Annotated in this window: 54 protein-coding genes (1 of these 54 running past the window's edge); 21 read left to right on the top strand and 33 right to left on the bottom strand. The window is 71.5% G+C overall.

Features of this window, described 5'->3' with window-relative positions; genetic code table 11:
* From AB0F29_RS37135 to hemL, 7 genes are all read right to left on the bottom strand, one after another.
* Positions 1-1,650 carry the 5' portion of a cytochrome c biogenesis protein ResB gene (locus AB0F29_RS37135; RefSeq protein WP_361882076.1) on the bottom strand. Its footprint begins 171 nt before the window's first position, so the window shows 1,650 of its 1,821 coding nt (coding positions 1-1,650); it begins with the start codon at positions 1,648-1,650; its stop codon lies beyond the left edge, outside the window.
* Positions 1,651-1,654: 4 nt separating this feature from the next.
* Positions 1,655-2,437, bottom strand: coding sequence for a cytochrome c biogenesis protein CcdA (locus AB0F29_RS37130; protein WP_361882073.1), 783 nt, complete (start codon positions 2,435-2,437; stop codon positions 1,655-1,657).
* 4 nt (positions 2,438-2,441) lie between these two features.
* Positions 2,442-3,044, bottom strand: coding sequence for a TlpA disulfide reductase family protein (locus AB0F29_RS37125; RefSeq protein WP_361882070.1), 603 nt, complete (start codon positions 3,042-3,044; stop codon positions 2,442-2,444).
* Positions 3,045-3,111: 67 nt separating this feature from the next.
* Positions 3,112-4,374 (bottom strand): hypothetical protein, encoded by a 1,263-nt coding sequence (locus AB0F29_RS37120; RefSeq protein WP_361882068.1) that lies wholly within the window; start codon positions 4,372-4,374, stop codon positions 3,112-3,114.
* A 354-nt stretch (positions 4,375-4,728) separates the two neighbouring features.
* On the bottom strand, positions 4,729-6,147 hold the full coding sequence (locus AB0F29_RS37115; RefSeq protein WP_361882065.1) for an alpha/beta hydrolase-fold protein: 1,419 nt from the start codon (positions 6,145-6,147) through the stop codon (positions 4,729-4,731).
* 320 nt (positions 6,148-6,467) lie between these two features.
* The gene (locus AB0F29_RS37110; RefSeq protein WP_361882062.1) at positions 6,468-7,196 is read right to left on the bottom strand and encodes a histidine phosphatase family protein; all 729 of its coding nucleotides are present in this window, start codon (positions 7,194-7,196) and stop codon (positions 6,468-6,470) included.
* Positions 7,193-8,464 carry a glutamate-1-semialdehyde 2,1-aminomutase gene (gene hemL / locus AB0F29_RS37105; RefSeq protein ID WP_361882110.1) on the bottom strand — a complete coding sequence of 424 codons (1,272 nt, stop codon included), beginning with the start codon at positions 8,462-8,464 and terminating at the stop codon, positions 7,193-7,195. The genes AB0F29_RS37110 and hemL overlap by 4 nt, the downstream gene beginning before the upstream one ends.
* A 332-nt stretch (positions 8,465-8,796) precedes the next feature.
* Between hemL and AB0F29_RS37100 the strand changes: the two genes are divergently transcribed.
* Both AB0F29_RS37100 and AB0F29_RS37095 read left to right on the top strand, forming a co-directional pair.
* Positions 8,797-9,381, top strand: coding sequence for a hypothetical protein (locus AB0F29_RS37100; protein ID WP_073746161.1), 585 nt, complete (start codon positions 8,797-8,799; stop codon positions 9,379-9,381).
* A 273-nt stretch (positions 9,382-9,654) separates the two neighbouring features.
* On the top strand, positions 9,655-9,984 hold the full coding sequence (locus tag AB0F29_RS37095; RefSeq protein WP_361882059.1) for a hypothetical protein: 330 nt from the start codon (positions 9,655-9,657) through the stop codon (positions 9,982-9,984).
* Here AB0F29_RS37095 and AB0F29_RS37090 read toward each other — a convergent pair.
* The gene (locus AB0F29_RS37090) at positions 9,899-10,492 is read right to left on the bottom strand and encodes a TIGR03086 family metal-binding protein (RefSeq protein WP_361882056.1); all 594 of its coding nucleotides are present in this window, start codon (positions 10,490-10,492) and stop codon (positions 9,899-9,901) included. The genes AB0F29_RS37095 and AB0F29_RS37090 overlap by 86 nt on opposite strands.
* Before the next feature lie 161 nt (positions 10,493-10,653).
* Between AB0F29_RS37090 and AB0F29_RS37085 the strand changes: the two genes are divergently transcribed.
* From AB0F29_RS37085 to AB0F29_RS37070, 4 genes are all read left to right on the top strand, one after another.
* Complete coding sequence (locus tag AB0F29_RS37085; protein WP_361882053.1) at positions 10,654-11,475, top strand: helix-turn-helix domain-containing protein; 822 nt, start codon at positions 10,654-10,656, stop codon at positions 11,473-11,475.
* Positions 11,476-11,706: 231 nt separating this feature from the next.
* Positions 11,707-12,441 carry a Mut7-C RNAse domain-containing protein gene (locus AB0F29_RS37080; protein ID WP_361882050.1) on the top strand — a complete coding sequence of 245 codons (735 nt, stop codon included), beginning with the start codon at positions 11,707-11,709 and terminating at the stop codon, positions 12,439-12,441.
* Positions 12,442-12,677: 236 nt separating this feature from the next.
* A complete protein-coding gene (locus tag AB0F29_RS37075; RefSeq protein ID WP_361882047.1) occupies positions 12,678-13,436 on the top strand; it encodes an SDR family oxidoreductase in 759 nt (252 codons plus the stop codon).
* Between the two features lie 253 nt (positions 13,437-13,689).
* Entirely contained in the window at positions 13,690-14,583 is an 894-nt protein-coding gene (locus tag AB0F29_RS37070; protein ID WP_361882044.1) for an LAGLIDADG family homing endonuclease, read from the top strand.
* A gap of 54 nt (positions 14,584-14,637) precedes the next feature.
* Here the strand turns inward: AB0F29_RS37070 and AB0F29_RS37065 are convergent, their stop codons facing one another.
* Complete coding sequence (locus AB0F29_RS37065) at positions 14,638-15,831, bottom strand: RtcB family protein (protein ID WP_361882041.1); 1,194 nt, start codon at positions 15,829-15,831, stop codon at positions 14,638-14,640.
* 172 nt (positions 15,832-16,003) lie between these two features.
* Here AB0F29_RS37065 and AB0F29_RS37060 point away from each other — a divergent pair, with 172 nt between their 5' ends.
* From AB0F29_RS37060 to AB0F29_RS37050, 3 genes are all read left to right on the top strand, one after another.
* Positions 16,004-16,933, top strand: coding sequence for a DUF3558 domain-containing protein (locus tag AB0F29_RS37060; RefSeq protein ID WP_361882038.1), 930 nt, complete (start codon positions 16,004-16,006; stop codon positions 16,931-16,933).
* A gap of 192 nt (positions 16,934-17,125) precedes the next feature.
* Positions 17,126-17,983: a DUF3558 domain-containing protein gene (locus AB0F29_RS37055; RefSeq protein WP_361882035.1), complete on the top strand. Its 858-nt coding sequence runs from the start codon at positions 17,126-17,128 to the stop codon at positions 17,981-17,983.
* Positions 17,984-18,316: 333 nt separating this feature from the next.
* On the top strand, positions 18,317-19,843 hold the full coding sequence (locus tag AB0F29_RS37050) for a DUF2637 domain-containing protein (RefSeq protein ID WP_361882032.1): 1,527 nt from the start codon (positions 18,317-18,319) through the stop codon (positions 19,841-19,843).
* Between the two features lie 87 nt (positions 19,844-19,930).
* On the opposite strand, the gene lysS is transcribed toward AB0F29_RS37050, so the two are convergent.
* Entirely contained in the window at positions 19,931-21,703 is a 1,773-nt protein-coding gene (gene lysS / locus AB0F29_RS37045) for a lysine--tRNA ligase (RefSeq protein ID WP_361882029.1), read from the bottom strand.
* 157 nt (positions 21,704-21,860) lie between these two features.
* Here lysS and argS point away from each other — a divergent pair, with 157 nt between their 5' ends.
* The gene (gene argS / locus AB0F29_RS37040) at positions 21,861-23,633 is read left to right on the top strand and encodes an arginine--tRNA ligase (protein WP_361882026.1); all 1,773 of its coding nucleotides are present in this window, start codon (positions 21,861-21,863) and stop codon (positions 23,631-23,633) included.
* 132 nt (positions 23,634-23,765) lie between these two features.
* Here the strand turns inward: argS and AB0F29_RS37035 are convergent, their stop codons facing one another.
* The 6 genes from AB0F29_RS37035 to AB0F29_RS37010 form a co-directional block, all read right to left on the bottom strand.
* Positions 23,766-24,122: an antibiotic biosynthesis monooxygenase family protein gene (locus AB0F29_RS37035; RefSeq protein ID WP_361882023.1), complete on the bottom strand. Its 357-nt coding sequence runs from the start codon at positions 24,120-24,122 to the stop codon at positions 23,766-23,768.
* A gap of 28 nt (positions 24,123-24,150) precedes the next feature.
* Positions 24,151-24,591 (bottom strand): hypothetical protein, encoded by a 441-nt coding sequence (locus AB0F29_RS37030; protein ID WP_361882020.1) that lies wholly within the window; start codon positions 24,589-24,591, stop codon positions 24,151-24,153.
* Between the two features lie 128 nt (positions 24,592-24,719).
* Positions 24,720-25,928 (bottom strand): phospholipase D-like domain-containing protein, encoded by a 1,209-nt coding sequence (locus AB0F29_RS37025; RefSeq protein ID WP_361882017.1) that lies wholly within the window; start codon positions 25,926-25,928, stop codon positions 24,720-24,722.
* Positions 25,929-26,088: 160 nt separating this feature from the next.
* Positions 26,089-26,322, bottom strand: a complete 234-nt coding sequence (locus AB0F29_RS37020; RefSeq protein ID WP_361882014.1) for a hypothetical protein — start codon at positions 26,320-26,322, stop codon at positions 26,089-26,091.
* Positions 26,323-26,372: 50 nt separating this feature from the next.
* On the bottom strand, positions 26,373-26,918 hold the full coding sequence (locus AB0F29_RS37015) for a hypothetical protein (RefSeq protein WP_361882011.1): 546 nt from the start codon (positions 26,916-26,918) through the stop codon (positions 26,373-26,375).
* Entirely contained in the window at positions 26,911-27,552 is a 642-nt protein-coding gene (locus tag AB0F29_RS37010; protein WP_361882009.1) for a hypothetical protein, read from the bottom strand. The genes AB0F29_RS37015 and AB0F29_RS37010 overlap by 8 nt, the downstream gene beginning before the upstream one ends.
* Before the next feature lie 181 nt (positions 27,553-27,733).
* Between AB0F29_RS37010 and AB0F29_RS37005 the strand changes: the two genes are divergently transcribed.
* Both AB0F29_RS37005 and AB0F29_RS37000 read left to right on the top strand, forming a co-directional pair.
* A complete protein-coding gene (locus AB0F29_RS37005; protein WP_361882006.1) occupies positions 27,734-28,846 on the top strand; it encodes a histidine kinase in 1,113 nt (370 codons plus the stop codon).
* Positions 28,843-29,523: a response regulator transcription factor gene (locus tag AB0F29_RS37000; RefSeq protein ID WP_361882003.1), complete on the top strand. Its 681-nt coding sequence runs from the start codon at positions 28,843-28,845 to the stop codon at positions 29,521-29,523. Before AB0F29_RS37005 ends, AB0F29_RS37000 begins: the two co-directional genes overlap by 4 nt.
* A 184-nt stretch (positions 29,524-29,707) precedes the next feature.
* Here AB0F29_RS37000 and AB0F29_RS36995 read toward each other — a convergent pair whose 3' ends face one another.
* The gene (locus AB0F29_RS36995) at positions 29,708-31,102 is read right to left on the bottom strand and encodes a helix-turn-helix transcriptional regulator (RefSeq protein ID WP_361882000.1); all 1,395 of its coding nucleotides are present in this window, start codon (positions 31,100-31,102) and stop codon (positions 29,708-29,710) included.
* A 228-nt stretch (positions 31,103-31,330) separates the two neighbouring features.
* Between AB0F29_RS36995 and AB0F29_RS36990 the strand changes: the two genes are divergently transcribed.
* From AB0F29_RS36990 to AB0F29_RS36980, 3 genes are all read left to right on the top strand, one after another.
* Positions 31,331-32,056, top strand: coding sequence for a DUF4232 domain-containing protein (locus tag AB0F29_RS36990; protein WP_361881997.1), 726 nt, complete (start codon positions 31,331-31,333; stop codon positions 32,054-32,056).
* Between the two features lie 156 nt (positions 32,057-32,212).
* Positions 32,213-32,998 (top strand): helix-turn-helix transcriptional regulator, encoded by a 786-nt coding sequence (locus AB0F29_RS36985; RefSeq protein ID WP_361881994.1) that lies wholly within the window; start codon positions 32,213-32,215, stop codon positions 32,996-32,998.
* On the top strand, positions 32,995-33,237 hold the full coding sequence (locus AB0F29_RS36980) for a DUF397 domain-containing protein (RefSeq protein WP_361881991.1): 243 nt from the start codon (positions 32,995-32,997) through the stop codon (positions 33,235-33,237). The genes AB0F29_RS36985 and AB0F29_RS36980 overlap by 4 nt, the downstream gene beginning before the upstream one ends.
* 19 nt (positions 33,238-33,256) lie before the next feature.
* On the opposite strand, the gene AB0F29_RS36975 is transcribed toward AB0F29_RS36980, so the two are convergent.
* Entirely contained in the window at positions 33,257-33,823 is a 567-nt protein-coding gene (locus tag AB0F29_RS36975) for a dihydrofolate reductase family protein (protein WP_361881988.1), read from the bottom strand.
* 222 nt (positions 33,824-34,045) lie between these two features.
* Positions 34,046-34,972, bottom strand: coding sequence for an alpha/beta hydrolase (locus tag AB0F29_RS36970; protein ID WP_361881985.1), 927 nt, complete (start codon positions 34,970-34,972; stop codon positions 34,046-34,048).
* Positions 34,973-35,161: 189 nt separating this feature from the next.
* On the opposite strand from AB0F29_RS36970, the gene AB0F29_RS36965 reads away from it, so the two are divergent.
* The 3 genes from AB0F29_RS36965 to AB0F29_RS36955 all read left to right on the top strand — a co-directional run bounded on the left by AB0F29_RS36965 (position 35,162) and on the right by AB0F29_RS36955 (position 38,554).
* A complete protein-coding gene (locus AB0F29_RS36965) occupies positions 35,162-36,007 on the top strand; it encodes a DUF4253 domain-containing protein (protein WP_361881982.1) in 846 nt (281 codons plus the stop codon).
* A gap of 107 nt (positions 36,008-36,114) precedes the next feature.
* Positions 36,115-38,121: a hypothetical protein gene (locus AB0F29_RS36960; protein WP_361882107.1), complete on the top strand. Its 2,007-nt coding sequence runs from the start codon at positions 36,115-36,117 to the stop codon at positions 38,119-38,121.
* Positions 38,122-38,170: 49 nt separating this feature from the next.
* Positions 38,171-38,554 carry a hypothetical protein gene (locus AB0F29_RS36955; protein ID WP_361881979.1) on the top strand — a complete coding sequence of 128 codons (384 nt, stop codon included), beginning with the start codon at positions 38,171-38,173 and terminating at the stop codon, positions 38,552-38,554.
* A 217-nt stretch (positions 38,555-38,771) separates the two neighbouring features.
* On the opposite strand, the gene hemB is transcribed toward AB0F29_RS36955, so the two are convergent.
* From hemB to AB0F29_RS36925, 6 genes are all read right to left on the bottom strand, one after another.
* Complete coding sequence (hemB, locus tag AB0F29_RS36950; protein WP_361881976.1) at positions 38,772-39,779, bottom strand: porphobilinogen synthase; 1,008 nt, start codon at positions 39,777-39,779, stop codon at positions 38,772-38,774.
* Between the two features lie 290 nt (positions 39,780-40,069).
* Entirely contained in the window at positions 40,070-41,740 is a 1,671-nt protein-coding gene (locus AB0F29_RS36945; RefSeq protein WP_361881973.1) for a bifunctional uroporphyrinogen-III C-methyltransferase/uroporphyrinogen-III synthase, read from the bottom strand.
* A complete protein-coding gene (hemC, locus tag AB0F29_RS36940; protein WP_018961579.1) occupies positions 41,737-42,723 on the bottom strand; it encodes a hydroxymethylbilane synthase in 987 nt (328 codons plus the stop codon). Before hemC ends, AB0F29_RS36945 begins: the two co-directional genes overlap by 4 nt.
* The gene (locus AB0F29_RS36935) at positions 42,720-44,228 is read right to left on the bottom strand and encodes a glutamyl-tRNA reductase (RefSeq protein WP_361881968.1); all 1,509 of its coding nucleotides are present in this window, start codon (positions 44,226-44,228) and stop codon (positions 42,720-42,722) included. The genes hemC and AB0F29_RS36935 overlap by 4 nt, the downstream gene beginning before the upstream one ends.
* Complete coding sequence (locus AB0F29_RS36930; protein WP_003968336.1) at positions 44,225-44,986, bottom strand: redox-sensing transcriptional repressor Rex; 762 nt, start codon at positions 44,984-44,986, stop codon at positions 44,225-44,227. The genes AB0F29_RS36935 and AB0F29_RS36930 overlap by 4 nt, the downstream gene beginning before the upstream one ends.
* 257 nt (positions 44,987-45,243) lie before the next feature.
* On the bottom strand, positions 45,244-45,534 hold the full coding sequence (locus tag AB0F29_RS36925) for a glutaredoxin family protein (protein WP_018961576.1): 291 nt from the start codon (positions 45,532-45,534) through the stop codon (positions 45,244-45,246).
* A 190-nt stretch (positions 45,535-45,724) separates the two neighbouring features.
* Here AB0F29_RS36925 and AB0F29_RS36920 point away from each other — a divergent pair, with 190 nt between their 5' ends.
* From AB0F29_RS36920 to AB0F29_RS36910, 3 genes are all read left to right on the top strand, one after another.
* The gene (locus AB0F29_RS36920) at positions 45,725-46,684 is read left to right on the top strand and encodes an HAD-IB family hydrolase (protein ID WP_361881964.1); all 960 of its coding nucleotides are present in this window, start codon (positions 45,725-45,727) and stop codon (positions 46,682-46,684) included.
* 414 nt (positions 46,685-47,098) lie between these two features.
* Positions 47,099-47,875: an ECF subfamily RNA polymerase sigma factor, BldN family gene (locus AB0F29_RS36915; RefSeq protein WP_026291152.1), complete on the top strand. Its 777-nt coding sequence runs from the start codon at positions 47,099-47,101 to the stop codon at positions 47,873-47,875.
* Positions 47,876-48,086: 211 nt separating this feature from the next.
* A complete protein-coding gene (locus tag AB0F29_RS36910; protein ID WP_361881961.1) occupies positions 48,087-49,298 on the top strand; it encodes a DUF5667 domain-containing protein in 1,212 nt (403 codons plus the stop codon).
* Between the two features lie 107 nt (positions 49,299-49,405).
* Here the strand turns inward: AB0F29_RS36910 and AB0F29_RS36905 are convergent, their stop codons facing one another.
* From AB0F29_RS36905 to AB0F29_RS36870, 8 genes are all read right to left on the bottom strand, one after another.
* Complete coding sequence (locus tag AB0F29_RS36905; protein ID WP_361881958.1) at positions 49,406-50,482, bottom strand: lysophospholipid acyltransferase family protein; 1,077 nt, start codon at positions 50,480-50,482, stop codon at positions 49,406-49,408.
* 15 nt (positions 50,483-50,497) lie between these two features.
* A complete protein-coding gene (locus AB0F29_RS36900) occupies positions 50,498-51,586 on the bottom strand; it encodes an NAD-dependent epimerase/dehydratase family protein (protein WP_361881955.1) in 1,089 nt (362 codons plus the stop codon).
* 159 nt (positions 51,587-51,745) lie between these two features.
* A complete protein-coding gene (locus AB0F29_RS36895) occupies positions 51,746-51,844 on the bottom strand; it encodes an AURKAIP1/COX24 domain-containing protein (RefSeq protein WP_003948845.1) in 99 nt (32 codons plus the stop codon).
* 110 nt (positions 51,845-51,954) lie between these two features.
* Entirely contained in the window at positions 51,955-52,167 is a 213-nt protein-coding gene (locus AB0F29_RS36890; RefSeq protein WP_158072177.1) for a helix-turn-helix domain-containing protein, read from the bottom strand.
* 128 nt (positions 52,168-52,295) lie between these two features.
* Positions 52,296-53,111 carry a phosphatase gene (locus tag AB0F29_RS36885; protein WP_361881952.1) on the bottom strand — a complete coding sequence of 272 codons (816 nt, stop codon included), beginning with the start codon at positions 53,109-53,111 and terminating at the stop codon, positions 52,296-52,298.
* Between the two features lie 100 nt (positions 53,112-53,211).
* Positions 53,212-54,384: an acetoin utilization protein AcuC gene (locus AB0F29_RS36880; RefSeq protein ID WP_361881949.1), complete on the bottom strand. Its 1,173-nt coding sequence runs from the start codon at positions 54,382-54,384 to the stop codon at positions 53,212-53,214.
* Positions 54,353-55,561 (bottom strand): MFS transporter, encoded by a 1,209-nt coding sequence (locus AB0F29_RS36875; RefSeq protein WP_361881946.1) that lies wholly within the window; start codon positions 55,559-55,561, stop codon positions 54,353-54,355. Before AB0F29_RS36875 ends, AB0F29_RS36880 begins: the two co-directional genes overlap by 32 nt.
* A gap of 42 nt (positions 55,562-55,603) precedes the next feature.
* Positions 55,604-56,248, bottom strand: a complete 645-nt coding sequence (locus AB0F29_RS36870) for an HAD family hydrolase (protein ID WP_018961566.1) — start codon at positions 56,246-56,248, stop codon at positions 55,604-55,606.
* Positions 56,249-56,363 lie beyond the last annotated feature (115 nt).

Genomic DNA, 56,363 nt, shown 5'->3' with positions numbered 1-56,363 from the left:
CAGAGCGGCCGACAGGTCGCCCAGCTCCTCGGGGAGCCTCGCGGACTCGCTGCGGCCCAGGCCCGCCATCTCCACGACCGTGACGCCGTCGGCGCCCCGGACCGCCCGCACCCACACGCGGCGGCGCTGGATGAACAGCGAGCCGGCGAGTCCGGCGATGGCGGCGACGGATCCGCCGAGCGCCCAGCCGTTGCCCGGCTGCTGCGAGATCTGGAAGCTGGCCCACTCCTCGACGCCGTCGAAGGTGATGGATCCGGCACCGTCGGGCAGGTCCAGCTTCTCGCCCGGCATCATCATCTTCTTGAGGAGCTCGCCGTCCTCGCCCTTGAACTCCTTCATCTTGGACGTGTCGAGCTGGTAGACGTTCTGCGCCAGCCCGGAGTCGACGCCGAGGGAGCCCTGGTAGGCGCTGAGCGCCAGTACGGGGAAGTCCAGGGCGGGGAACTGCGAGAACATCTGGCCCTTGCCCTCGCCGGCGAAGGTCGGCACGAAGAAGGCCTTGAATCCCAGCTGGGTCTTCTTGCCGTTCTTGTCCTTGTAGCCGTCCATCACCTTGATGGCGCCGGACGAGGTGATGTTGTTGTCGATCGGCAGCAGCGGGACCGCGGACCGGGAGACGACCTTCCCCTTGCCGTCCCGGACGGTGACGACGGGGGCGTAGCCGTGGGCGATCAGATAGATCTTGGTGCCGTCCACGACGAGCGGCTCGTTGACCTTGATGACGTCCTTGCGCTCCGCGCCGTCGGCCCCCTCGGTGTACGTCACCCGGGCCTCGAAGGTCCGCGGGGTGCCGCGCTGCGGGCCGCTCTTCTCGTACGTACCGACGAACTCGTCGAGCACGAAGCTGAACGGGGCCAGCGAGTCGGAGTCGTAGAGCGAGCCCGACTTGAAGTCGTCGTACTGGGTGAGCGTGTTGGAGAAGCCGTCGCCCTCGACGATCAGCTTGCCGCCCTCCGACTTGAAGAGCTGCCCGGAGGCGAAGGCCACCAGCATCACGATCAGGGCGATGTGGAAGACCAGGTTCCCGGCCTCGCGGAGGTAGCCCTTCTCGGCGGCGACCGCGTCGCCCACCACGTGCGCCCGGAAGCGCCGCTTGCGCAGGAGGGCGAGGGCCGCCGCACGGGCCGCCTCGGGTTCGGCCTCCGTGCGCCAGGTGGTGTACGCGGGCAGCCGGGTCAGCCGCTTCGGGGCGCCCGGCGGGCGGCTGCGCAGCTGGCCCACGAACTGGCCGGTGCGCGGCACGATGCAGCCGATGAGCGAGACGAACAGCAGGATGTAGATCGCGGAGAACCACACCGAGCTGTAGACGTCGAAGAGCTGGAGCTTCTCGTAGATCGGGGTGAGGGTGGTGTGCTGGTCCTTGAAGGCCTGCACCTTCATGTCGTCGACGCTGGTCTGCGGGATCAGGGACCCCGGGATGGCCCCGAGAGAGAGCAGGAAGAGCAGGATCAGCGCCACCCGCATCGAGGTGAGCTGACGCCAGAACCAGCGCGCCCAGCCGGTCACGCTCATCGCGGGTACGCCGGCCCCGGTGTCGGGACGCTCCTCACGGGGCGCGGTGGAAAGCTGTTCGCCCGCCGCACCGTGGGCGGAGCCCTGATCGCGCTCGGCCTCGCGCTGCCGCGTCTCCGTGCCGTTCGACTTGCTCATGAACTCAGATCCCTACAACGAAGCCGCTGGACCAGCTCTGCATGTGCTGCATGAGCGTGGCCCACACACCGGTCAGCAGCAGGATTCCGGTCACGATCATCATGCCGCCGCCGATCCGCATCACCCATGCGTAGTGGCGCTTGACCCAGCCGAACGCGCCGAGCGCCTTGCGGAAGGCGACCGCGGCGAGGACGAACGGGACACCGAGACCGAGACAGTACGCGACGGTCAGTATCGCGCCGCGTCCGGCGGTGGCGCTGTCGGTCGACAGAGCGAGTACGGAGGCGAGGGTCGGGCCGATGCACGGCGTCCAGCCGATCCCGAAGAGCGCGCCGAGCAGCGGCGCGCCGGCCAGTCCGGCCACCGGCCGCTTGTGGATGCGGAACTCGCGCATTGTCACCCCCGGCAGGAGCCCCATGAAGAAGACGCCCATGAGGATCATCAGCACGCCGAGGACCTTGTTGAGCACCTCGGAGTGCGCCTGGAGCTCGTGGCCGAAGTAGCCGAAGAGCGCGCCGGTGGAGGCGAACACCACGGTGAAGCCGAGGACGAACAGCGAGGCGCCCGCCACCACCCGGCCTCGGCGGGCCTCGGCGAGGTCCGTGCCGCTGACCCCGGTGACGTAACTCAGATAGCCGGGTACGAGCGGCAGGACGCAGGGCGAGAAGAAGGAGACGAGACCGGCCAGCAGGGCGAGCGGCAGAGCGACCAGCAGCGCCCCGGTCAGGACGGTGTCGTTGTACGCGGCCAGCGTGACGGTCTCGTGGTGGGCGGCGAGCGGGATCACTGGATCACTTCTCCGCGATGATCGGGTCGATCATCTCGCGCAGCTCGTCCGCGTCGAGCGCCCGGAGCGTGCGGGCGGCGATCTTCCCGTCCCGGTCGAGGACCACGGTGGACGGGATGGCCTGCGGGTTCAGGGTGCCTTTGGGGAAGCGGAGGATGAGCTTGCCGATCGGGTCGTAGAAGCTCGGGTACTCGACCCCGTAGTCCTTCTCGAAGTTGATCGCCTTGTCCCGCTCGGGATCCCGGGTGTTGATGCCGACGAACTGGACGCCCTGGGCCTTCGTCTCCTCGGAGACCTGCGCGAAGTACTTCGCCTCCAGCCGGCAGGGGCCGCACCAGGAGCCCCAGACGTTGAGCACGACGACCTTGCCCTTGTAGTCGGCGATGTCGAGCGGCTTGCCGTCCAGACCCTCGCCGTCGAGCTTCGGCGCGGCCACCCGGTCCGCCTTCGCGACGGTGGAGATGCCCCCGCTGCCGGTGATGAAGTTGGTGTTGCCGCCGCCTCCGGCCTTGTTGCCGTCGCCGCACGCGGACAGCGTCAGGGCACCGGCCACAGCGGTGGCGGCGAGCAGGGTGAAGCGGCGTCGGGACGCGCGGCCAAAGCTCATGTGAAAAGTTTCGCATGGCGGATTCCGGGCTTCCCCGCGCCCCCCTCGGTGCCCGTAAAGCCCCTTGTCAAGCCTGTTTAAAGAAGGAGTTCCAGCCGCCGGCGGGCGCCTGTCCGACGTCCAGTGTCCGGAGCTTGGCGAGCACGGCGGGATCCTGAACGTCGAGCCAGTCGACGTACTGCCGGAACGAGACGAGACGCACGTCGTCCTTGTCCGCCACCTTCTTGATCACTTCTTCCACGGCGTCCATGTAGATGCCGCCGTTCCACTCCTCGAAGTGGTTGCCGATGTAGAACGGCGCGCGATTCGACTCGTACGCGCGCTGGAAACCGGCGAGATACGCCCCGGTCGCCTGGGTCCGCCAGCCCGGATAACGCGAGGGCATGCCCTTCGTCGAATTCTTCGACTGATTGGCGAGGATGTTGTAGTCCATCGAGAGCACCTCGAAGGAGTGCCCGGGGAACGGCATCGCCTGCAACGGCAGATCCCAGACGCCGCCGCGCTTCACGGGCCAGGTCTGGCGGCCTCCCGGTGAGCTGGCGTCGTAGCGCCACCCCAGTTTGCTCGCGGTCGGCAGGAGGTTGTCCTGGCCGAGCAGGCAGGGCGTGCGGCCGCCGATCAGTTCCTTGCGGTAGTCGAACGGAAGCGGATCCTCGTTCTCCCAGCCGGTGTTCGTCCGCCATTCCGTGACGAAGGACACAGCCTGATTGATCTCGCTGTGCCATTGGGCGGGCGTCCAGCGCTCGACGGATCCGGAACCACCGCAGAAATGCCCGTTGAAGTGGGTGCCGATCTCATGGCCGTCCAGCCACGCCTGGCGTACGTATTTCAGGGTGTCCCTGACGTGATCGTCGGTGAGATAGCCGATGTCGGAGGCGCCGCGGGGGTTGTTCGGCGGACGGTAGAGGGATTTCTTCGACTCGGGCAGCAGATAGATGCCGGAGAGGAAGAACGTCATGGCCGCGTCGTGCTCCTTGGCCAGTTCGAGAAAGCGCGGGAAGAGCCCGTTGCCGACCTCGCCCGCGCCGTCCCAGGAAAAGATCACGAACTGCGGCGGCTTCTGGCCGGGTTCGAGCGGGACGGGCGCCTGCGGCTGGTTGGGCTGTTTGCCGGTGTCGGCGGTCGAGCCGTCACCGATCAGCCGGACCTTGTTCTTCGGCACGCCGTTTCCGCTGCCGTTGCCGTTGCCGCTGGTGCCCGCGTCGCCTCCGCCGCCCCGGCCGGGACCTCCGTCGCCGGAGGAGCCCGAGGCGCCACAGCCGGCGAGGCCGATCGCGGCTGCGGCGCCGAGCCCCGCCCCGAGCAGGCCCCTTCGATTGATCTCGCGCATACCGTCCCCATCTGCGGTCGTTTTATCTCAATCTCATACAAACTGCTGAAGGGTTAGATGGGGCGCGTAACACGTCGGTTCCGTGCATTTGGGGACTTTCTTTACGCTTTACCTCACAGCTCGACCGACGGTCCGCCCGATCCGGGCGCGACACGTCCGTACGACGCTCGCACGCGCTTACGAGCATCCCTGATGGGGGACGCGGGAGTGGCCCTGCGCAGTTCTGCCGTCGGCCGACGGATCATCGACCGGTTTCGGGGCCACCGGTCGGCGCCGACGGATCGGCTTCCCTGGATCGTCGAACTCATGCGCGGGCGCGGAGACGGCCCGTCGGCCGTCCTAGGTCCTTTCTGCCTAGCGGAAGGTCTCCACCAGGGCGTCGGCCAGGAGCCCCTGCCAGCAGGCGTGGTCGCGGCCGCCGTTGTGAACGGTGCGGACGACCCGGTACCCCCGGGCGCGCAGCGCCGGGACGAGAGCCTCTCCGTGCTCGGCCCAAGCGGCCCCGTCGTGCAGGCCGAGGGCGAGGTGGACGACGGGGCCGAAAATCCGGTCCCCGCCGGCCGTGGCCTGGTCCCCGTCGGCCGTCCGGCCCTCGCCGGCCGTGGTCCGGTCCCCGCTGTCAAGGAGTCGGCTCCCGCCGTCGGGCATCCGGTCCGCCTCGCCCGGGGCCCTTTCCTCGCCATCGGGCCGCCCGTCCGGCGAGGGTGACTGGACGAGGACCCGGCCGAAGCGTTCGGGCCGGGTGAGGGCGGCGTACAGCGCCGTCGTCCCGCCGGGCCCCTGGCCGGAGACGACGGTCCGGTCCGCGTCGGCGGTCAACGGCCACCGGGCGCGCGCCCAGGGCAGCAGTTCGTCGGCGAGGAAGGCGGTGTAGGCCTCCCGCCCGCCCGGGTCGCGCCGCCGGGACCCGGCGGCCTCGCCGTCCTCGGCACCCTCGCCGCCCTCGCCGTCCGGGGAGAGCACGACGAGCGGCGGCAGGGCCCCGTCGGCGATCAGCGCGTCCAGCGTGTCCTGGAAGCCGAGTCGCCCGAACCACATGCCCCCGTCGCAGAGCACGAGCACCGGCAGCGGCCCCGGCACAGGCACAGGTACCGGCCGTCCGTCTCCGGGGCGGTCCGCCCCCTCCGGCGGAAGGTACGTCCAGACCTCGCGCTCCTCGCCGGGCGACCGGCCGGCGACGGTGTGCCGCTCGACGGCTCCGCGCCGAACGTCGGCCCGCCGGCCCGCCCAGGGTTGGGGCGGGGCCTCCGGCAGGGCGAACACCGAACTCTCCACCGCCCGCCGGCGGACCGGCAGCCGGCACGGGTTGAGGGGGTCCGCCCCGCCGTGCGCCGTCAGCGCAGCCAACCGCCGCTGGAGCAGGGCGGGATCGACGGGCGCGGGGCCCGGGGAGATGTCGGCGACCAGCCGGTAGGACCCTCGGTGGTCGGCGCGCAGCCGGTAGCCGAGGTACCAGACGTCGGTGCCCGGGAGGTGGCGGAGGAGCGTGCCGGCCCGCCGGTCGGGGTCGCCGATGCCGGTCGCCATCAGGAGGACCTGGCGGGTCGCGCGGTGGCCGCGCCAGAGGAAGGTGACGGCGCGATGGCCGGGGGCGTCGTCGAGCGCTTCGACGAGCGGGGTGCCAGTACGGGTCGCCTCCTCCCAGAACGCCTCGGTCAGGGCGTCCCGGGCGGCGGCGTCCCGGGCGGCTTCGAGCTGCCGGGCGAGCCGGGCCACCCGGGGGCCGGTGACCGGCCGGGGGGCGGCGTCCGCCGCACGGGCCGCGTCACTCATCGGCCGGCCTCACCGGGGTGGCCCGCTCGGCCGGTCTCCGGTCGGGCGTGGTCGTGGTCGTGGGGGCAGTGCGGATCATCGTTCCACCGTTCCGTCGCAGGCGTCCGTGACCACGACGAGCCCCACGGGAACCAGCAGGGCCCGACGGGCCTTCGACCCGCCCACCTGGAGTCAAGTTAGCTTAGCCTAAGCTAACTTTTTGTTGGTGCTGCGCAAAAACAGGAGGCGCGGAAAAAGGAGACGGGACCGCCCGCCGCGGTGCGCGGCAGCCGGTCCCGTACGTCCCATGGATCCCGTGGATCCCGTCCCGTGGCGTCGGACTACGCGCCGAACGCCTTGGACTGCCCCTTCGCGGCCTTCCCCTTCACCGGCTTGGCCCCGGCCAGCAGGTGCGCGGGCACCAGGTCGCGGGCCGGCTCCGAGTAGCCGACCGAGACGATCCGGTCACCCCGGTAGGTGAAGCTCGTCAGCGAGGCCAGCGTGCACTGCCGCTTGCGCGGGTCGTGCCACAGACGGCGGCGCTCGACGAAGGAGCGCAGGATCCAGATCGGCAGCTGGTGGCTGACGCAGACCGCCTCGTGGCCGCGCGCCGCGTCCCGGGCCGCGTCGAGCGCACCCATCATCCGGACGACCTGCTCGATGTACGGCTCGCCCCAGGACGGCTTGAACGGATTGGTGAGGTGCTTCCAGTTGTCCGGCTTGCGCAGCGCGCCGTCGCCGACGCCGAAGGTCTTGCCTTCGAAGACGTTGGCCGCCTCGATCAGCCGGGCGTCGGTGGCGAGGTCCAGGCCGTGCGCCTTGGCGACGGGGGCGGCGGTCTCCTGGGCGCGCTCCAGCGGGGAGGCCACGACATGGGTGATGTCGCGCTTCTCCAGGTGGTCGGCGACCCGGTCGGCCATCTTCCGGCCCAGGTCGGAGAGGTGGTAGCCGGGGCGGCGCCCGTAGAGCACGCCGTCCGGGTTGTGCACCTCGCCGTGCCGGACCACGTGCACCACGGTCAGCTGCTCGTCGCGGCCGACGCTCTCGTGGTCCGTGCTCTTCTCGCTCATGCGGTGGCCTCCGCCGCGGCACGGGCGGCGGCGGGCAGGGCGGCGGCGATGCGCTCGACCGCCCGCGCGTCGTGGGCCGTGGAGACGAACCAGGACTCGAACGCCGAGGGCGGCAGGTAGACGCCCTGCTCCAGCATCGCGTGGAAGAACGCGGTGAAGCGGAAGACGTCCTGCTTCTTGGCGTCGTCGTAGTTCCGGACGGGCTCGTCCGTGAAGAAGACGGAGAACATGTTGCTCGCGGCGGACACGGTGTGCGCGACGCCCTCCTTGGTGAGCGCGTCGCCCACCAGGGAGCGCAGCTCGGCGGAGACCGCGTCGATCTTCACGTACGCCGCGTCGTCCAGCAGCCGCAGCTGGGCGAGCCCGGCGGCGGTGGCGACCGGGTTCCCGGCGAGGGTGCCCGCCTGGTAGACCGGGCCGGCCGGGGCCAGGTGCGCCATCACTTCGCCGCGACCGCCGAAGGCCGCCGCGGGGAAGCCGCCGCCCATCACCTTGCCGAAGGTCAGCAGGTCGGGCCGGACACCGTCGACGCCGTACCAGCCGGCCATCGACGTACGGAAGCCCGTCATGACCTCGTCGGAGATGTACAGCGCGCCGTTGGCCGCGCACAGCTCCTTGAGCCCGGCGTTGAAGCCGTCCGCCGGCGGGACGACGCCCATGTTGCCGGGCGAGGCCTCGGTGATCACGCAGGCGATCTCACCCGGGTGCGCGGCGAAGGCGGCGCGCACCGCGTCCAGGTCGTTGTACGGCAGCACGACGGTGTCCCCCGCCGTGGCGCCCGTGACTCCCGGGGTGTCGGGCAGCCCGAAGGTGGCCACGCCCGACCCGGCGGCGGCCAGCAGTGCGTCCACATGCCCGTGGTAGCAGCCGGCGAACTTCACGACCTTGGCCCGGCCCGTGAAACCGCGGGCCAGCCGGATCGCCGACATGGTCGCCTCGGTGCCGGAGGAGACCAGGCGCACCTGCTCGACGGGCTCGATCCGCGCCACGATCTCCTCGGCGAGCGCGACCTCGCCCTCACCCGGCGTACCGAAGGAGGTGCCCCGGGAGACCGCCTCCTGGACGGCGGCGATGACCTCGGGGTGAGAGTGGCCGAGAATCATCGGCCCCCACGAGCACACGAGGTCGACGTACTCGCGGCCGTCGGCGTCGGTGAGGTACGGACCGGTGCCGGACACCATGAACCGGGGCGTACCGCCCACAGCCCGGAAGGCACGCACGGGAGAGTTCACGCCGCCGGGCGTCACGACGGACGCCCGGTCGAACAGCGACTGCGAAACTGGGGCTTCGTATGAATACGCCACTTTGGTCCTGATCTGCGATTCGGGTATCGGGAGGCCGGGCCGGGAAATCACTGACAATCTCGGCCACCGGTGAGCAGGGAGCGCACTCCCCTCGTATCACGAAAGAGCGTCAGTCCCCTCGCGTCTGCGAAACTGGGCCGACATAGGGAAAGCTCACACATGCCATGGTGTCAGAGGCGCGCACGGTCTTCGCGGACAGGTGTTTCACCGCACGCCCGCGGGGGAGGTCACTGACACGATGATCGGGTTGCGCGGCGGGGGCTGTGTCTCCTAAGAAGTAGTCGGGTGGATGAGATATGCATCGCGGTGGCGGAGTGGGCGAGGGGACCGACGACCTGGGGCCCGAGCCTGCCCGGCGAGGGCGGCACCGGCGCAGGGCCGAGCGCGCCCAGAGCAGGGGCGCGGACAGCACGCCGCCCCCCGGGACCAGGAGCGGGGGCGGGATGGGGGTGACGTACAAGTACTTCGGCGCCCCGGACGGGGCCACCGCCGCACGCGTGCCCATCTCGATGCGCCCGGAGGAGCTCGGCGGTGACGAGCTGGGCATGGGCGGCATGTTCACCAAGATCAAGCCGGAGACCGTGGCCGCCATGGTCCTGACCGGGATCCAGGGCATACCCCTGCACAAGGTCCCCCCGCTCGAACTGGTCGTCCTCCACCCCGACTACGCCGTGGTCAAGCTGCCGATGACCGTCGTCGACCCGCTGCGCGGCGTCGGCGAGGAGTCGGTCGGCGCGGCGGCCTTCATCTGGTCCACGGTCCCCGACCGCGGCGGCCCGCGCGACGCCTTCAACGTCTACCAGCTGCTCCACGAGTGGCAGGACTTCTCCCACCGCCTGCACGACGCGGGGCACCAGGCGTACTGCCTGGTCTGGCCCTGATCCGGGGACGGGCGAAGGCCGAGCGGAGTTCGAGCGGCTCCGTGCTCCGGAGCCCGCTCGCGCACGGCGTACCCGGAGCCGCTCGCACGCGGCGAGGCGGTGCGGCGACGACCGACGGCCGACACTCCTCGACGGCGGACGGCCGACACCCGACGGCCGACACTCGACGGCTGGTTCGAGCCAAATATCGTGAGAATTTGGCCGACAGCCGGTCTTCAGCCGACCCACCGGGCACGCCGATGCACAGGACACCCGACCATCTGGAGGTCCGCCGTGGGCGACGTTCTGCTGGCCCTGTCCATCCCCGTGCTCGTCTTCGGCGGCGGCATCTACGCGGCCTGCGACTGCTGGTGGCGCCGTAGGCACCCGGCGCCACCGTCCCCGTACACCCATCGGGCGGCCCGGCTCTCGGAACAGGAGATGCTGCTCCTGGCCGAGGAGATCGTCGACGCCGCGCACGCCGCGCTCGGCCCCCTCTACGACGCCCCGGGCCACGCCGGATCGCCCCTGGGCAGCCTCAGCCCCCGGCCGTCCCGGGCGCCCCGGGGAGACGCCACCCCGGATCGCGTCCCGTCACCGCCAGCAGCCGCTCGAAGGCGGTAGCCCCCTCCCCCACCGGGAACGGCTCACCGAACACCTTCATCTCCCGGGCCTGCGGAGCCATCGCCGCCAGCCCCGGCCCCAGTTCGTCGAGCACGCGCTCCTCCGGCACGAAGTCCGAGCCCGTCGCCCGCGCCAGGTCCCAGGCGTGCACGGTCAGATCGCCCAGCACCATGAGCCCCACCGTCCGGGCCGGCAGCCCCATCTGCCCGGTCGTGCCCTCCTCGACGCCGGGCACGCTCCACGCCTCCACCAGCCGGGCGGTCTCGGCACCGAACCTGCCCCGCCAGTCACCCGCCACGAACTCCGGCTCCCGGCCGAAATCCACCTCCTCGCGGGCCGCGAGGGCCTGGAAGTTCACGACCACCAGGAACAGGTGGTTCACCAGCGCCCGTACGTCGTACTCGGCACAGGGCGTACCACCGCCCAGCTGCCCGTCGTCGATCCCCCGCACGACGGGCAGGGCGCGGTCCGCGGCGGCTTCCAGCAGTTCACCGATCGTCTGTTTCATGCCTCCACCCTGCGCCCGCGCACCGCACGGCGTCTTGAAGAAACACGACAGGCGTGCGGCGGACGCGGGACCAGGGCCTTCCGTCCGGCTCGGACCGGACCGGACCGGACCGGACCCCGCGAGCCCGGCCCGATCCAGACGAAGGGCCCTAAAATCGGGTCATGGCCGCCGGACCTCGCCGCGACACCCGGGGCATCGTCGACGCCCCGGACCTGTTCGCGCACGTGCGCTTCCGCCGCCGCGAGCCCGCCGCCGGGCTGCGCCCGTATCTGGAGCACTACTGGCTGATCGACTGGGACCTCACCGAGCCGTACGCCGCCCATGTGGTCCCGCACCCGTCGGTGAACCTGGTCTTCCAGCGGTACGAGGCCGGGGACGGCCCCCGGGAGCGGTCCGGGTACGCCGAGGTCGCGGGTGTCGACCCCGGGCTCTTCGCCCGGAAACTGGCCGGGCGCGGCCGGGTCTGCGGGGTGCAGTTCCGGCCCGGCGGGTTCCGCCCGTTCGCACCCGGACGCCCGGTGTCCGCGTGGACCGGGCTGCGGTCCGACGCCGCCGGGGCGCTGCGGCTGCCGCCGCCCGTCCGGGGCGTCCTGGACCCGGACGACGAGGACGCGCGGGTCACGGCGCTGGACGCCTTCCTGCTGGCTCTGGAGCCCCGCCCCGACCCGCGGGCGGCGCTGGCGATGGCCGTCGTCGACCGGGTGCGCGCGGACCGCACGGTGCTCCGGGTCGACCGGCTCGCCCGGGACGCCGGGCTCTCCGCCCGCTCCCTGCAACGGCTCTTCTCCGCGTACGTCGGCGTCGGCCCCAAGTGGGTCATACTCCGCTACCGCGTCCACGAGGCCCTGGAGCGCGCCGGATCCGACCCGGCAGTCGACTGGGCGCGGCTCGCGGCGGAACTGGGCTACTGCGACCAGGCCCATCTGGTGCGGGACTTCACCGCGACGGTGGGCGTGCCCCCGACGGCGTTCGCTCCGCGTTGACGGGCGTGCCCCGACGGCGTTCGCCCCGCGTTGACGGGCGTGCCCCCGATGGCGTTCGCCCCGCGTTGACGGCGGCCGGGCGCGGCTCCGCACGCACATCCACCCGCACACCCGCACGCCCGTCCGTTCCCCGCACGCCCCGCCAACGTTCCCCGCACGCCCCGCCAACGTTCCCCGCACGCCCCGCCAAATCCCTGGCAGCCCGTCCCGTCCCGGTGGCATCCTGACCGGGTGAACGGACCCGAGATCACCCTCGAAGTAGCCCCTGAGCTGCGGCTCTTCGTCCCGCACGACCGTCGCGGCGGGCCCACGCCCCTCGTCACGGACGGCTCCTCGACCCTCGGCCATGTCATCGAGTCCCTCGGCGTGCCGCTCACCGAGGCCGGAACGCTGCTGGTGAACGGCTCCCCGGTGGCCCGCTCGCATGTGCCCGGCCCCGGCGAACACGTGGACGTACGCGCCGTAGAACGCCCCCAGCGGGTCCCCGGCGCTCCCCTGCGCTTCCTCCTCGACGTCCATCTCGGGACGCTGGCCCGCCGCTTGCGGCTCCTGGGCGTCGACGCGGCGTACGAGAGCGAGGACATCGGCGACCCCGCCCTGGCCACCCTCTCCGCACGGGAGCGGCGCGTCCTGCTCTCACGGGACCGCGGGCTGCTGCGCCGCCGCGAGATCTGGTCGGGGGCGTACGTCTACAGCGACCGCCCCCCGGAGCAGCTCCGCGACGTCCTCGGCCGGTTCGCCCCGGCCCTGGCTCCGTGGACCCGCTGCACCGCGTGCAACGGCACCCTGGCCGGGGCCGCGAAAGACGCCGTGAGCGGACTCCTCGAACACGGCACCCAGGAGGCGTACGACGTGTTCGCCCAGTGCACGGAGTGCTCCCGGGTGTACTGGCGCGGCGCCCACCACGGCCACCTGGAGACGATCGTGTCGGAGGCGATAGCCGAATTCGGGGGCGCGCCGGCCTAAGGGTCCCGGTTCGGGCCATGGCAGGGTCGGGCCGCCGGTCCGGCACGGCCCCCGGCACGTCGAGCCGCAGATCCGGCGCGGTCACCGGTAGGTTCGGGCCGCCGGTCCGGCGCGGCCCCGGTCGATCGAGCGCAGGTCCGGCGCGGTCCCCGGTCCTGGCCTCCCGCGGGCGGGGCGCCCCGCACCGCCTGCCTATTCTTCTCCCCGTACCCGATCAGCAGTCCGAGGAGATCGCCATGGCCGCCACCCCCATCGCCGTCATCACCGGCGCGAGCAGCGGCATCGGCGCCGCGACCGCCCGTACGCTGGCCGCCGCCGGCTTCCGGGTCGTGCTGACCGCCCGCCGCAAGGACCGCATCGAGGCGCTGGCCGCCGAGATCACCGAAGCCGGTCACCAGGCGACGGCCTACCCCCTGGACGTCACCGACCGCGCGGCCGTCGACGAGTTCGCCACCGCGTTCCGCTCCCTCGCCGTCCTCGTCAACAACGCGGGCGGGGCGCTCGGGGCCGACCCCGTCGCGACCGGCGATCCCGCCGACTGGCGGCAGATGTACGAGACCAACGTGATCGGCACCCTCAACGTCACCCAGGCCCTGCTGCCCGCCCTCACCGCGAGCGGCGACGGCACGATCGTGATCCTCTCCTCCACCGCGGCGCTCTCCGCGTACGAGGGCGGCGGCGGCTACGTGGCGGCCAAGCACGGCGAACACGTCCTGGCCGAGACCCTGCGGCTGGAGATCGTCGGCACCCCGGTCCGCGTCATCGAGGTGGCCCCCGGCATGGTCAGGACCGAGGAGTTCGCCACCACCCGTTTCCGCGGCGACACCGAGATGGCCGCCAAGGTCTACGCGGGCGTCGACGCCCCGCTGACCGCCGAGGACGTGGCCGACACGATCGGCTGGGCCGTCACCCGCCCCAGCCACGTCAACATCGACCTCCTGGTGGTCCGCCCCCGCGCCCAGGCCTCCAACACGAAGGTCCACCGCACCGGTTGAGCCGGATCACCCCTTGAGGCCGGGGCGACGGGACCACCGGACCACGCGACGTACGGGGCGGGGCGTAGCCGCCACCGCCGGACCGGCCCTCCGCACCCATTTCTCTCGATCACTCGTGCGGGTGACCCGGCCGGATCACCCACCCGGCCCTCGCAGTCGCTGCCTAAGCTCGGTCGCGCCAGAACACAGCGCGGCCCCCGGTCAGGATTGCCGTCCCGTCCGAGGGCCTCACCATCAGGAAGTTGGGCTTCCCATGGCTGAGCACGACACTAACGCGCCCCCACTGTTCGAGATCGGAGATCACCTGTCCGCCCCAGCGGCCGGTCCGGTCTTCATGGATCTCGAACACCCCGAATACGCTTACATGTTCGGTTTCCTCCAGGCCGACGGCCACCTCGCACAAGGCACCGGCCGCAAGGGCCGCCTGACGGTGGAGATCGGCGTCCGGGACATCGCCGTACTCCACGAGTTCCAGCGGCTGACCCCGTACAACAGCAGCATCACCGAGCGGGTGCGAGCCACGAACTTCCCCCAGGAGCACCACTCGGCCATCTGGACCCTCTGCGATCAGAGAGCCAGGGCCCGGATCAGCGAGCTGGGTCTTCCCTATGGCCGGAAGTCGAGGAAGATCACCCCGCCCCGTGTGGAGTTCTCCCGTCGCGACTATCTACGGGGCGTTATCGACGCCGACGGCTCGGTCGGCCACACCGGGCAGGGGCTCCCCTTCATCTCGCTGACCACCGCGAGCGCCGCTGTCGGCGCCTATCTCTGCAGGTACGTCAAGGCGGTGACCGGGGCCGCCCGGCAGATCAGACGCAACACCCGCGACGGAATCTTTAACGTCGTCTACACGAAGGAGGCGGCGGTTCAGCTGGCCGAGCACCTCTACTACCCGGGCTGCCTGTCCCTCGCGCGCAAACAGACGGCAGCCGCGTCTCTCGCTTCCTGGGAGCGCCCGGCGGACATGAGCGTCCGCCCTCCGGGGCGACGCTGGAAAGCCTGGGAGGACCGCGTTCTGCTGGCTCACGACGACACCGGTGCGGCGGCCGCCGAACTGGGCCGCAGTCAAGCCTCCTGCTCCGTACGCATGTGGCGGCTGAAGACCGGGAAGGTGCGGCACCCCAAGGACGCTCCGCCTGGCGCGTAACTCCCCGGAGGACGGATGAAGGGCGTGCCGCCGTCGGCGGCGACGCCCCTCATCTCAACCCTTGATGCAAATGACCTGCTTGAGCTTCGCGACGACCTCGACCAGATCCCGCTGCTGCTCCATGACCTGCTCGATGGGCTTGTACGCGGCCGGGATCTCGTCCAGAACGCCGGAGTCCTTGCGGCACTCCACACCGCGCGTCTGCTCCTCAAGGTCACGCACCGTGAAGCGACGCTTGGCCGCGTTCCGGCTCATCCGGCGACCGGCTCCGTGCGAGGCCGAGTTGAACGCCTTCTCGTTGCCGAGACCCTTCACGATGTACGAACTGGTGCCCATCGAGCCGGGAATGATCCCGTACTCCCCGGAGCCGGCGCGGATCGCTCCCTTGCGGGTGACCAGCAGGTCCGCTCCGTCGTACCGCTCCTCCGCCACGTAGTTGTGGTGGCAGGAAATCTCCTGCTCGAAGACCGGCTTCGCCTTCTTGAACTCCTTGCGGACCACGTCTTTGAAGAGCACCATCATGATCGCGCGGTTGTACTTGGCGTACTCCTGCGCCCAGTACAGATCGTTCCGGTAGGCGGCCATCTGCGGAGTCTCCGAGATGAAGACGGCCAGGTCCCGGTCGACAAGGCTCTGGTTGTGCGGAAGCTTCTGCGCGATGCCGATGTGGTGCTCGGCGAGTTCCTTGCCGATGTTGCGGGAGCCCGAGTGCAGCATCAGCCACACCGCACCCTCACTGTCGAGGCAGAACTCGATCATATGATTTCCCGAGCCAAGTGTTCCCATCTGCTTCGTGGCGCGTTCCTGGCGGAATTTGACCGCATCGGCGATCCCCCCGAACCGCCCCCAGAAGTCGTCCCATCCCGCCGTCGAGAACCCGTGCAGCTTCCCCGGGTCCACCGCGTCACCGTGCATCCCCCGGCCGACCGGGATGGCCTGCTCGATCTTGGAGCGCAGCCGTGACAGGTCGCCGGGAAGGTCGTTCGCGGTGAGGGACGTCTTGACGGCGGACATTCCGCAGCCGATGTCCACCCCGACCGCGGCCGGGCACACCGCGCCCTGCATCGCGATCACCGAGCCGACCGTCGCCCCCTTGCCGAAGTGGACGTCCGGCATGACGGCGAGACCTCTGATCCACGGCAGCGTGGAGACGTTGCGCAGCTGCTGCATCGCCACGTCCTCGACCGACGCGGGGTCCGCCCACATCCGGATCGGGACCTTCGCTCCCGGCACCTCTACGTACGACATAACTCCTCGATTCCCCCGAAAAGACTGAAAGCGCAAAACCGGTACCAAGATCGGCAAACCTGTCGGCCGACCGGCATTCACAGCGGCGCGTGCGATACACATTGTGTCCATCGGCCGCCTTCGAGCGGCAACCCGTTTTCCGTACCGAAGGGAGCCTGGGACGGTGCGAGACATGGCGTACGTACCCGGCGTCGCGCTTCTGGCAGCGCTCGTCGTCGGCTGCAGCGCCGGCTCCGACAGCAACGCGAACGGCGCCGACAGCAAGGCGGGCAGCCCGACGGTCACCCCCGCGCCCCCGGGCAAGTACGAGACCCTGCCCGCCCCCTGCCGTGCCGTGCCGCGCGGCATGCTCAAGGACCTGCTGCCCGGCGCCGCGGAACTGCCCGGGGACCAGCAGGAGAAGGTGTTCCGAGGCTCGGCGTCCGTCACCTACGACACCGACCGCAAGGTCGGCTGCGGCTGGAAGTCCGACGCGCCGAACGCCACCCGAAGCCTCTCCATCGACTTCGAGCGGGTCGTCTCCTACGACCCCGCGGTCAGCGACGACGACCGCGCCGACACGGTGTACGCGAAGAAGGAGAAGGCCGCCGGCCTGTCGTCGGCGGCGACCCCCGGGCCGGACGCGGAGAAGAACAGCGGGGCTCCGGGCGAGCAGGGGAAGGACAAGGGCAAGGGCGCCGACACGGACAAGCCGGAGGACGCGGCGACGGACGCCACGGCCTCGGCGGAAGGATCGGCGGACGCCACGGCCTCGGCGGACGGGCCGGCAGACCCCTCGTCCTCCTCCTCGCCCTCCGGAGGCGACGGCGGGGGCGACACCGGCGGCAGTGACGGCAGCACCGGCACCGGCACGGAGGAGGCCCTCCCCTCGCGCGTCCTCGACAATCTCGGCGATGCCGCATTTCTGCACGATCTGCCCACTCGGGCAGGTTCCACCGCACAGCACCGCACGGTGAGCGTGGTATTCCGCACATCGAACGTGGTCGTGACCGTCCGATACGCCGAGCAGCCGGCCCTCGTCACACAGGTGTCCGACAGCAGGGAACTCCAGGAGAAGGCCCAGGCACTGGCCCGGAAGCTGGCCGAGACGCTCAGCGAATAGACCCCCGCCCAACGGGCCCCCACCGGCCGGATTCCGCTCTCCGGGGGCCCTCGACGGCGGCACGGGCCGACCGCCGGCCGTCGTACCGTGGCTGTCCGGAAGACGTACCGCCCCGCTACCGAGCCCACCCGTACACCGCACGAACCGAGACCTCCAGCACCGAGAGCTCCGTGCCATCCGAGTGAAGGAACCATGCACCGATCAGCCCCGCGCCTGTCCCGCATCCTCGCCTGCGCCGCCGTTCCGGTGATGCTCGTAGCCGTCGGCTGCTCGTCGGACTCCGACTCCGACGGCAAGAAGAACGCGGGCTCCTCGTCGTCCGGCACCCCCAGCGCCAAGCCCACGGAGCCCACCGTCGAAGCGGCGAGGTTCGACGATCTGCCCGACCCGTGCACCTCGGTCACCAAGAAGACGATCAAGGACCTGGTGCCCGAGGCCAAGAAGAAGAACGGCACGGCCGGCCGGTCCAACGACCTGGCGGCCCGCAGCAGTTGCTCCTGGAACGGTCTGGACGACAAGGGCGTCGACGGCTCGCAGTACCGCTGGCTGGATGTCGGCTTCACCCGCTTCGACTCGGACCAGTCGCTGGGCAGCGGCGCCAAGCGCGCCACCGCCGAGTACACGAAGCAGGTCACCAAGGCGAAGGCCTCGGAGGGCGCGGAAAAGGTCGCCGCCGAGCCCACCACGGGCATCGGCGAGGAGGCCACGACCGTCACCTACGGTCTCAGCAAGACGGACGAGGACTTCGCGTACGCGACCGTCGTGGCGCGCACGGGCAATGTCGTCGTCACCCTGACGTACAACGGCGCGGGTTACGCGGGTGCGAAGACGCCCTCGTCCGCGAGCATCGTCAAGGGCGCCCAGAAGGCGGCGAAGGAAGCGGTCGCCGCCGTCGCCGACACCGCCGACGCCAAGGTCACTCCCCCGGTGAAGAGCGGCTCCGACGACAGCAAGAAGGACGTCAAGAAGGACACGGCCAAGGGCAGCGGCACCGACAGCGACAGCGACAGCCCCAAGTCGAAGACCAAGCCGAAGCCGAAGACGAACTGACGGCCCTCCCGCACGCTTTCCCGAGACCCGTCCCTCCCCGAGACCCGGCCCTCCCCGAGGGCCGGGTCTCGCCGTTCGGGCGAGCCCCGCCCGAAGCTCCGCCCGAAGCCCCGCCCGAAACCTCATCCGAAGTGCCCGCCGAGGCAGCGCCGAAGCCCGCACGGAAGCTTCCGCCGGGCCCGGGAACAGCCCCACAACTCCTCCCCCGCGTAACGAAACTCGCACACATGTGCCAGGCTGTCCCCTCGCCGGGCGTCTGGAGCCTGGCCGAAAACCAATGCCGGGCGCACAGGCCGGGTTCGGGTACAACAGAGGTCGGGGAGGGGATCGCGCGTGGCCGCGATGCAGCTGACACGCACGCACCGCATACTCATCGGGATCGTCGTCGCCGGTGCGGTGCTCATCGCCGCGATCGGTTTCGCGGGTTCCTACGCCGCCGTGCGCGAACTCGCGGAGGACAAGGGTTTCGGCGAGTTCGCGGTGGTCTTCCCCATCGGCATCGACGCGGGCATCTGCGTCCTGCTGGCCCTGGACCTCCTGCTGACCTGGATGCGGATCCCGTTCCCGCTGCTGCGCCAGACGGCGTGGCTGCTGACCGCCGCGACGATCGCGTTCAACGGCGCGGCCTCCTGGCCGGATCCGCTCGGCACCGCGATGCACGCGGTGATCCCGGTGCTGTTCGTCGTCTCCGTCGAGGCCGCCCGGCACGCGGTGGGCCGGATCGCGGACATCACGGCCGACAAGCACATGGAGGGTGTCCGGCTCACCCGCTGGCTGCTCTCGCCGATCCCGACGTTCAAGCTGTGGCGGCGGATGAAGCTGTGGGAGCTGCGCAGTTACGAGCAGGTCATCAAGCTCGAACAGGACCGGCTGATCTACCAGGCCCGGCTCCAGGCCCGCTTCGGCCGCAACTGGCGGCGCAAGGCCCCGGTCGAGTCGATGATGCCGCTGCGCCTCGCGAAGTACGGCGTGCCGCTCGCCGAGACCGCCCCGGCCGGGCTCGCCGCCGCCGGCATCGAACCGGCCCTGCTGCCACCGGTCGAGGGGCCCCGCCCGAAGGCGGAGCTGCCTGAGCTGCCGTACGAGCCCCAGCGCGAGCCGCGGCAGGAGCAGGCACAGCAGCACCCGCAACATCATCATCAGCAGCAGCAGCAGCAGCAAGAACAGCATCAGCATCAGCACTCGATGTCACTCGAGAAGCAGGCGCCCCAGCAGCACCAGCGGAGCCAACAGCAGACCCAGCCGGCCCCGCACCCCGAGCAACAGGATCGGCCCCAGCCCCAGGCCATGGAGCCCTCGCCGGTCCCGCCCACCCACGACAGCCCCTGGTTCGCCGCCCAGAAGCTTCCGGAGAGCACGCCGCACGCCAGCGCGTACGACCCGCAGCACGCCGAGGGCCTGGAGCCCACTCCGGCCGCCGTCCCCCTGGGCCCCGGCCGCACCCGGCCCCTCGGCGACGTCGGCACGATCGGCGCGGTCCCGCACCCCCGCCGTGACGACCTCGACGAAGACCTCCACGGGGCCCCGGAACCCGTACAACAGGCCCAACAGACCCAGCAGGCCCAACAGGCCCAGCGAGTCCAGCAGGCCGCCGACCAGGAGCCGCCCGCCGTCCCCGAAGAGGCACCGCAGTTGGAGCCCTGGTCCCAGGAGGACGAGGACTTCGCCAACCGGGCGTTCGAGGAGTACACCGCCTTGACCGATCAGGAGGGCCAGTACCCGACCCTCGCGGCCCTCGACATCACCCTGGCGGACAAGCGCGACGTGCACCACCCGCGCTCCGCGGAGCTGCTCCAGGACCTGATGCCGCAGTTCAAGAACCTCTACACCCAGCGCACGACGGCCGCCCGGAGCACCTGACGTACGGGCACGGGGTACGGACGACAGGGGCCGCCGCCCGGGAGGGATTCCCGGCCGGCGGCCCCTGTCGTCCGTACCGCGGCGGCGCTACGCGCCCAGCAGCCTGCGCACCCGGTCCGCCCCCACCGCGAGCAGCAGCGTGGGCAGGCGGGGCCCCGTGTCACGGCTGACGAGCAGCCGGTAGATCAGGGCGAAGAAGGACCGCTGCGCGGCCTTCAGCTCGGGCGTCGGCTTGGCGTCCGGCTCCAGGCCCGCCAGCACCTTCGGCACGCCGTAGACGAGCGTGGTGAGCCCGTCCAGCGACCAGTGCGTGTCGAGTCCCTCCAGGAGGAGGCGCAGCGACTCGCGGCCCTGGTCGTCGAGCGAGCCGAGCAACTCCTTGTCGGGCTGGTCCCGGACGATGGTGCGGGCCTCGGCCGGGACCTGGGTGGTGATCCAGCTCTCGGCCCGGTCGAGGCGCGGGCGGGCCTCGTCCAGCGAGGTCAGCGGGTTGTCCGGGTCCAGCTCGCCGAGGATGCGCAGCGTCTGGTCCTCGGCGCCGGCGGTGATGTCGGCGACCGAGGCGAGCGTCCGGTACGGCAGCGGGTGCGGGGTGCTCGGGAGCTCCCCGGCCGCCGTGCGGACGGCACGGGAGTACGCGGCGGCGTCGGCGGGCAGCACGGTTCCGTCGGCGACCTTGCGGCCCAGCGCGTCCCACTCGTCGTACAGCCGCTGGATCTCCTGGTCGAAGGCGATCTTGAACGACTGGTTGGGCCTGCGGCGGGCGTAGAGCCAGCGCAGCAGCGGCGCCTCCATGATCTCCAGCGCGTCGGCCGGGGTGGGCACCCCGCCCTTGCTGGAGGACATCTTGGCCATGCCGGAGATGCCGACGAAGGCGTACATGGGCCCGATGGGCTGGACGCCGTCGAAGACCTCGCGGACGATCTGGCCGCCCACCACGAAGGAGGAGCCGGGTGAGGAGTGGTCGACGCCGCTGGGCTCGAAGATCACGCCCTCGTACGCCCAGCGCATCGGCCAGTCGACCTTCCAGACGAGCTTGCCGCGGTTGAACTCGTTGAGGCGGACCGTCTCGGCGAAGCCGCACGCCGAGCAGGTGTAGTTCAGCTCGGTGGTGTCGTCGTCGTAGGAGGTGACGACGGTGAGGTCCTTCTCGCAGTTGCCGCAGTAGGGCTTGTACGGGAAGTAGCCGGCGGTGTTGCCGCTGCCGTCGTCCTCGTCGGCGGCGCCGGAGCCCTCGGCGGCCTCCAGCTCGGCCTCGTCGACCTTCTTCTGCTGCTGCGGCTTCTTGCCGCCCTTGCCCTGAGGGCCGCCGGCCGGGTCCTTCTTCGTCCGGTAGCGGTCCAGTACGGCGTCGATGTCGGCGCGGTGCTTCATCGCGTGCAGGATCTGCTCGCGGTAGGTCCCGGCGGTGTACTGCTCCGTCTGGCTGATGCCGTCGTACTCGACGCCCAGCTCGTCCAGGGCCGCCGTCATGGCGGCCTTGAAGTGCTCGGCCCAGTTCGGGTACGCGGAGCCGGGCGGGGCGGGCACCGAGGTCAGCGGCTTGCCGATGTGCTTGCCCCAGGTCGCGCTGTCGACCCCCGGAATGCCCTCCGGGACCTTGCGGTAGCGGTCGTAGTCGTCCCAGGAGATCAGGTGGCGCACGGTGTGCCCGCGGCGGCGGACCTCGTCGGCGACCAGGTGCGGGGTCATGACCTCGCGGAGGTTGCCGAGGTGGATCGGGCCCGACGGGGACAGGCCGGAGGCGACGACGACCGGTTTGCCAGGCGCACGACGCTCCGATTCGGCGATGACATCGTCCGCGAAGCGGGAGACCCAGTCGGTCTCGGTGCTGGTCTGACTCTCGGCCACGGTCGGCACGTCCTTCTCTCGTCTGTCGGTTCCCGATGGGGTACGGACCATTCTCCCAGCTACACCCAGCAGCGCGAAAACGGCTTTACGCCCCGTGGGATACTGGAGAGATCCCTTGGACGCCCAAGAGAACCCCTCGTACCCCCTACGGAAACGGCAGCCGGACATGGCCTCGGTCCCTTCCCTCGCTTCCACGCTCCAGCAGCAGCTGGCGGACGCCCTGACGGCAGCTCTGCCGGATGCCGGCGCCGCGGACCCGCTGCTGCGACGTAGCGACCGGGCCGACTTCCAGGCCAACGGCATCCTGGCGCTCGCCAAGAAGCTCAAGGGCAATCCGCGGGAGCTGGCCGCCCAGGTCACCGCCGCCCTCCCGGCGGGCGGGCTGATCAAGGACATCGAGGTATCCGGCCCCGGCTTCCTCAATGTCACGCTCACCGACCGGGCGATCGTCGAGACGCTGGCCGCCCGGGCGGCGGACGGCGAGGGCCGGCTCGGCGTGCCGCTGAAGGACGACGCCGGCACGACGGTCATCGACTACGCCCAGCCGAACGTGGCCAAGGAGATGCACGTCGGCCATCTGCGGTCGGCGGTCATCGGCGACGCCGTGGTCAGGATCCTGGAGTTCACCGGCGAGAGGGTCGTCCGGCGGCACCACATCGGCGACTGGGGCACCCAGTTCGGCATGCTCATCCAGTATCTGATCGAGCACCCGGACGCGCTGAAGCACGAGGGCGGTACGAGCGACGGCGAGGCGGCGATGTCGACGCTGAACCGGGTCTACAAGGAGTCGCGGGTCCTGTTCGACTCCGACGAGGAGTTCAAGGCCCGCTCCCGGGACCGGGTGGTGGCCCTCCAGGCCGGGGACCCCGAGACGCTGGAGCTGTGGCACCGCTTCGTCGACGAGTCGAAGATCTACTTCCACTCGGTGTTCGACAAGCTCGACATGGTGATCGCCGACCCGGACATCGTCGGTGAGTCCGGCTACAACGACATGCTGGAGGAGACCTGCCGGATCCTGGAGGAGACGGGCGTCGCCGTCCGCTCCGAGGGTGCGCTGTGCGTGTTCTTCGACGACGTGAAGGGCCCGGACGGCAACAAGGTCCCGCTCATCGTGAAGAAGACGAACGGCGGCTACGGCTACGCGGCGACCGACCTCTCCGCGATCCGGAACCGGGTGCGGGACCTCAAGGCGGACACCCTGGTGTACGTGGTGGACGCGCGGCAGTCGCTGCACTTCAAGATGGTCTTCGAGACGGCCCGGCGGGCCGGCTGGCTGAACGAGGACGTCAAGGCCGTGCAGCTCGCGTTCGGCACGGTCCTCGGCAAGGACGGCAAGCCGTTCAAGACCCGTGAGGGCGAGACCGTGCGGCTGGAGGACCTCCTCGACGAGGCGGTCACGCGGGCCACGGCGGTCGTCCGGGACAAGGCCGACAAGGTGGGCCTGTCCGAGGACGAGATCGTCGAGAACGGCCGGTACGTCGGCATCGGGGCCGTGAAGTACGCGGACCTGTCGACCTCCGCCGTGCGGGACTACAAGTTCGACCTGGACCAGATGGTGGCGCTGCACGGCGACACGTCGGTGTACCTCCAGTACGCGTACGCCCGCGTCCAGTCGATCCTGCGCAAGGCGGGGGACGCGGTCCCGGCCGCCCACCCGGAGCTGGAGCTGGCCCCGGCGGAGCGGGCGCTCGGTCTGCACCTGGACCAGTTCGGCGAGGTCCTCGCCGAGGTCGGTGCGGGCTACGAGCCGCACAAGCTGGCCGCGTATCTCTACCAGCTGGCGTCCCACCTGACCACGTTCTACGACCAGTGCCAGGTGCTCAGCCCGGACAACGCCCCGGAGGTCGTCGAGAACCGGCTCTTCCTGGTCGAGCTGACCGCCCGGACCCTGCACCAGGGAATGGCGCTGCTGGGCATCCGGACGCCCGAGCGGCTCTGATCCCGCACCCGGCTGTACGTACGTCGGCCCCGGTCACCGTCACAGGTGCCGGGGCCGACGCGCGTTGGTCCGTCCGCCCGGTCACCGTCACAGGTGCCGGGGCCGGGGCCGGCGCGCGTAGGTCCGTCCGGGTCAGGGAGCGGTGAGTTCCACGACCACGTCGTAGACCGCCGGGTTCGGTGTGACCGGCCGCACGGTCTGCTCGCGCGCGGCCCGGGTGCGGGAGGCGAAGTCGGGGTCGGCGGTGGCTGCCTCCCACGCCTCCTGGCTCTCCCAGTGGGAGACGTTGACGAGCTGGAAGCGGGAGTCCGAGGAGCGGGCCCGGTGCATTCGCGAGTCGATGAAGCCCGGCTTCTCGCGCATGAGGCGGGCCCGCTCCTCCCACTTCTCGACGAACGCGTCGAGTTCGTCGGCGGAGATCTCGAAGACGTTGATGAAGGTGACGGGCGAGTCCGGGGTGTCGGTGGTCAAGCCGTTCTCTGCGGTCATGTCGCAACTCTAGGAGCCGGTCGGCCGCCTACTGCGGTCGGCCCAGCGCCCACCCCGACACGTCGGCGAGGCGTCCGCGCCACAGCGGCAGGGAGACCGGGTTCATGGCCCCGGAGACGAGGGTGACGTCCCGCAGGTGGATCCAGCGGGGCAGCCGGGACGCCCCCGCCTCGTCCTCCTCCGCGCGCAGTTCCCGTACGCCCTGGTCGACCGTCTCGGGAAACTCGGCGAGCAGGTTGGCCCCCTCCCCCTCGACCTGGCGCAGGCTCCTGGCCCACTCGGCCTTCCACTGCTCGTGCCCGATGACGTCCCCGTGCAGCAGGCCGCCCGGGTGCGTCAGGGTTAGGGGCAGGCTGGAGCGGGGGTCCTCGTCGAGGAGCTGGATGAGCAGCTGGAGCTGAAGGTCGGGCAGAGGTTCGGTGATCACCGCGGCGGACGGTGCCGGTGAGGTGTCGGCGGTGGCGCTCATGGGCCCTTCCCTTCACATGGCGGACGACGGTCGTCCTCCCCGCCTGCCCCGGCGAGCGCGCGCGCACGCCTCCGGGGGCCGACCGGCCTCAGTGGGAGCACGCCCGCCTCCCAGGAGCGGGCCGGGCCTCAGAGGAAACGACGGATGGGCAGCACGGCTGCCTCCCGGGCCCGCTGGAGGAGGTCGCGGCGCTTCCACCGGCCGCGCTCGATCAGCACGCTCTTCTCCCGGTCCTCGTCGAAGTGGCCGTCGAGGGTGGCGGTGAAGTCCCGGTCGAGGACGGCGAGCATGACCTCCTCGTCGTGGTCGAGCGAGCGCCGGTTGAAGTTGGTGGAGCCGATGAGGCTCGCGATCCGGTCCACGGTGAGGGTCTTTGCGTGCAGCATCGTCGGCTGGTACTGGTGGATCTTCACGCCGCAGGCGGTCAGCTCCTCGTAGAAGCGCTGGCCGGCGAGCTGGCAGACCCGTTTGTCGGTGTGCGGTCCTGGCAGCAGGATCTCGACCTCCACCCCGCGCCGGGCGGCGTCGCAGAGGAGCCCGGTGAAGTAGGCGTCGGGGGCGAAGTAGGCGGTGGTGAGGCGAATACGTTCCTCGGCGGACTCCAGGACGACCCGGATCAGGGTCTGCATGTCCTGCCAGCCGAAGGAGGCGGAGCCGCGTACGACCTGGACGACGGAGTCCCCGTGGCGCTCGCTCACGACGAACCGGTCCCGCTCGTCGAAGAGCTCCTCGTGGCACTCGGCCCAGTTCTGCGCGAACGCGGCGGCCAGGCCGTCGACGGCGGGCCCGGTGACCCGGACGTGGGTGTCGCGCCACTCGTGCTCGTTGCGGGCGTCGCCGCACCACTCCTCGGCTATCCCGACGCCGCCGGTGAACGCGGTGCGCTCGTCGACGACGAGGACCTTGCGGTGGCAGCGGTGGTTCTGCTTCAGCGGCGAGAGGTGCAGCGGCTTGCGGAACCAGGTCACGGTGACCCCGGCCGCGTCCATCAGCGCCAGCTGGTCCTTCTCGATGAGCCGGCAGCCGAACCCGTCGAGCATGAGCCGCACCCGGACCCCGGCCCGGGCCCGCTCGGCCAGCGCCTCGGCGAACCGGAGAGCGATGTCACCGCGCCAGTAGACGAACGTCATCAGGTCGACGGTGTGCTCCGCGCCCCGGATGGCCTCCAGCATCGCGCCGAAGATCTCGTCGCCGTTGCGGAGCGGGAGGAGGGCGTTCCCCTCGGTGGCGGCGATGCCGATCAGCCGCTCCAGCCTGCGCCGGAGCCGCAGGGACCGCTCCTCGCAGGTGCGGAGGTCCAGGGCCATGGGGTCGGGGGCTTCGGCGGTCGCGGACATGGGTCACCTGGTGGGGAGGCGGGGCGGGGCGGCAGGCCGGTCGGAACCGGACGGACCGCGAGGACCCGGCGACTGTACTCCTGTACGAATTCGGACGGAATCGGCCTTCCGCAGCCGAGGTGCGTACCGGCCATGGGGACCAGCGGTACAGCCGTTGGCGTCAAGCACTTGATCGCGCCTGTCGGCTGCGGATCCGGGCGTTCGGGTGGGGCCGGGACTGGAGCCGCTCTCCAGCATGGGGCCGTACCTTGACGCGGGTGCTGATCTGTTCCTCGAAGACCTTGTGGCACTCGGCGCGGTGGAAGGCTTCGAGCTGGCTCGCCCGTTCCTGGCGGGCAGTCGATGTCCTGGCGTACCCGATCCGTACCGGTCGTCCGGTGCGGGGCGCGGGCACGATCGCGAGTGGCGGTTCCTGCTTCCACGAGGCCCTGCCGACGGCCGGCCTCAGTGACCCCGACGCCGACGTCGGTAGTAGGCCACCGTGACTACCGCGAGCAACGGCCCCCAGGCCAGCAGGGGCAGATAGCAGGCGGTCATCAGCCAGTAGTGGGCGCCGTCGGGCGATCCGACGGCACCCATGTTGTCCGCATCGTTCCAGCCGAACGCACCGGTGAACGTGATGAGGGTGACGAGCGCCGCGCCGAGCGAGGCAGGGATCACCGCGGCCAATACGGGAATTCCGCGGCCGCCCAGGAAGGGTACCCAGCGCGGAAGTTCCTCACCCCATCTGTGGACCAGGCCCAGGGTGAGCAGCCCGAGCGCTTCGGCGAACAGGCTGAGTCCGATCAGATAGACGGACCCTTCGCCGGGAAATTCCTCCGGGCGAAGGACCTCATCGGTGAATCCGGAGTCCCAACCCAGGGCGATGGCGATACGCCACAGCCCGGACGGCACCAGGGTCAGTGCGGCGGCGTGCGCCGCCAGGCGAACGGAACGGGAGACCTGCGGCGCGGCCGGTACGGGCGTCTCGACGGCCAGGGTGTCAGCCACGGCGGATCGCCGCCCCGGGCTGCGCGGGAGACTTGGTGATCTCGGCGTGGACCACCTTGAAGCCGCCCTTGATCACGGTCGTGAACGGTGCGGGGGCCATGCACGTACCGGCCTGCGGCCTCACGGGCCGGCCGTTCTCGTCGACGTGCTCGGGGTCGACGTTCACCACCCCCCAGGAGAAGCCGAGCCGGTCCGGCTCGCCCTTCCCGCCCTGCTGGACGCTGATGCCCAGCCGGGCGCCGATCTCCTCGACGTTCGACTTCGTCACGACCGCGGTCAGGGTCGCCGTCCGGCCGCTGGTGACCAGGCAGTCCACCTTGGCCTCCGCCCACCCCGTGTCTCCGCCCTGCCGGGTATGGGAGATCCTCAGTGAGCCACGGGCGTCGGTCGACAGTCCCTCGGGAGCGTTGGGGAACACCGGCCGGGTGAACGGCGTCTGTTCGGCATGGATGGTGAAGCGGATGTCGTCGTCGATCGACTCGATGTAGGAGATTCGCGCTTCCCCATGGACGCTCGCGGTCTTCGCCGGCTTCTTCCCGGCGGACGCAGCCGGGGCCGCGGGGGCGGGCCCGGCAGCCACCAGCCCGGCGAGGACGGCGACGGCTGCTGTAGTACCGATTGCGGCGTTGCGCATAATGAACTCCCCAGTCCTGCACGGTATTTGTATTGCCGTGGTCGGTTGAACGGCTCAAGCCTCACCCCTGGTGCGCCTCGATCCCATCCGCCGATCGGCATAAAGATCGCGCCGTCGCCCGGCCCTCCTATGCCGTTCGGCAGAGAGCCCCGCCCCATCGCGCATCCGTACGCTGATCACCATGTGGGAATCAACCGGCCCGGCCGTCCAGGTGCTTGGCGCTCTGCCGTCGCTCGCGGCCGCGGGCACGCTGGTGTGGGCCGTTGCCCGCCCCCGTGCCGCGGTTCGTCAGCGGCTCGGCCGCCTCGCCCGCCCGACCACGGTCTGGGCGGCCCTCTCCCTGACCACCAGCTTCGCTCTGCCGAAGGCTGGTTTCGACTCCGGCTGGAAGCTGGCGGAGAGCGCCGTCCTGCTGCTCCTGCTGGCCGTGGTCACCCGCTGGTCACCCCTGCGCGAACTCAAGTCGGCCCTCCCGCTGACCGCCCTGGCGGTGGCCCTCTGGCCGCTGCCGCTGATGGACAGCGAGTCCTTCCTGGAATCCATCGGAATCGCCACCTTCTGGCTGCTTCCCGTAGCCGCCGCATTGGTGGCCGGCGCCTACCCCCGCCGCCAGGAACTGCGTCGCCGCAGCGCGGTGGCCGAGGCCCGCAGCGCCCAGCGTCTTCAGCTCTCCCGCGACCTGCACGACTTCGTCGCCCATGACATCAGCGGGATCGTCGTCCAGGCCCAGGCGGCCCGCTTCGTCGCCTCCACCGACCCCTCCCACACGGTGCTCGCCCTGGAACGCATCGAAAAGGCGGGCCTGAGCGCCCTGGCCGCGATGGACCGGACCGTACAGATGCTGCACGGTCCCGAGGCGCCCACCACCGAGCCGCTCCCCGATGTGTCCCGACTGCCCTCGCTCATATCGGACTTCACATCAGCGGGAGCCACCGAGGCGCATCTGGACCTGCCTCCCCTGGCCACGGAGGCGCTCTCCCGCGAGGCGGGCTCCGCCGCGTACCGCATCGTCCTTGAGGCGCTGACCAACATCCGCCGGCACGCCCCCGACGCCCCCCGCGCCACCGTCACGTTCACCCCCACCGCCACCACCGTGGAGATCCGGGTCACCAATGACCGCGGCGCCCGCCCCGCCCCGGCCCGCCGCCGCGCCTGGCGAGGCGGCCTCGGCCTCCCCGCACTCACCGAGCACGCCCAGGCCCTCGGCGGAACCCTCTCGGCGGGGCCGCACGGCGACGGCGGCTGGCAGCTCACCGCCGTCCTGCCTGCCACGCTCCCGAAAGAGACCTCATGACGACGCCCCTCGGCCCGACCCGCATCCTGATCGCCGACGACCAGGAGGACGTACGCAGCGGTTTCCGCCTGATCCTTGGCTCGCAGCCCGACATGACCGTGGTCGGCGAGGCCGCGGACGGTCTCACCGCCGTCCACCTCGCCCGCGCCCTGAGCCCGGACCTGATCCTCGCCGACATCCGCATGCCGGTCCTGAACGGCCTCGAACTCACCCGCCGCCTCGCCGGCCCGGACGTACCCGACCCGATGCGTGTCCTCGTCGTCACCACCTTCGACCACGACGACTACGTACGCACGGCACTGCACGACGGCGCCTGCGGCTTCCTGCTCAAGCGCTCGGGCCCCGGGCTGCTGATCGAGGGTGTCAGAGCGGCGATGGCCGGGGACATCCTCATCAGCCCCCAGATCACGGTCCGCCTGCTCCAGGCCCTCGCCCCTGCCCCCGCCCCGGCAGCGCCCACGGCTCTGTCGCCTCTCACCGCCCGGGAGCAGGAGATTGCCCTGCTGGTCGCCGAGGGCCTCACCAACGCCGAGATCGGCGAGAAACTCTTCATCTCAGCAGGCACAGCCAAGACCCACATCGCGAACGTCCAGGCGAAGCTGAAGGCCCGCAACCGGGTGGGCATTGCCGCCTGGGCCTGGGAAAACGGTCTGGCCGGCCCAGTCCCACGGGAGTAGGGATCACCCCGCCGGTGGTCGAGGATCTTCCGCAGAACCCCGGCACCAGGCCGATCACCTGTACTGAAGGGCCAGGATCAAGTCCTGGGCGCCAACGGCTGTACCGCTGGTCCCCAACGCCGCGTACGCGGGGTGGGTACGTACCCCTCTGCCGGTGGACGGAGACCGGGCCGGGCCGCGCGCGTCAGGTCGCGGGCTCCCACCCGACCTCCTCGTTGCCGTACACATACTCCGGCCGCCCCTTCATCCCGCTGAGACGGAACGGCTTCCCGCGGTCGTCGATCCGCAGCACGCCCTCCTTGCCGCCGCTGCTCCACTCCAGCTCCAGGTACCAGGTGACGTCGTAACCCACGGCCTTCATGTCGAGGTTGAAGACCTCCACGTCCTCGGACGTCACCTTGTACGGGAAGTTCACGGCCGGAACCACCGTGTCCCCCTGCCTCCCCGCCACCGGCCGGAGGGTGGGGTGCCCGGCGTCGAGGTGGGAGACGAAGGTCTGGGGCGTGATCCCGCTGCCGCAGCCGTTGCCCATCAGGTACGCCGACCAGGGCAGCGGTGCCTTCCGCGAGACCACCCGGACGTTCATGCCCTTGAGGACCACCGCCTCGCGCGAGGTCCCCTGCACGGTGAGCTGGAGCAGCATGTTCCCGGCGTCGACCCCGCCGTACGACTCCGCCCAGCCGCGCCGGTCCTGCGGCGCGGGCGGCGGGTCCAGGTCGTCGGGCCCCTGGTTGACCAAATAGTGCTGGCCGCAGGGTTCGTCCCAGTTGTACGAGGAGATGCTGACGGCCGGCGGAGCCCCGAGCCCCGTACCGCCACCGCCACCACTGCCGCCACCGCCCTGCGGCTGCCCGGGCCCGGAGCCCGCCGAGGGCTTCACGGACGGCGGCCCCGAGGACGAGGTGGAGGCGCTCGCCGAAGGACTGGCCGAACTCGGGCTCGCGGAGGGCCGGGGCGTGGCCGAGGCGGAGCCTTCCGGCGTCGGCCCGAGGTCTCCGCCCGCGTCCTCCACCCGGTCCGCGGCGCTCCCGCCGTCCTCCCTCCCCGACCCGACGAGATCGGCGGCGACGACGGTGGTGGGCACCAGGAGCGCGGCGACCCCGGCGGCGGCGATGAGCACCCGCGCACGTCGGGAGAGCCGTGACCACCGGGAGCCCGCCCCGGGCCGAGCGCTACCGGACGTGACGGACGGCTCGGACCGCTCGACGGCCTCAGGAACTTCGCCGGCTTCGGGAACAACAACAGGCACAGGGACAGGGGCAGAGGCAGAGGCAGGGGCGGAAGCGGAAGCAGCCTCAGCCACCCCCGGTGCCGCCCCCGCCGGAGGCCGCCGCCGGGCCGCGTCCGCCACGATCCACCGCCGGTGCACCTCCACCAGCTCGTCGCCGGACGCCCCGCACACCCGCGCGAACCGCTCCACCGGGGCGAACTCGTTCGGCACGGCGTCCCCGTTGCAGTACCGGTGGAGTGTCGACGTGCTGACGTGCAGCTTGCCCGCCAGCACACCGTAGCTGCGCCCCGAACGGTCCTTCAGATCCTTCAGCAGAGCCGCGAACTCCACGGCCTCCGGCGTCGCCACGACGGCGTTCCCCTTCCTCGTGCGTCCCGGAACGGCGTTCCAGGGACGCGGAATTCCCGCAGGTCACCGTACGCGTAGACGTTCCAGCATCCCCAATGGTTCGGCAGGCGTTGCGGCCGGAATCTGCCGTCCCACAAGCTCGGACCAGACCACAGCAGGACAGCACCACCGCGGACCGGCCGCTCAACCGGACCAACACGTCGACCGATCACGGGGAGTACCACCGCCATGCGCACCAACCGCATCCGCACCACCGCCCTCGCCGCCACCGCCCTCGTCGCCGCTCTCTCGCTCACCGCCTGTGGCGGCGAGGACAAGGCCATGGGGACCAAGCCGGCCGGCGCCGCCGAGACGGCGACGCCCGCGCCGACGAACACCGGCAGCACCAACGGCAGCACCGGCGGCACCGGCGAGAAGGCGCAGCCTGACGCGCCGAAGGCCGGCACACCGGAGACGCAGACCGTCCCCGCCGGGGGCAAGCACGCGGGCGGCAACGGCAAGAAGCCGGAGACCGCACCGAACGAGAAGGCCACGGCGGCGATCCCGGCCTGCACGCCCACGAACTCCAAGGTCAAGGTCTCCTCGGTCAGCCGCCCGATCAACCACCTGCTGCTCACGGTGACCAACACCGGCTCCACCAACTGCGCCGCCTACTACGCGCCCTTCCTCCGCTTCGACGGCGCGCAGGCGGTGTACCCGATCCTCGACGACAGCAAGCCGCAGGCGGTCGTCACACTCGCCCCGGGCGAGGAGGCGTACGCGGGCATCGCGCTCCTCGGAGAGCCCGGCCAGAACGAGCCGGCCAAGAGCGCCAACCTCGGCGTCACCATGGTCGACAAGAACAACGCGCCGAAGAACGAGTCCACGCTGAAGCTCCCGGCGGAGACCTACACGGACGGCCTGGGCTTCGTCACCTACTGGCAGTCGGACGTCCAGAGCGCCCTGATGTACTGAGCGGACGAGGTAGCCCAGGCCAGTGCCTGACGTGCCGTAACCCTGCGCGACCCGTACACATTTCTTGTACGGGTCGCGCATGCGTGAAGTGGGTTCCGGGGTGGGAGTGGGAACCGTATGCACCCCAGAAAGCGACAGCGTAAGAACGCGTCGACCATGAAGCTCGTGGGCAAGCTGCTGGCCCGCTTCCGCACCGAGGCAGGCCTGACACAGGTCGAACTCGCCCAGGCCGCGGGCGTACAGGAGGACACGATCGCCTCCGTCGAGCAAGGCAGGCGCTCCCTGGTCCCGGATCTGGCGGAGACGATCGACGATCTGCTGGACACCAAGGGCGCGCTGGCGACGGCGGTCGACAACATGCCGGAAGTCGACCTGATCCCGCTCTGGGCCGAGGACTACATCGACATGGAGCAGGACGCGCTGGCGCTGTCCTGGTACGACAACCAGGTCATCCCGGGCCTGCTCCAGACGAAGGCGTACGCGCAGGCGGTGTTCAGCAACAAGGTCCCGGTCTACAGCCCGGAGGAGATCGAGGCGCAGACGGCGACGCGGCTGCAACGCCAGCAGATCCTGGACCGGAAGAAGCCGCCGACCACCAGCATCGTGATCTGGGAACCGGTCCTGATGATGAAACTGACGTCGGACGAGGACCACCGGGAACAGCTCCGCCACCTCTACGCGATGGCCCAGCTCCCTGGCGTCTGCCTCCAGGTGCTCCCGCTCGACAGCAGGGTCCATGCCGGCCTCAACGGCCCCTTCATTCTCCTGGAGACACCGGACCACCAGCACGTCGCGTACACGGAGACCCAGCGCGGCAGCCAGCTGATCTCCGACCGGAACGAGGTCAGCATCCTCGCCCAGAAATATGCGATGCTGCGAGCCCAGGCGCTCACCCCGCTTGAGACCCTGCGCCTGCTGGCCCGCTTACTGGGAGAGACATGAGCACCGCACTGAACTGGTTCAAGTCGAGCTACAGCGGCGACGAAGGCGGCGCGTGCCTCGAAGTCGCCTACGACTGGCGGAAGTCGAGCTACAGCAGCGACGAAGGCGGGGCCTGCGTCGAGATCGCCGCCCACCCCGCCGTCGTCCACGTCCGTGACTCCAAGGACATCGAGGGCCCGACCTTCACCGTCGCACCCACCGCCTGGTCGGCGTTCGCCGCCTACGCCGCCACCGCCTGACCCCGCACCGCCGTAAGGCTCATGCCCGGACCGTCTCGTAACGGAGCATCGCGACCCCGTTCCCGAAGGTCCGGGTCTCCACCAGCCGGAGCATCTGCCGCTCCTCCGCGTCCCGGAAGAAGCGGCGGCCCCGGCCGAGGATGACCGGGTGGACGTAGATCCGGTACTCGTCGATCAGATCGGCCCGCCGGAACGACTCCAGCAGATCCGGCCCGCCGACCGCCAGGTCCCCCGAGGCGGCGTCCCGCAGACCGCGCACCTGCTCGGGGTCGAGCTCGTGCAGCAGGGTCGCGTTCGGCCCCACGCTCTCCAGAATGCGCGAGAAGACGAACTTCGGCATGTCTCGCCAGATCCCCGCGAACTCGGCCATCGGGCCCTCGTTGGCCGGGTCCTGATCGGCGGTCGGCCAGAACTCTTCCATCAGCTCGTAGGTGACGCGCCCCTCGACGAAGCCGCCCATGGTCCGGAAGTAGTCGTTGAAGTGCTGGTGCACCTCCTCGTCGACGGTGTGCCAGTCGATGTCGTGGTCGGGCCCTTCGAAGAATCCGTCGAGGGAGAGGGAGATGGACGTGACGATCCTGTTCACCGGGGGCTCCTGTCGGATCGGCCCGGTCGACGGGAACGACGACCGGACGGCGCGCACAACGGGCCTCGACGATATGCCCGGTCACTGACAGAGCCGGGCCCAGCCGCGCCCGCCCCGCCGCACGGCCCCCGGCCCGCTCCCCCGTACGGCCCCCGGCCGTCCGTCTCCCCCGTACGACCCCCGGCCGTCTCCCCCGTACGGTCCTTGGCCGCGCCGATCCCGCTACCGGCCCCGCCGGTCCAGCTCCTCCCGCCAGTCCCGCTCGATCGGCTCGTCCGGCCGTACGGTCTCCGCCAGCGACGCGAGGATCGGCTCGGCGGTGGCCCAGAGCAGCGCGCCGCCGACACCCGGGACGACTGTGCGCCGCGCCCCGGGGATACGGGAGACGAGCCGGCGTCCGAGGTCGGGCGAGTGGGAGGCGTCCTCCTCGCCGTACCAGACCTCGACCGGGACGGTGATCGCCGCGAGATCGATGGGCCAGCGCCCCATGGCGAGCACGGTGTCCCGGGCGTACCCGGCCGCCGCGCCCTGGCAGAACGCCTCGTCGAGCGCGCGGCCGTAGGCGGCGGCGAACCCGGGGTCCTCGTACACGGCGAGGTCGCACGCCGGGCTCGTGGCCAGAACCATCCGCCGCATCGCGTCCGCGTCGAACCCGGCGAACACCTTCTCCGCCCCGACCGGGTCCTCCGCCACCCGCGCGACCAGGCCCCGCAGATCGTCGGGCAGAGCAGCGGCGAACTCGGGAGCCGCCACCTCGTCGGCGGCCGAGACGAGCGTGAGCGCGGAGACGAGGCCCGCCGCCGCGCAGGCGAGGGCGAAGGGCGCGCCCTGCGAGTTCCCGAGCATGGCGGGACGCGGCCCCAGCCCGCGCAGGGCGATCAACTCCCGCACGTCGTCCACGAAGTCGGCGAAGGTCCGGTCGGGCGCGGGCGTGGAGACCCCGAGCCCGGGACGGTCCACAGAGACCAGCCGGACGCCCTCGTTCTCGACGGCCCCGGCCCCGATCCCGAGCCACCGGCTGGTCGCGGCCCCGGGCGAGAGCAGGACGGGCAGCCCGTCCTGCGGGCCCCACTCGGCCCAGCCGAGCACCCTCCCGTCGGAGAGGCGGGTGGTTCCGAGCCGGGCGGGATCATCGACGTACAAACTCATGCCCGACATCATTATCCAGCCACCCCCGCCCCGCACCGGCTTTCGGCCCCCGGGCCCGTCGCGGCGGTCAAAGAGCCCGCAGGATGCTGCCGCTGATGTCCACGACCCCGCGGGCCACCGGCGGCATGTCGTCGTACGTCGGCGTCGCCGCCCCGCACGTTGTCAGTGGTGCCGCCTAGGCTCCCCACCATGGCGACGCTCCCCAATCCACTGCCCTCCCTGGCCACTTCCGGCCTGGACCTCCCACCCGGCTCCCTGGTGGACGCCACCCTGGACGGCCCCTGGCACGAGCCGCTGCTCTGGTACGCGGACGGCCCGCCCGCCCCGCGCGACTGGCCGGACCTGCGGGCGGCCGGGCGGCGGGTCGGGCTGCTGCCGGTGCTGGTCACGGGCGGCCGGCGCGACCAGTGGCCCGAGGAGTGGGACCTCTGCCCGGACGTCACGTCGTATCCCGGCGACCACGACGCCGACGAGGTCCTCGCGGGCTACTGGACGGCGTACGCGGACGGCGAGGTGGGCGACGGCGCGACGGCCGACGAAGTGGCCCCGGAGAACGCCGGATCACATACGGACGGCCCCGGCTCCTGGCCCGGCCTCGCGCCCGTCCCCGCCCGGGAGGCGGCCGAGGACGCGGACACGGCGGCCGCAGGACTCGCGGGCGTCATCGCCGCCGACGCGGACGAGTGGCTCGGCGGGGCGCGGATGGCCCTCGTCCCGGCCCGCCGCAGCGCCGACATACCGGCGGCCATCGGCTGGTCGGGCCCGATGAACCACGAGAACGACGTGGCCCGGCTCTGCGCGGTGCTCCGCTCCTGGGAGGACCGCTACGACGCCCGGGTCGTGGTGCTCGGCTTCGACACGATGATCGTCTCCGTGGGCCGCCCGCCCGCCACGATCGAGGAAGCCCGCGCCCTGGCCGCCGAGCACTACGCGTTCTGCCCGGACAACATCGACCAGTCCCCGCCGTACGACCTCGACGTGTACGCCGAGAAGGCCGTGCTCAACCAGGAAGCGTGGTCGTTCTGGTGGGACTAGAAACGACGGGACCGGAAACAGGCACGGGCACGGCTACGGGCACGGGCAAGAGCACGGCAACAGGCAAGAGCCGCCGTCCGGCCGGCCGGCGCTCGGACCTCAGCAGCATCAAGAAGTGGTGGCGCACGCTCGGCGGCGACGGCTTCGCCGTCCTCCCGCCGCCGACCCGGAGCCGTTACACCCAGTCCGACGGTCACGAGGACGCGGCCGAGCTGTTCGCGACCCGGTCCCTCTCCACCGACACCTCCTTCGCCTACTGGCACTGGCAGTCCCACTCCGCCTTCGACCGCTCCGGCGGCCTGAAGGGCGAGCTGTACGTGCACTGGGGCGGCGACCACGCCACGGTCGCCGCCGGCCTCGGCGACGGCCCGGACGGGTACCGGGTCATCGACGGCGGCCCGCAGGGGGCGTTCCGGCTCGACAAGGTCACGGACAGGGACGACGACGGACTCCCCGACCCCGAGGACACCGCCGGAGTGCGCCAGCTCCTGGACCGGCTCCGCAGCCCCCGCGTGAACCGGCCCGGCAGGCCCCGCCACCACGACGCCCCGCTGACCGCCGCCGAGGAACGCCGGCTGCACGACCGGCTGCGCGATCCGGTGGAGCTGACCGGGGCGGCGGGGTTCGTCACGGCGCTGGAGTCGCGACAGGCGCTGACCTCCGAGGAGACGTCACGGCTGCTGCCGGCCTGGCGGGAGGAGTACGCCGGGCGGCTCGTCGAGTGGCCCGCCTGGGCGGCGCTGCTGGACGCGCTGCTGCGCCACGACCACGAGGAGGTCTGGGACACGGTGGCCTGCCTCGGCCCCCGGGCCTCCGACGCCCTCGGCGCCGCCCCCTCCCCCCAGGCCCTGGACATCCTGCGCGGGTGGTCGCTCACCGGTCAGCCCAACGCGATCCACGCCTGGCTCGACGTGCACCGGGCGGTCCACGGAACCGACCCGGTACGGTCCGCCGGCGCGCTCGCCGCGGAGCTGACCGCACACCACGCCCCCGAGACGTCCCTGAGCACCCTGTTCGCCGCGCTCAGCGCCACCGTCACGAACGACTGGCGCGCCGCCCGGCCGACGGCGGACCACAGCGCGGCCCAGGCGTTCGCGGCCCTCACCGCCGTCCGCCTCGCCACCGACGACGCCCTGCCGCGCCCCCTGCGCGTGGCCGCCGCGCGAACGGCGTACGACCAGGTCGCCCACGTACGGGAGCAGGCGGCCCGGCACCCCGGCGTCAGCGAGGCCGACGTGCTCGCCGCCGCCGACCGCTACGACGCCGCCCGCGACGGCCTGCTCGCCGGCACCGGCCCCGACCTCACCGGATACGAGGGCGGGCTCGGCGACCTCTACCACCGGTACCGCACCCCGACCGCCGCCGACGTCCAGTGGCTGCGCGACCGGGTGGCCGACCCGTCCACCGGCGTCCAGGGCATCGCGTTCTGCCTCGAACTGCTCCACGCCCACGGCGAGGCCACCCGGACCGAGCTGGAAGCACTCCTGCCCCGCTGGAAGAAGGAGCTGACCAAGCAGTACCGCACCACGTACACCGAGTGGCGCCACCCGCTGGTCACCCTGACCTGCCTCGCCCTCGACCTGAACCACCCGGCAGCCGCCGACCTCACCGCCTGGTGGGCGAAGCCCAAGCCGCTCTGGAAGACCCCGGTCCGGCTGCTGACCCACCTCGGCGCACCGGACGAGGCGAAGGCCGCCGAGCTGTGGGACTTCGTGGTCTCCGGCGCTCACGACACCGGGCACCTGATGACCTGGGTGCTGCTCCGCGCCCGGCTCGACGGCACCCACCCCCTGCTCGTCGCCGAGCGGCTGATCGGACAGCGCGGCGTCCGCGCGTACGTCCTGCACCGGGTCCTGATCGGAGGGGCCGACCCCGCCCAGCCGCTCTGGCACTACGCCGTCGACCCGCGCAGCCACAGCTGGCTGCGGCGCGCCCAGGAGGTCGCCGACGACCCCCGCCTCACCGAAGCGGCCCGCGCGATCGGGCTGAAGACCGCCCGCGAGCACTACGCCTTCCGCTACCCGGACCAGGTCCGCCCGGCCCTCACGGACGGGCAGCTGGCAGCGGCACACGCCTGGGCGGAGGCCCGTGCCGACCGGACCTCCGTGGACTGAGCCCTCGTACTCATGCGGCCGGGAGACCCCCCGAGGTTGACTCGGCCGCATGAGCGAGAACAGTCACGACGCCGACAGCACCCCGGCGGCCGCCCCCGACGAGACGCCCGACAACTACGCCTGGATCGCCCCCGTGATCTCCTCGGTCGTGACCGTGCCTTCGGGGCTGCTCGCCCTGCTCTACGGCGCTCTCTCGCCCATGGAGTGCGGCTCCTGCGGCGGCACGGTGGCCGACCGCTTCCACGACAGCTGGACCACCGCGTGGACCGTCCTGTGGATCGGCCTGATCCTCGCCCTGATCGTGCTGATCGCCACCTGGGCGCTCCCCCACCAGCTCCGCTACGCCGCCCGGCGCATGGGCCTGGCCCTCGCCGCCCCCACCACCGCGATGGTCGCTTTCGCAGCATTCATGGCACTGGTCGACTGGCCCTGACAGCAAGTCCCCCGGCCGATCCCGCTCCGCACCACCGCACGGGCCGACCAGGATCCGCTCGTACGGGACAGCGCCCGCTTCTCCATCAAGGAGGCCCACCGGCTCCAGGAGACCGGAGCGGTGGGCCGTGAACCGCGAGAGGACGAGCGGACCGGTTCAGCCGCGAGCAGACCGGCTCAGCGCCGGGCGGACCGACTCAGGCGCCGGGCGGACCGCCTCAGCGCCGCGCGTCCCGCCCCAGCCACTGGGCCGCCTCGGTCGCCCAGTAGGTGAGGATCATCTGCGCCCCGGCCCGCCGGATCCCGGTCAGGCTCTCCAGGATCGCCCTGTCCCGGTCGATCCAGCCCCGCTCGGCGGCGGCCTCGATCATCGCGTACTCGCCGCTGATCTGGTACGCCGCGACCGGCACGTCCACGGACTCCGCGACCTTGGCGAGGACGTCCAGATACGGTCCGGCGGGCTTCACCATGACCATGTCCGCGCCCTCCTCCAGGTCCAGCGCCAGCTCCCGGAGCGACTCGCGGGCGTTGGCCGGGTCCTGCTGGTAGGTCTTGCGGTCACCGGTCAGCGAGGAGCCGACGGCCTCGCGGAAGGGGCCGTAGAAGGCCGAGCTGTACTTCACGGTGTAGGCGAGGATCGACACGTCCTCGTACCCGGTCTGGTCCAGGGCGTCGCGGACCACGCCGACCTGGCCGTCCATCATCCCGCTGGGCCCCACCACATGGGCCCCGGCGTCCGCCTGGACCTGGGCCATCTCCGCGTACCGCTCCAGGGTCGCGTCGTTGTCCACGCGGCCGTCGCCGTCGAGGACTCCGCAGTGGCCGTGGTCGGTGTACTCGTCCAGGCACAGGTCCGACATCACGACCAGCTCGTCGCCGACCTCCTCGCGGACCGCGCGCAGGCCGGCCTGGAGGATGCCGTCCGGGTCCGTGCCCGCCGTGCCCCGGGCGTCCTTCTTCGCGTCCTCCGGCACACCGAAGAGCATGATCCCCGAGACCCCGGCCGAGGCCGCCTCGACGGCCGCCTTCCGCAGGGTGTCCAGGGTGTGCTGGTGCACGCCGGGCATGGCCGAGATGGCGACCGGGGCGTCGATGCCCTCCCGCACGAACGCGGGCAGGATCAGGTTCGCGGGATCGAGCCGTGTCTCGGCGACCATCCGCCGCATCGCCGGGGTCGTCCGCAGCCGCCGGGGGCGGGAGCCGGGGAAGTTTCCGTACGCAGTCATCCTTCGACGATAGACCCGTACGCAGTCAGGTCTTACCGACACCCGCGCCGGGAAAGGCCCGCGAACAACCCCCGGCCACCCACCCGACCGCCAGGCCCCCGGAACGGCGCTGGCCCCGGCCACCCACCCGACCTCCAGGCCCCCGGACGGCGCTGCGACCCGGCCGCCAGGCCCCGGTGACGCCGGCGGCCGGCCGGCCACCGACCTGCCGACCGGTCCGGAAACGCCGGTGGGCCCGGCCGCCGAAGCGACCGGGCCCACCCACCCCCGTACGGCTGCTCCTACGTCTACTACGTCGTCGTCCGACGCCTGCGCGCACCCGGGCGCCGCTCGCTCGGCCGGGTCACCGGGTCGCCGGCCTCCTTCGCCGCGTCCCGGCGCTGCGCGCCGAAGGCGGCGAGCGCCTCGGCGAGCTTGTGCACCGACGGCTCCGGCGACAGCACGTCGACCCGCAGGCCGTGCTCCTCGGCGGTCTTCGCGGTGGCGGGGCCGATACACGCGATCACGGTCACGTTGTGCGGCTTGCCCGCGATGCCGACCAGGTTGCGCACCGTCGAGGACGAGGTGAACAGGACCGCGTCGAAGCCGCCGCCCTTGATCGCCTCACGGGTGTCGGCCGGCGGCGGCGAGGCGCGGACCGTGCGGTACGCGGTGACGTCGTCGACCTCCCAGCCCAGCTCGATGAGCCCGGCCACCAGGGTCTCGGTGGCGATGTCGGCGCGCGGCAGGAACACCCGGTCGATCGGGTCGAAGACCGGGTCGTAGGGCGGCCAGTCCTCCAGCAGCCCGGCGGCGGACTGCTCGCCGGACGGCACCAGGTCCGGCTTCACACCGAAGTCGACCAGGGCGGCGGCGGTCTGCTCGCCGACGGCGGCGACCTTGATACCGGCGAAGGCACGGGCGTCGAGCCCGTACTCCTCGAACTTCTCCCGGACCGCCTTGACGGCGTTCACGCTGGTGAAGGCGATCCACTCGTAGCGCCCGGTGACCAGGCCCTTGACCGCGCGCTCCATCTGCTGGGGCGTACGCGGCGGCTCGACGGCGATCGTCGGCACCTCGTGCGGCACCGCACCGTAGGAACGCAGCTGGTCGGAGAGCGACGCGGCCTGCTCCTTCGTACGCGGGACGAGCACCTTCCAGCCGAACATCGGCTTGGACTCGAACCACGCGAGCTGATCGCGCTGGGCGGCGGAGCTGCGCTCTCCGACCACGGCTATGACCGGCCGGTGGCCCTCGGGCGAGGGCAGCACCTTGGCCTGCTTGAGGACCTGGGCGATCGTCCCGAGGGTCGCCGTCCAGGTGCGCTGGCGGGTGGTGGTGCCCGCGATCGTCACCGTGAGCGGGGTGTCGGGCTTGCGGCCCGCGGAGACCAGCTCACCGGCGGCGGCGGCCACCGAGTCCAGCGTGGTGGCGACGACGGCGGTCGCGTCGCTCGCGCCGACCTCGCTCCAGCACCGGTCGGAGGCGGTACGGGCGTCGACGAAGCGGACGTCCGCACCCTGCGCGTCACGCAGCGGCACCCCGGCGTACGCGGAGACGCCGACGGCGTTCGCCACGCCCGGGACGACCTCGAAGGGCACCCCGGCGGCGGCGCAGGCGAGCATTTCCGCCCCCGCGTTCCCGTCCAGGCCCGGGTCGCCCGCGACAGCACGGACCACCCGCCTGCCGCCCTTCGCGGCCTCCATGACAAGATTGGCCGCATCCCTGAGAACGGGTACACCGACGGTTGTTGACGAGGTGTCAACGACGGTCAGCTCAGGCGTGCTCACGCCTGCCCGCGCATGGCTGCGGACGACGTCGAGCACCTCGGGCTCGGCGACAAGGACGTCCGCGCTCGCGAGCGCCTCGACGGCGCGCAGGGTCAGCAGTCCCGGGTCGCCGGGACCGGCGCCGAGGAAGGTGACCTGCCCTTGGGCGGACAGGGCCGGAAAGTCGGATGCGGCGGGGCCGGTGGGGCTCAAAGTGCTCGCTCCCCCATAAGACCGGCCGCACCCTTGGCGAGCATCTCGGCCGCGAGTTCGCGACCGAGGGCCGCCGCGTCGTCGTGCGACGTGGGGACGGGACCGGTGGTGGACAGCTGTACGAGCGAGGAACCGTCGGTGGTACCGACGACTCCGCGCAGGCGCAGTTCGTTGACAACCTGTCCGTCGGCCAGGAGGTCGGCCAGCGCACCCACAGGTGCGGAGCAGCCGGCCTCCAGGGCGGCGAGCAGGGCACGCTCGGCGGTCACGGCGACCCGGGTGTACGGGTCGTCGAGCTCGGCGAGCGCGGCGGCGAGGTCGGCGCTGGACGCGGCGCACTCGATCGCCAGTGCTCCCTGGCCGGGAGCGGGCAGGACGGTGTCGACCGGCAGGAACTCGGTCACCTCACCGCTCCGGCCGAGACGGCTGAGCCCGGCGGCGGCGAGAACCACCGCGTCGAGCTCCCCGTCGCGCACGAACCCGATCCGCGTGTCGACGTTGCCCCGGATGGGGACGGTCTCGATCCGCAGTCCGTGGGAACGGGCGTACGCGTTGAGCTGCGCCATGCGGCGCGGCGAACCGGTGCCGATACGGGCGCCGTCGGGCAGCTGCGCGAAGGTCAGCCCGTCCCGGGCGACCATCGCGTCGCGCGGGTCCTCGCGCTGCGGCACGGCCGCCAGCACGAGGTCGTCGGGCTGGCTGGTCGGCAGGTCCTTGAGCGAGTGGACGGCGAAGTCCACCTCGCCCCGCAGCAGCGCCTCGCGCAGGGCCGCGACGAACACGCCGGTGCCGCCGATCTGCGCCAGGTGCTCGCGGGAGGTGTCCCCGTACGTGGTGATCTCGACGAGCTCGACGGCGCGCCCGGTCACCTCGCGAACCGCCTCGGCGACGAGTCCGGACTGGGCCATGGCGAGCTTGCTGCGCCGGGTTCCCAGCCGGAGCGGCGCGGGGTTCCGCGCGCCCGGGGATGAGTTGTCGGTCATGACCGCCCTCTATTCGGGTCGTTCAGGTCTGCCCGGGAGACGGCGGCCACCGTCTGCGGGTCGAGGTCGAAGAGTTCTCGCAGCGCGTCCGCGTACCCGGCGCCGCCGGGCTCGCTGGCGAGCTGCTTGACCCGCACGGTGGGCGCGTGCAGGAGTTTGTCGACGACGCGGCGCACGGTCTGGGTGATCTCGGCGCGCTGCTTCTCGTCCAGGTCGGGAAGGCGGCCGTCCAGCCGGGCGATCTCGCCGGCGACCACGCCGGCGGCCATGGTGCGCAGGGCGACCACGGTCGGGGCGACGTGCGCGGCGCGCTGGGCGGCGCCGAAGGCGGCCACCTCGTCGGAGACGATGGTGCGGACCCGGTCCACATCGGCGGCCATCGGGGCGTCGGCGGACGCCTCGGCGAGCGACTCGATGTCGACGAGGCGCACACCGTCGATGCGGTGAGCGGCGCCGTCGATGTCCCGCGGCATGGCGAGGTCGAGCAGGGCGAGCCGGACCGGACCGGTCGACTGTGCGGGCACGGTGACCCGGCGCGGCGCCGTCGCCGGGCCTGCCTGCGCGGCGGAGGCGGCGGAGCCGTTCTCCACCCAGGCGGCGTGCTGGTCGACATCGGCCGGGGCCGGGGTGACGGTGACCGCCGGCCGCTCGGGCGCGGCGTCCAGGGTCACGCCCAGCGCGTCGGCGAGGGCGTCGGCGGTGAGTACGAGGCCGGTGGCACCGGTGCAGGAGACGACGATGTCGGCACGTGTCAGTTCGTCACCGACCGCGGACATCTCGACGGCCCGGGCGCGCACCGCCGTGTCGTCGCCCTGCTGGAGGATCTCCACCAGGCGGTCCGCGCGGGAGCGGGTCCGGTTGGCGACGACGATGTCGGCGACGCCGGTGCGGGCGAGGGTCGCGGCGGCCAGCGAGGACATGGATCCGGCGCCGATGACCAGGGCGCGCTTGCCGGCGGCCCAGCCCTCGGGGTCGGCCCCGGCGGCGAGCTGCTGGAGCCCGAAGGTGACGAGCGACTGCCCGGCCCGGTCGATCCCGGTCTCGCTGTGGGCGCGCTTGCCGACCCGCAGGGCCTGCTGGAAGAGGTCGTTCAGCAGCCGTCCGGCGGTGTGCAGCTCCTGGCCACGCGCGAGCGCGTCCTTGATCTGGCCGAGGATCTGCCCCTCGCCGACGACCATCGAGTCGAGACCGCAGGCCACCGAGAAGAGGTGGTGGACGGCCCGGTCCTCGTAGTGCACGTAGAGATAGGGGGTGAGCTCTTCGAGACCGACGCCGCTGTGCTGGGCGAGCAGGGTGGACAGCTCGGCGACGCCCGCGTGGAACTTGTCCACGTCGGCGTACAGCTCGATGCGGTTGCAGGTGGCCAGCACGGCCGCCTCGGTCGCGGGTTCCGCGGCGAGGGTGTCCTGGAGCAGCTTGGCCTGGGTCTCGACAGCGAGGGAGGCCCGCTCCAGTACGGAGACGGGGGCGCTGCGGTGGCTCAGTCCGACGACGAGGAGGCTCATGCCGGCATCACGGCGGGCATGTCCCCGTCAGGTCCCTTCCGGCTCGCGGGCGTGGCGCGCATCGGGGGCGCGCCCTCGTCCTCGGCGGCGGAGTCCTCGCCTGCCTTGCGCTGCTCGTGGAACGCGAGGATCTGGAGCTCGATGGAGAGGTCGACCTTGCGCACGTCGACGCCCTCGGGCACCGACAGCACGGTCGGCGCGAAGTTCAGGATGGAGGTCACACCGGCGGCGACGAGCCGGTCGCAGACCTGCTGGGCCGCGCCGGGCGGAGTGGTGATCACGCCGATGGACACACCGTTGTCGCTGATGATCCGGTCCAGGTCGTCCGTGTGCTGGACGGCGATCCCGGCCACCGGCGTACCGGCCATGGCGGGGTCCGCGTCGATCAGCGCCGCGACGCGGAAGCCGCGGGAGGCGAAGCCGCCGTAGTTGGCGAGGGCCGCGCCGAGGTTACCGATGCCGACGATGGCGACCGGCCAGTCCTGGGTGAGCCCGAGCTCGCGCGAGATCTGGTAGACGAGATACTCGACGTCGTACCCGACACCGCGGGTGCCGTAGGACCCCAGGTAGCTGAAGTCCTTGCGCAGCTTCGCCGAGTTGACCCCGGCCGCCGTGGCCAGCTCCTCGGAGGAGACCGTGGGGACCGATCGCTCGGAGAGCGCGGTCAGGGCGCGCAGATACAACGGAAGTCGGGCGACGGTGGCCTCGGGAATTCCTCGGCTACGGGTCGCCGGTCGGTGAGTTCGGCCAGTTGCCACGGTGCTCCTGCGGGATGAGCGGGGCTGCAGGCGGCCGTGTGTCCCAGGACCGCCCCGTCGAATGCAGGCTATGTCTTTGTGAACGCGTGCACAAAGATGGTGTCCGTTTTGTCCGGTCAAAGTGACCGGGGTCACGCACATTCCCCGCGCGATCCCGGAACCAGGGGCCGCATCGGCCCGTTGCCGCCTCGAAGGGGGCAAAGCGGTTCACACTCCTCACAACCAAGCCCCCGAGGCCACCCAAAACGCCCGCAATGTTAACCGGGTTTCGCGTCCGCACCCAGCGCCTTGCGCAGCCTCGCCGGATCCACGCGCCAGAACGTGTGCTGTTCGTCATCGATCAGCACCACCGGAATCTGCTCCCAGTACTCCTTGTACAACTCCTCGTCCTCGGTGATGTCCTTCTCCACCCACGACGCACCGGTCTCCTCGCAGACCGCGCTCACCACCGCCCGCGCGTCCTCGCACAGATGACACCCGGGCTTCCCCACCAGCGTGACCACCCGCTCGGCGGGCTTCTTCCTCTTACGTCGCAGCAGAGCACTCATGCCTTCATTCTGCGCCCGCCGCGCTCACTTCCCGAGCCCCCGATGCCCACTTTCCGCACCCGCGCACCACCACCACCCGGGCCGCCCGGACCGCCCGGAATCACCCGATTCACCGTTCCGACCCGCAGCGTTCACGCCCACGCATCGCGGCAGGTCCGGCAGGTGCGGACGGACTGGCTATGCTCACGGCATGGCCGCTCTTGGATGGCTCACACCCCGTAGGCGTTCCGCTACCGCACGGAGCGTCCTGGCAGGCGAGGCCGCCGCCGAGGCCGCACGCAAGACCTCGGCCGCCGACGACGAATCCGCCCTCCTGACCAAGGCCCCGGAAGAAGCGGACGCGACACCTCCCGAGGAGCCCGCGTTCCCCGTCGCCGGGGACGACCGCGCCGCCGCCTTCTTCGACCTCGACAACACCGTCATGCAGGGCGCCGCGATCTTCCACTTCGGCCGCGGCCTCTACAAGAGGAAGTTCTTCGAACGCCGCGAGCTCACCCGGTTCGCCTGGCAGCAGGCCTGGTTCCGGCTGGCCGGCGTCGAGGACCCCGAACACATGCAGGACGCCCGCGACAGCGCCCTGTCCATCGTCAAGGGCCACCGCGTCTCCGAACTGATGTCGATCGGCGAGGAGATCTACGACGAGTACATGGCCGACCGCATCTGGCCCGGCACCCGGGCCCTGGCCCAGGCCCACCTGGACGCCGGACAGAAGGTCTGGCTCGTCACCGCCGCCCCCGTGGAGACCGCCACCATCATCGCCCGCCGCCTCGGCCTGACCGGCGCGCTCGGCACCGTCGCCGAATCGGTCGACGGCGTCTACACCGGCCGCCTGGTCGGCGAACCCCTGCACGGCCCCGCCAAGGCCGAGGCCGTCCGCGCGCTGGCCGCCGCGGAGGGCCTCGAACTGGAGCGCTGCGCCGCCTACAGCGACTCGCACAACGACATCCCGATGCTCTCGCTGGTCGGCCACCCCTACGCGATCAACCCGGACACCAAACTCCGCAAGTACGCCCGCGCCCGCGACTGGCGGCTGCGCGACTACCGCACCGGCCGCAAGGCGGCCAAGGTCGGCATCCCGGCCGCCGCCGGGGTCGGCGCGCTGGCGGGCGGCACCGTCGCCGCCGTCGCCCTGCACCGACGCCGCCGCTGACCCGCGCCCCCGCCGCGCCCTCCGCACCCCCGCCGCGCCCCCGCGCCCCGTGCCCGGCCACCCGCGAACGGTCACGGGGCGCAGCCACGCCCGGAGCCGGGCGCCCGATCGCGATCGAGTCCGCGGAGGCGGGCGACACCCCGCCGGCCAGCCGGATCACCGGCGCCCGGCCACAACCCGTCGCCCCCGTAGACAGATCACGAAGTAATCCGATCAATAAACGGTCACCATGTGCTACTTGATACGTCACTTAGCGATAACAGAAGCGACGGAACCGGTGATTTAGACAACTGGGTGTAGCGCTGCCTGCACGAAGCGTTATTCTCCTCAGACGCATCACGGAAGCCGCCACTCGCTACCACGAGTGACGTTTTTCGAACTGCTCGTGATGGAAGCTCTGCCTCTGGGAGTCCCGTGTACCCACACGTCGGGGTTGACGCCTCGGGCCTGGCTACGCTGCGTGCATCGGTCATTGACCGCTTGCGCGGCTTCGTCCCCACCGCGTACGCCGTCCCCGCATTTGCCACCCCTGCACCTGCCGGCCCCTGCTACGCCCTGGCCGAACGCAGTGCGGCGGTCGGAAGACGCGGCACCCGCGCCGCCTCGGCCACGTCGACCGTCCGCCGTCCCACCGCCGACAGCGACAGCGCGCGCATGATGGATCTCGTCGAGCGCGCACAGGCCGGTGAGGCGGATGCCTTCGGCCGCCTGTACGACCAGTACAGCGACACCGTGTACCGGTACATCTACTACCGCGTGGGCGGCAAGGCGACCGCGGAGGACCTCACCAGCGAGACCTTCCTCCGCGCGCTGCGCCGCATCTCCACGTTCACCTGGCAGGGCCGCGACTTCGGCGCCTGGCTGGTCACTATCGCTCGCAACCTGGTCGCCGACCACTTCAAATCCAGTCGCTTCCGACTGGAAGTGACCACCGGCGAAATGCTCGACGCCAACGAGGTGGCGCGCAGCCCCGAGGACTCCGTCCTGGAGTCCCTTTCCAACGCCGCTCTGCTCCAGGCCGTGCGGCGACTCAACCCCCAGCAGCAGGAGTGCGTGACCCTGCGGTTCCTCCAAGGCCTCTCGGTCGCGGAGACCGCCCGGGTGATGGGCAAGAACGAGGGCGCGATCAAGACCCTCCAGTACCGAGCCGTACGGACGCTCGCCCGACTCCTGCCGGACGACGCCCGCTGATCCGGCCTCTGCGTGACCGTCCCGTCACGCACTGGTCCGATCATCCTTCGTGCGTAACCCAAGTGCCGAGCGCCTCGTTGTGCCGGTTGCAGGCCCCCTGTCGTCGCCCCCTGTCCGTAGCCACTCACTCCATCGAGTGGAAACGCTCAAGGTGCGCAACCTTCCGGACCGCCAGGGGAGTCGACCGTCATGACGAGAGGAGGTGCCGCCAGTGATCGCAAACGTTTCGGCACACCGGCGGGCGAACGCCTTCGCCCAGGCCCTGGAAGAAGCGACCCCCCAGGGTGCGGCGGCCGTACAGCCCGCGGAACCGGCCGACCAGGCCGACCGCGAACCGCTGTTGGCCCTGGCGAACGGCCTCGGTGAGCTACCGAAGCCGCAGTTGGACCCCGAGGTCAAAATGGTGCAGCGAGCCCAGCTCGTCGCGGCCATGGAGACCATGTTCGCCGAGGGCGGCGCGTCCACGGGCCCTACGGTGCCCGTGCAACGGGGCAAGGGGGCCCACCGGGCCTCACCACTGCGGAAACTGCGACCCCGCTCACGCTGGGCGAAGGGGCTCACTGCCGGCGGGCTCACCGTCGGCGTGGCCGCGGGAGCGTTCGGCGGCGTGGCCGCCGCCAGCTCCGACGCCCTCCCCGGTGATTCGCTCTACGGACTGAAACGCGGGATGGAGGACATCAGCCTCGGCATGGCCAAGGGCGACGCCGACCGCGGCGAGGTCTACCTCGACCAGGCCTCCACCCGGCTCAGCGAGGCCCGCAGACTCATGGAGCGCGGCCGGTCCGGCGCCCTCGACCACGAATCCCTCGGCGCCGTCAGACGCGCGCTCAACGGCATGTCCCACGACGCCTCCGAGGGCCACCGACTGCTCCACTCCGCCTACCAGCGCGACGGGGCGATCGGCCCGATCCAGACCCTGGACACCTTCTCCCGCTCGCACCGCGACACCTGGAGCAGCCTCCGCGACCGGCTGCCCGTCCAGCTCACCGACGTCCGCGACGAGGTCAGCTCCGTCTTCGACGCCATGGAGGACGAAGTCGCACCGCTCCAGTCCCTCCTCCCCCGCCCCCCGGGCCCGGACAAGGGCACCGGACACTCGGACGCCACCACCCCGGACACCGGCTCGCCCCGGACCGACGCCCCCGCGCCCCCCGCCGCCCCCGAGAAGCCCGGGAACCGCACCGACGGGGGAACCACCCCCGAGCCCTCCGGCCCGTCGGACTCCGCCGACGCCACCCCGGAGGACGGCCTGCTGGGCGGCGGTACGGACGGCCTGCTGGACGAACTCCCGACGGACGGCCTCACCCAGCCCTCCCCCGAAGGCCGGCCCAGCGCACCCGCCGCCCCGGACGTCACCCTGCCCCCGCTCCTCCCGGGGCTCCTCCCCGGTCTCGGCATCGACGGCGAGAACCTCAAACCGTAGAACGCCGTAGAGCGCCGTAGAACGAAGGACCCCGCGCGCACGAAAAAAAGGGGGCCGGTACGCGGATCGCGTACCGGCCCCCTTCTCGTCCCGGCCTGCTCAGCAGGTCAGAAGAACACCGACCGCCGCTGCACCAACAGCTTGTACAGCGTGTGCTGGATCTGCTCACGCACCTGGTCCGTCAGATTGAACATCAGCATCGGGTCCTCCGCCGCCTCCGGCGGATACCCGTCCGTCGGAATCGGCTCACCGAACTGGATCGTCCACTTCGTCGGCAGCGGCAGCGCACCCAACGGCCCCAGCCACGGGAACGTCGGCGTGATCGGGAAGTACGGGATACCCAGCAGCCGGGCCAGCGTCTTCGCGTTCCCGATCATCGGGTAGATCTCCTCCGCGCCCACGATCGAGCACGGCACGATCGGCGCCCCCGCCCGCAGCGCCGTCGACACGAACCCGCCCCGCCCGAAGCGCTGAAGCTTGTAGCGCTCACCGAACGGCTTGCCGATGCCCTTGAACCCCTCCGGCATCACCCCGACGATCTCTCCCATCTCCAGCAGCCGCTGCGCGTCCTCCGCACAGGCCAGCGTGTGACCCGCCTTGCGCGCCAGCTCGTTGACGACCGGGAGATGGAAGACCAGATCGGCCGCGAGCAGCCGCAGATGCCGGTCCGCCGGATGGTTGTCGTGCACCGCGACCTGGAGCATCAGCCCGTCCAACGGCAGCGTCCCGGAGTGGTTGGCCACGATGAGCGCCCCGCCGTCCGACGGGATGTTCTCGATGCCCTTCACCTCGACCCGGAAGTACTTGTCGGCCAGCGGCCGCAGCACCGACATCAGGACCTGGTCGGTGAGCTCCTCGTCGTAACCGAACTCGTCGACGTCGTAGTCACCGGTGACCCGCCGCCGCAGGAACGCGAGCCCGCCCGCGATCCGCCGCTCCCAGCCGCCGGAGGAACCGTCCACGTCCACCGCGTCCCGCGGCTCCCGGCCCCCCTCCCCCGCCTCCGGGGGCAGCCCGGAGGGCTCGGGGACCTGCGCCCCCGGCAGCGCGCTCACCGGAGCCGCGGAACCGTCGCCCCGACCGCTGCCGGGACCGCCCGCCCCGGTCCGGCGCCGCGTCGGACGCGACGCGCCACCGGACCGCGAACGGTCGTCGTCGAACGGAATGACCTTGGCGTCCGCCATCGTCGGTGCGCTCCTCTACCTGGCGCCGTGAGTCGTCTGTACCGCGCCGGCCCCGCGCTCCCGCGGCCCGGCGCCTCCCGGGAGCGGCAACGCCGCCAACCGGTCCACCGCCCTGCCCACCGTCTCCGGCGGCAGCAGCCCCGGACCCCGGCTCCGCGCGAACTCCGCGAACGTCTCCGCCGTGGTGAACTTCGGCCGGAAACCGAGGGTCTCGCGCATCTGCACCGTCGACACCACCCTGCCATGGGTGAGCAGCCGGATCTGTTCCGGCGAGAAGTCGGTCATGCCGATCGTACGGAGCGCCGAGCCGACCCACGTGACGGCGGGCAGCAGCACCGGCACCGTCGGCTTCCCCAGCCGCCGCGAGCACTGCGACAGCAGCAGCACCCCGGCGCCGGCGATGTTGAACGTGCCGCTGTTCAGCGTCCCGCGCCGGGGCTCGCTCGCCGCGATCCCCAGGACGTCGACCACATCGTCCTCGTGCACGAACTGGAGCCGGGGGTCGTAGCCGAAGACGGTCGGCAGAACGGGCAGCGACAGATAGTCCGCGAGCGGCGAGTCCGGCCGGGGCCCCAGGATGTTGGCGAACCGCAGCACGCACACCGCCACATCGGGCCGACGGCGGGCGAAGCCCCGGACGTACCCCTCGACCTCCACCGCGTCCTTCGCGAAGCCGCCGCTGGGCAGCGACTTGGGCGGAGTGGTCTCGGTGAACACGGCGGGATCGCGGGGCGCCGACCCGTACACGCTCGTACTGGACTTCACCACGAGCCGCCGCACCGTCGGGGACTTCTGACAGGCGCCGAGCAGCTGCATGGTGCCGATGACGTTGGTCTCCTTGATCGCCGTCCGGCCGCCGGCGCCGAGCGCCTTGCCGGAGACGTCCAGGTGCACGACCGTGTCGACGGCGTGCTCGGCCAGGATCCGCGCCAGGGCGGACTGCCGGATGTCCGCGCGCACGAACTCCGCGTCGCCCAGCTCATGGGCGGGCGCGACCGCGTCGACGGCGATCACCCGGCCCACCCCGGGCTCGCACTGGACGCGCCGGACGAAGCGGCCCCCCAGCTGCCGGGCCGCTCCTGTGACGAGCACGACCTTGCCCAAGACCCGGCTCCCCTCTGCGTCCCTGCTTCCGGCGGTAACTTCCCTGGCCGTCACCGTAGCGGGTGGACGCCGCCCTGTGACGCCCCCGTGCTCCGAAACGCACCGCAGCCCCTCCACCGGAACGGCGGAGGGGCTGCGGATCTCACGAACTGCGTTCGCTTACTTCTTGTTGCGACGCTGAACGCGCGTGCGCTTGAGCAGCTTGCGGTGCTTCTTCTTGGCCATCCGCTTGCGCCGCTTCTTGATAACAGAGCCCACGACTACCCTCGCTCACTTCATTTTCACTGGTGCGGGGCGTCTGGGCCCACACGACCTACGTCGGCCTAGCCTACCCGCCACCGTCCGAGGGGCGTAATCCGCAGGCAACCTCAGGCTGATTCCACCCCCACGAAGGAGTCGCGGAGATACGCGTGAACCGCTTGCTCCGGCACCCGGAAGGACCTGCCCACCCGGATCGCCGGCAGATGACCACTGTGCACCAAGCGGTACACGGTCATCTTCGACACTCGCATGACCGAGGCGACTTCCGCCACGGTCAGAAACTTGACCTCGTTGAGAGGCCTCTCGCTGCCAGCAGCCATGACCCACCTGTACCTTCCGCACCGGACGCGCACCGGCTTCCCCTCCGGTGACTCTTCGTCGCTGTGCGCTCACTCCACAGATTAGGGGCGGGTGGTGCGAGTGGGGAAGAGGAGAGACAGCCGCCGGCCTACGGTGACAGACGGGCCCGATTGAGCACATAGCGCGTCAACGGCCGGTAAAACGGGGCCCGTACGCCGTCGTCGAGCGGAACGACGACGGACACCCGCCCCTCGGCCTCACCCACGAACAGCGCCGGATCATCCGTGTCCGCCGGCCCGATCGCCTCGATCCCCAGCTGACCTGCACCGCAGACCCAGCCGTGATCCCCGATCACCAACTCCGGCAGCACCCCGAGCCGCTCCGCCGCGTCCTGGAGCGCGAGCCGCACCGGAAGCGGTGAATGCGTGTGCGCGCCGTTCTCACCCCCCGTGGGCCGCCCCCCCGGTTCGCGCACCAGGGCGACACCCCGTACGTAGTCAAGGCTGTACGTGCGTACGCCGAACCGGGTCGTTATGTCGACACATCTCCCCTGCGCGGGGGTGAGGACAGGACAGCCCGCCGCCAACAGAGCGTCTGCCAGCCCGGCGTAGAAACCGAGCAGCCGGTGCGGGTGACCGGTCCCCAGCAGCACCGGAGCCCGACGCTCCGCCACCAGCGCCAACCGCTCGGCGAACGCGTCCAGCGCGGCCACCGTCCGCTCCGGATCGATCGCGTCGGGACCGCTCACATGCGTGGGATCCGCCGAGACCCCGCACCGGTCCGCCATCAGCCGCAACAGCTCGCCCTCGCCCCAGGCCCGCTCGGGCGCGAGCCCCAGCATCACCCGCGGATCCCGCGCGGCGAACAGCCGGTAGCTGCGCAGACTGGTCTCGCGCGGGGTGGCCACGGGCCCGGCCAGCCGGGCCGCCAGCAGATGGGCGCGCAGCGCCCCGGTGCTCAACACCCCTGGGATGCTGCCGTACCGCGCGGCCCGGCGGGCGGGAATCCCGTTACGCCCCACCGTTGGCGTAACGCACGGCACAATGCCCCCGCGCCGCCCTGTCTCAGGTCAGCAGCCCCCGCAGCGGGAACGCCGCCTTCCGGGACGCCAGTACCGCCTGGTCCAGCCGGTCCGCCGGGTCGTACCCGTCCTCCCAGGCCTGCCACGACGGCGTACGCCCGTCCGTCATCCTGCCCGGCCCCAACTGCCGCGTACGGGCGTAGACGAGCTCCCGCCAGGACGGCGGCACCACCGACTCCGGGTCGACGGGAGCGTGCGCCGCGATCCCGACGAGATGCGTCCACGACCGGGGCACCACGTCCACCACCGCGTACCCGCCGCCGCCGAGCGCCACCCAGCGCCCGCCGTCCGCGTACCGGTGGGCCAGCTCGTGGCAGGACTCCATGACCGACCGCTGCGCGTCCAGGGAGACCGCGAGGTGGGCCAGCGGGTCCTCGAAGTGCGTGTCGGCCCCGTGCTGGGTGACGAGCACCTGGGGCCGGAAGTCGGCCAGCAGCTCGGGCACCACCGCGTGGAACGCCCGCAGCCACCCCGCGTCCCCGGTCCCGGCCGGCAGCGCCACGTTGACCGCGGAGCCCTCCCCCGCCCCGGACCCGGTCTCCTCCGGCCACCCGGTCTGCGGAAAGAGGGTCCGCGGATGCTCGTGCAGCGAGATCGTCAGGACGCGCGGGTCCTCCCAGAACGCGGCCTGCACCCCGTCCCCGTGGTGGACGTCCACATCGACGTACGCGACCCGCTCCGCGCCCAGCTCCAGCAGCCGGGCGATGGCGAGGGCGGGGTCGTTGTAGACGCAGAAGCCGGCGGCCGACCCGGGCATGGCGTGGTGCAGCCCCCCGGTGAAGTTCACCGCGTGCTCGCACTCACCGCGCCACACGGCCTCGGCGGCGCCCACCGAAAGCCCCGCGATCAGCGCGGACGCCTCGTGCATCCCGGCGAACGCCGGATCGTCCACGGTCCCGAGCCCGTAGCCCTGGTCGGCCGCCCGCGGATCCGCGGAGGCGGCACGCACCGCCGCCACGTAATCCTGCCGGTGCACGAGCCGCAGGGTGGAGTCCCCCACAGGCTTCGCGGACCGCAGATCCACCGCCCCGTCGAGCCCGAACGCCCGCACCAGCCCCATCGTCAGGGCCAGCCGGACCGGGTCCATGGGGTGCGTCTCCCCGAAGTCGTATCCCGTAACTGCGTCATCCCACATCAGCTGTGTGCGGCCGCTCATGCCCGCCACCGTATCGGGCGGGCTCCGGCCCGAACGCGCGGGCATACACGAGCGTCGCCAACACCAGAACCATCGGTACGAGCATGGCGCCGCGATAACTCCACGCATCCCCCAGAGCGCCCACGAGCGGCGAACCGACCAGAAAACCCACATAGTTGAAGATGTTCAACCGGGCCACGGCCGCGTCGCTGTTCCCCGGGAACATCCGCCCGGCCGCCGCGAAGGTCTGCGGCACGATCACACAGAGCCCGAACCCGAGCATCGTGAACCCGAGCATCCCTACCCAGGCCCCGGGCGCCACCGCCACGACCGCGAACCCGCCCGCCGCCAGCAGGCTCCCACCCCGCACCACGGCGACCGCCCCGAACCGCCGCACCCCGAGGTCCCCCACGGCCCGCCCCAACAGCGTCGTCACCATGTAGACGTTGTACGGAACGGTCGCGAGCTGCTCCGAACCGCCCAGCACGTCCTGAAGGTACTTGGCACTCCAGTTGGAGACCGTCGAGTCCCCGATGTACGCGAAGCTCATGACGAGGCACAGCGGCAGCAACAGCCGGAACGACACGGCCCCGCCGGCACCGACGGGTCCGGGCTCCTCCTCCTTCTCCTCCGGTTCCTCCCCCGCCGTGTACCACCAGCTCCCGACAAGCGCGGCGGGCAACAGCAGCAACACGACGGGCAGGTAGGACCCGAGCAACGACAGCTCCCACCGGGCCCCGGCCCACGCCAGCGACGCCCCCGCGATCCCGCCGAGGCTGTAGGCGGCGTGGAAGCCGAGCATGATGCTGCGCCCGTAAGCTCGTTGGAGGCTGACCCCCAGCATGTTCATCGAGGCGTCCAGCGCCCCGACGGCCAGCCCGAAGACGCCGAGCGCGACGGCGACGTGCCACATCTCCCGCCCCGCGCCCACCCCGATCAGGGCGAGCAGGACCAGGGGCTGGGACCACCGCAGGACGACACCGGGCCGTACCCGCGCGACCACCTTCTCGGTGGCCACGCTGCCGGCCCCCGCCAGGATCGGGACAGCGGCGAGGAAGACGGGCAGCAGCCCGTCGGATATCCCGTACTGGTCCTGAATGGCGGGGATACGTGTCACCAGAAGAGCGAAGGCCACCCCTTGAACGCCGAAGCTCAACCCCAGGGAGGCCCTGCCGTGCCGCAAGCCCGCTTCCGTCATGGCCGCGAGCGTAGGGCCGGGTTCCGGGCAGGGGTAGATGGATCAGGCGAGCAGTTCGGGGAGCTGAGCCATGTCGGAGAAGTGCCCGGTCACTCCGGTGAGCCGGTCCGCGGGCATCATCGACGTGAACCCGTACACGTCCATCCCCGCGGCGCGGGCCGCCTCGACCCCGAGCGGGCTGTCCTCGATGACGACGCACCTCTCCGGAGCGACCCCCATCCGCTCGGCGGCGTACAGGAACAGGTCGGGCGCCGGCTTGCCCCGCCCGACATCCTCCGAGCTGAAGATCCACTCCTCCTCGAACCACTGGTCGATCCCCGTCCTGCGGTGCCCGACCCGGATGCGCTCGTGGCTCCCGGAGGAGGCGACGCAGTAGTCCACCCCGTCCGCGACGAGCTTCCCGAGCAGTTCCTCGGCCCCGTCGACGGCCACGAGCTCCCGCTGGAAAGCGGCGAACGTACGGGTGTTGAGCGTGGAGTCGAAGTCCTCGGGCAGTTTCTGCCCGGTCCGCTCCTCGACGAGATCGTGGACCCGGTGCACGGCGGACCCCATGTAGTCACGGAGCGACTCGTCGTACGAGGTGGGGTGACCGAGCTCGGTGAGGTAGCCGGAGAGGACGGTGTTGGCGAGCGGCTCACTGTCGACGAGCACACCATCGTTGTCGAAGATGACCAGTTCGTAGCGCATGGTTCGACCCTAGACGTTCAGAACGCAGAAAAGCCCCGTGCCACAAGGCACGGGGCTTTCCCGGAAAAATTGTTCGGCGGCGTCCTACTCTCCCACAGGGTCCCCCCTGCAGTAC

Origin of the sequence: Streptomyces sp. NPDC026589 (genome assembly GCF_040638385.1) — a bacterium.
Classification (GTDB): Bacteria; Actinomycetota; Actinomycetes; order Streptomycetales; family Streptomycetaceae; genus Streptomyces.
The sequence above is the reverse complement of the archived record's forward strand: the minus strand, read 5'-3'. Positions and strand labels throughout refer to the sequence as shown.

Coding starts and splice junctions, on each gene's coding strand:
- AB0F29_RS37055 (WP_361882035.1), top strand. CDS start 17,126: ATGCACCGATCAGCCCCGCGCCTGTCCCGCATCCTCGCCTGCGCCGCC.
- AB0F29_RS36890 (WP_158072177.1), bottom strand. CDS start 52,167: ATGGCTGCTGGCAGCGAGAGGCCTCTCAACGAGGTCAAGTTTCTGACC.
- AB0F29_RS37120 (WP_361882068.1), bottom strand. CDS start 4,374: ATGCGCGAGATCAATCGAAGGGGCCTGCTCGGGGCGGGGCTCGGCGCC.
- AB0F29_RS37100 (WP_073746161.1), top strand. CDS start 8,797: ATGCATCGCGGTGGCGGAGTGGGCGAGGGGACCGACGACCTGGGGCCC.
- AB0F29_RS36925 (WP_018961576.1), bottom strand. CDS start 45,534: ATGAGTGCTCTGCTGCGACGTAAGAGGAAGAAGCCCGCCGAGCGGGTG.
- AB0F29_RS36965 (WP_361881982.1), top strand. CDS start 35,162: ATGGCGACGCTCCCCAATCCACTGCCCTCCCTGGCCACTTCCGGCCTG.
- AB0F29_RS37110 (WP_361882062.1), bottom strand. CDS start 7,196: ATGAGCGAGAAGAGCACGGACCACGAGAGCGTCGGCCGCGACGAGCAG.
- AB0F29_RS37075 (WP_361882047.1), top strand. CDS start 12,678: ATGGCCGCCACCCCCATCGCCGTCATCACCGGCGCGAGCAGCGGCATC.
- argS (WP_361882026.1), top strand. CDS start 21,861: ATGGCCTCGGTCCCTTCCCTCGCTTCCACGCTCCAGCAGCAGCTGGCG.
- hemB (WP_361881976.1), bottom strand. CDS start 39,779: ATGACTGCGTACGGAAACTTCCCCGGCTCCCGCCCCCGGCGGCTGCGG.
- AB0F29_RS37000 (WP_361882003.1), top strand. CDS start 28,843: ATGACGACGCCCCTCGGCCCGACCCGCATCCTGATCGCCGACGACCAG.
- AB0F29_RS37005 (WP_361882006.1), top strand. CDS start 27,734: ATGTGGGAATCAACCGGCCCGGCCGTCCAGGTGCTTGGCGCTCTGCCG.
- AB0F29_RS37065 (WP_361882041.1), bottom strand. CDS start 15,831: ATGTCGTACGTAGAGGTGCCGGGAGCGAAGGTCCCGATCCGGATGTGG.
- AB0F29_RS36990 (WP_361881997.1), top strand. CDS start 31,331: ATGCGCACCAACCGCATCCGCACCACCGCCCTCGCCGCCACCGCCCTC.
- AB0F29_RS36880 (WP_361881949.1), bottom strand. CDS start 54,384: ATGAGCGGCCGCACACAGCTGATGTGGGATGACGCAGTTACGGGATAC.
- AB0F29_RS37115 (WP_361882065.1), bottom strand. CDS start 6,147: ATGAGTGACGCGGCCCGTGCGGCGGACGCCGCCCCCCGGCCGGTCACC.
- AB0F29_RS36970 (WP_361881985.1), bottom strand. CDS start 34,972: ATGAGTTTGTACGTCGATGATCCCGCCCGGCTCGGAACCACCCGCCTC.
- AB0F29_RS37125 (WP_361882070.1), bottom strand. CDS start 3,044: ATGAGCTTTGGCCGCGCGTCCCGACGCCGCTTCACCCTGCTCGCCGCC.
- AB0F29_RS37090 (WP_361882056.1), bottom strand. CDS start 10,492: ATGAAACAGACGATCGGTGAACTGCTGGAAGCCGCCGCGGACCGCGCC.
- AB0F29_RS37010 (WP_361882009.1), bottom strand. CDS start 27,552: ATGCGCAACGCCGCAATCGGTACTACAGCAGCCGTCGCCGTCCTCGCC.
- AB0F29_RS37085 (WP_361882053.1), top strand. CDS start 10,654: ATGGCCGCCGGACCTCGCCGCGACACCCGGGGCATCGTCGACGCCCCG.
- AB0F29_RS36935 (WP_361881968.1), bottom strand. CDS start 44,228: ATGAGCCTCCTCGTCGTCGGACTGAGCCACCGCAGCGCCCCCGTCTCC.
- AB0F29_RS36980 (WP_361881991.1), top strand. CDS start 32,995: ATGAGCACCGCACTGAACTGGTTCAAGTCGAGCTACAGCGGCGACGAA.
- AB0F29_RS36905 (WP_361881958.1), bottom strand. CDS start 50,482: ATGGCGGACGCCAAGGTCATTCCGTTCGACGACGACCGTTCGCGGTCC.
- AB0F29_RS36985 (WP_361881994.1), top strand. CDS start 32,213: ATGAAGCTCGTGGGCAAGCTGCTGGCCCGCTTCCGCACCGAGGCAGGC.
- AB0F29_RS37070 (WP_361882044.1), top strand. CDS start 13,690: ATGGCTGAGCACGACACTAACGCGCCCCCACTGTTCGAGATCGGAGAT.
- AB0F29_RS36920 (WP_361881964.1), top strand. CDS start 45,725: ATGGCCGCTCTTGGATGGCTCACACCCCGTAGGCGTTCCGCTACCGCA.
- hemC (WP_018961579.1), bottom strand. CDS start 42,723: ATGACCGACAACTCATCCCCGGGCGCGCGGAACCCCGCGCCGCTCCGG.
- AB0F29_RS37035 (WP_361882023.1), bottom strand. CDS start 24,122: ATGACCGCAGAGAACGGCTTGACCACCGACACCCCGGACTCGCCCGTC.
- AB0F29_RS37060 (WP_361882038.1), top strand. CDS start 16,004: ATGGCGTACGTACCCGGCGTCGCGCTTCTGGCAGCGCTCGTCGTCGGC.
- AB0F29_RS37025 (WP_361882017.1), bottom strand. CDS start 25,928: ATGTCCGCGACCGCCGAAGCCCCCGACCCCATGGCCCTGGACCTCCGC.
- AB0F29_RS37030 (WP_361882020.1), bottom strand. CDS start 24,591: ATGAGCGCCACCGCCGACACCTCACCGGCACCGTCCGCCGCGGTGATC.
- AB0F29_RS36875 (WP_361881946.1), bottom strand. CDS start 55,561: ATGACGGAAGCGGGCTTGCGGCACGGCAGGGCCTCCCTGGGGTTGAGC.
- AB0F29_RS36870 (WP_018961566.1), bottom strand. CDS start 56,248: ATGCGCTACGAACTGGTCATCTTCGACAACGATGGTGTGCTCGTCGAC.
- AB0F29_RS36955 (WP_361881979.1), top strand. CDS start 38,171: ATGAGCGAGAACAGTCACGACGCCGACAGCACCCCGGCGGCCGCCCCC.